We start from the raw sequence: 56462 nt of genomic DNA, 5'->3' as shown, positions 1-56462 counted from the left end.
CATCACGCTCATGCAGATGGATGTGGGTCTCGACACCGGGCCGATGATTTCGGAAATCCGCACGCCCATCACGGCAACGGACACGACCGCGACGCTGCACGACCGCCTGGCGACGCTGGGCGCGCAGCTCGTGGTGGACTGGCTCACCCAGCTCGAACGCACGGGTCAGTTGCCGATCACGCCGCAGCCCGCCGAAGGCGTGACGTACGCGGAAAAGATCGGCAAGCAGGAAGCCGCGCTCGACTTCCGCCGTCCTGCTGCGGCGCTGGCGCGCCAGGTTCGCGCGTTCGATCCGTTCCCGGGCGGCGCGGCCACCCTGGACGGCGCGCTCATCAAGCTGTGGGCCGCCGAAGTCGCGCAGGACGTGAACGTGCCCGCTGACGCCGAGCCGGGCCAGATTCTCGACGTAACGCCCGCCGGTGTGGTGGTGGCATGCGGCGAGGGCGCGCTGCGCGTCACGCAGTTGCAAAAGCCGGGCGGCAAGCGCCTGCCGGCACGCGAGTTCCTTGCCGGTATGCCGCTCGTGGCCGGCCAGCGCTTCGCGCTCAACGATTCCCCCGCGGCCTGAGCGCCGCCGAGGTTCTCACGCAATCCCACGCAGTCTCACGAAGCGGCCGGCAACGCGCGTCATGCGGCGCGCGTTAGAATCGACAAGTTGATCGGGACGTCTGCGGAAGATGGCTCGACTGCGCTTTCCGAGTTGCTTTGTAAGAGAACGTCATGCTTGGCATCACCCATTTCGGCTTCTTTCTCGTCGCCGTCTTCCTTCTGAACGTCACGCCAGGCCCGGATACGGCCTACATCGTCGGCCGCAGCGTCGCGCAAGGGCGCAGCGCCGGGCTCGTGTCGGCGCTGGGGATTTCGGCGGGATGCTGCGTGCACGCGCTCGCCTGCGCGTTCGGGCTGACCGCGCTGCTGGCGGCTTCGGCGACTGCGTTCACCGTCATCAAGCTCGTCGGCGCGTGCTATCTCGTTTATCTCGGCGTGCGGCTGATCTTCGCGAAGCAGACCGAAACGGCGCCCGCCGCCGCGCCGGTCCAGCCGCGCCCGCTGCGCCAGTTGTTCCTCTCGGGCTTCTGGACCAACGTGCTGAACCCCAAGGTCGTGCTGTTTTTCGTCTCGTTCTTTCCGCAGTTCGTGACCGTGACGAGCCCGCACAAGATTCTGGCCTTCCTTGCACTCGGCGCCGTGTTCGTGCTGATGAGCACGGTCTGGAACAGCTTCATCGCATGGATCGCGGGCAGCGTCACGCAGCGCTTCTCGGGCAAGCCGGGCATCAAGAAGTGGCTCGATCGCACCGTCGGTTCGGCGTTTGTCGGCCTGGGCGTCAAACTCGCGACCAGCACGCGCTGAGATTGAATTTTTCCGATCCGCCCATATCTAACAAATCGCTTACAATGCGCTCGCTGCGGCTTAAGTAGTGTTTGCGGCAGCGGGCGATTCGATGACCTGATACTTGGTGGGTGAAGGAGCACAGAACATGTTTAACTGGGTCAAAACCGCGATGTTGATGGCCGCGATTACGGCCCTTTTCATCGCGATTGGGGGCATGGTCGGCGGGCGCAGCGGCATGATGCTGGCGTTCTTGATCGCGCTCGGCATGAACTTCTTTTCGTACTGGTTCTCGGACAAGATGGTTCTGCGCATGTACAACGCGCAGGAAGTAGACGAGACCACCGCGCCGCAGTTCTACCGCATGGTCCGCGAACTGGCCACGCGCGCGAACATTCCGATGCCGCGCGTCTACCTGATCAACGAAGACGCACCTAACGCGTTCGCCACGGGCCGCAATCCCGAGCACGCGGCGGTGGCCGCGACCACGGGCATCCTGCGCGTGCTCTCCGAGCGCGAAATGCGTGGCGTGATGGCGCACGAACTGGCGCACGTGAAACATCGCGACATCCTGATTTCGACGATTTCAGCGACGATGGCGGGCGCGATTTCGGCGATTGCGAACTTCGCGATGTTCTTCGGCGGCCGTGACGAGAACGGCCGCCCCGCGAACCCGATCGCGGGGATCGCGGTCGCGCTGCTCGCGCCGATCGCGGGCGCGCTGATCCAGATGGCGATTTCGCGTGCACGCGAGTTCGAGGCCGATCGCGGCGGCGCGCAGATTTCGGGCGATCCGCAGGCGCTGGCGTCGGCGCTGGACAAGATTCATCGCTACGCGCAGGGCATCCCGTTCCCGGCCGCCGAACAGCATCCGGCCACGGCGCAGATGATGATCATGAATCCGCTCGCTGGCGGCGCGATTGCGAATCTGTTTTCGACGCACCCGGCCACGGAAGAGCGCATCGCGCGTCTGATGGAAATGGCGCGCACGGGACGTTTCGACTAAGGCGACCGCCATAGACCGCGCACGGAAGGACAACCAGAAGGGCAGACCACCGTCTGCCCTTTTTCTTTGAATTCGCCGAAACGGTTTGCTTGAGTTCGGCCCAGCAGCGTTGCGCCCGCGCCACGCTACAATGGCTCGCTTGTGCTCCATTCGCCGCGCCACGGCGCGGCCTGCTTCCGGTTTCTTCATGACATCCAGTTCCTCCCGCCGCCCGTCCGGTCCGGCTCGCGCAAAACGGCCAGGCTCGCGTCCAGGTTCGCGCCCGGCCGCTCAGGCCGCCGCGCAATCGGCCCTGCATCTGGCCCCCGACTCGCTTGCGTTCGCGCTCGACGAGGCGGCTCACGCCGTCGGCGCGGTGCGCGCGGGCGCGGCCCTGCCGGCGGCGCTGTCGAGCGCCTTCGCCGCACTGCCGTTCGACGCCGCGCAGACGGCGCGCGGCGCGGTGCAGGACATCGCCTATCGCACGATGCGCCGCCTTGGCGTCGTGGACTACCTGATCAAGCAGCGCGTGAGCAAGGCGCCCCCGCCGCCCGTGCTGAACCTGCTTGCGTGCGCGCTGGCACTGCTCGTCGATGACGAGGCGCACGCTGCCTACACGCCCTTCACCGTGGTCGATCAGGCGGTGCGCTCGATTGGCGCGCGCCGCGAAACGGCCTTCGCGAAGGGGCTCGTCAACGCCGTGCTGCGCGGCTTCCTGCGCGAGCGCGAGAGCGCGCTGGCCGCCGCCCAGGCCAACGAGGTCGCGCGCTGGAACTATCCGCAATGGTGGATCGACGCGGTCCGCCGCGCGTGGCCGGATCAGTGGCAGGCGATTCTGGAAACGGGCAACACGCACGGGCCGCTCACGCTGCGCGTGAATGCAAGCCGCACTAACGCCGCCGACTACCTCAAGCGCCTCGCCGCCGAGAACATCGCGGCGACGCAGATCGGCGACTACGCCGTGCGCCTGGCCGCGCCGCTGCCGGTCGATCGCATCCCGGGCTTCATGGCGGGCGACGTCTCCGTGCAGGACGCGGGCGCGCAGCTGGCGGCACCGGCGCTCGACGTGCGCGACGGTATGCGTGTGCTCGACGCGTGTGCGGCGCCCGGCGGCAAGAGCGGCCATCTGCTCGAACTCGCCGACATCGATCTGATCGCGCTGGAAAGCGACGCTTTGCGCGCGAAGCGCATCGGCGAGAACCTCGCGCGTCTGGGTTTCGCACAGAGCGATGAAGCGCATGAGGAAGACGACGAAGAAGACAGCGACGACGCAGACACAGAAGCCGCCGAAAGCGATCAACCTCACGGCGAAGCCCGCCGCGCGCGCGTCGTGATCGGCGATGCGGGCGTGCCCGCCGCGTGGTTCGACGGCCAGCTTTTCGACCGCATTCTCGCGGACGTGCCGTGTTCCGCTTCGGGCATCGTGCGCCGTCATCCGGACATTCGCTGGCTGCGCCGCGCGACCGATATCGCCGCGCTCGCGCAGGAGCAGCGCCGCATCGTCGATGCGCTGTGGGGCCTGCTCAAGCCGGGCGGCGAGTTGCTCTACGTGACCTGCTCGATCTTCCCCGAAGAGGGCGAGGATCAGGCGCGCTGGTTTGAAAGCACCCACGCGGATGCGGTACGATTAGATGCTCCGGGGCAACTGCTGCCTGCCGGGCGTGATGCCGAAGCGGGCACGAGCGCCTGCCCCGTTCCCGATCGCACCGCAGATCACGACGGCTTCTTCTACGCGCGCTTTCAGAAACGGTGACCATCAAACGCTTCTTCCCGCTGCGCTTCGCGGCTCTGATCTGGCTCGCGCTGGCTTTCGGCTTTCTGGCCGTCACGCCCGCACGCGCCGATTCGATCTCGGTGCAGCGCGCGTCGCTGCAGGCCGACGGCACCGGCTGGAGCCTCGACGCCCGTTTCGATTTCGAGCTCAACAGCAGCCTGGAAGACGCGGTCAACAAGGGCATTCCGCTTTACTTCACCACCGATTTCGAACTCACGCGCCCGCGCTGGTACTGGTTCGACGAACAGCCCGTGAGCGTCTCGCAAAGCATTCGCCTGTCGTTCCAGCCGCTCACGCGTGAATACCGCGTGTCGAGCGGCGGGCTGCAGCTTGGTTTTTCGACGCTCTCGGACGCGCTCGCCGTCATCAAGCACGTGACCTCGTGGCATGTGATCGAGCGCAATCAGGTGCATACGGGCGAGACGTATAACGCTTCGGTGCGTATGCAGCTCGACGTTGCGCTCATGCCCAAGCCCTTCCAGATCGATGCGGTCAACAACCGCGACTGGAATCTCTCTTCCGACTGGAAGCGCTTTGGATTCACGGTGACCGATCGTGCTAAATAAAGTGCGCCGCGCCACCGGAGGCAGCTTCAGCAGCTTCGTCGTCAGGCTGCTGGTGTCGACCGTCGCGCTGACCGCGACGCTGCTGCTCGTGCTGCTCGCCGCCGCGAGCGCCAACACCGAATTCTTCGACCGCTACTACGGCTGGCTCTACGCGGCCAACATCGGCGTTGCGATCATCTTCCTGTCCGTGGTGACCGCGCTCGTGATCGTGATCGCGGTGCGCTTGCGGCGCGGCAAGTTCGGCACGCGACTGCTCGCCAAGCTGGCGTTTTTCTTCGCGCTGGTGGGCGTCGTGCCGGGCGGCATCATCTACATCGTCTCGTATCAGTTCGTCTCGCGCTCGATCGAGTCATGGTTCGACGTGAACGTGGAAACCGCGCTCACGGCGGGCCTGAACCTCGGGCGCGGCATGCTCGACGCGTCGCTGTCCGATCTGCAAACCAAGGGCCGTCTGATGGCCGAGCAGATCGCGAACGGCGATTCGGCGGGCACGACGCTTACGCTTTTGCGCGCGCGCGACCAGTTCGGCGTGCAGGACGCAACCATCGTCGAGCCGGTGCGCAGCATGTCGGGCGCGGCGCCCGACATGCATGTGGTGGCGCAGGCGTCGAGCAACTTCTCGTCGCTGATGCCGGCCGATCTGCCCTCGGCGCTGATGATCGATCAGGCGCGCGGACGCGGCTACGCGGCGATCGAAGGCGAGGTCGATGGCGATCCGCGCCTGCATGGTCCCAAGGGCGCCTTGAGGCTGCGCGTGGTGACGCGCATCCCCGATGGCAACACCACCGATCTGCAGCCCGCCGAGCGCTTCCTGCAACTGGAGCAGCCCGTGCCCGCCGCGCTCGCACGCAACGCGGACGCCGTGCAGCGCGCCTATCGCGAATACCAGGAAAAGGCGCTGGGCCGCACGGGCCTGCGCAAGATGTACATCGGCACGCTCACGCTCGCGCTGTTCCTCGCGACCTTCGTGGCGATGATGCTCGCGCTCGCATTGGGCAACCAGCTCGCGCGGCCACTGTTCCTGCTCGCGCAGGGCACCAAGGAAGTGACCGAGGGCGATTACACGCCCAAGCGCGAAATCAAGTCGCGCGACGAACTGGGCTTTCTCACGCAGTCCTTCAACGCGATGACGCGCCAGCTTTCGGAAGCGCGCCTCGCGGTCGAGAAGAACCGCGTCGCGCTCGAACATTCGAAGGCGTATCTCGAAAGCATCCTCGCCAATCTCACGGCGGGCGTGTTCGTGTTCGACCGGCAGTTCCGCCTGACCACGGCGAACCCCGGCGCGGAGCGCATCTTCCGCCATCCGTTCGAGTCGCAACTGGGTGTGCCGATCGATCATGTAAGCGCGCTCGGCGACTTCGCGGCGATGGTGCGCAAGGCCTTCGCCGATCAGGAAGCGTCGCGCAGCCATGGCGAAGGCCACGACGTGGATCGCGGCCACTGGCAGCAGCAGTTCTCGGTGCCCGTTGCGGGCGAAACCGATCCGCTCACGCTGCTCGTGCGCGGCGCGCGCCTCGTTTCCGATACCGGCCGCGACGCCGGCGACATGCAGACTTCGGGCTATGTGGTCGTGTTCGACGATATCTCGGACGTGATCTCGGCGCAGCGCTCGGTCGCGTGGGGCGAAGTCGCGCGGCGTCTCGCGCACGAAATCAAGAATCCGCTCACGCCGATCCAGCTCTCCGCCGAGCGTCTGCAGATGAAGCTCACCGATAAACTCGCGCCCGCCGACGCCGAAGTGCTCAAGCGCGGCGCGACCACCATCGTCAATCAGGTCGCGGCGATGAAGCAGATGGTGGACAACTTCCGCGACTACGCGCGCACGCCGCCGGCGGTGCTCGCGAGCCTGCAACTGAACGATCTCGTGAGCGAAGTGCTCACGCTCTACGGCGCCGAGGAGCACAAGAGCACCATCCAGGTCGAGCTTTCGAATCTGCCGGTGATACGCGGCGACGCCACGCAATTGCGCCAGGTGATCCACAACCTGCTGCAAAACGCGCAGGACGCGGTGGCCGACATCGCCACGCCTCGTGTAACGCTGGAGACGCGGGCCGTAGAATACGGCGATCCGGATGCGGACGGGCGCACGCGCGTGGCGGTGCGTCTCACGGTGTCGGACAACGGGCCGGGATTCCCCGCGCGGATTCTCACGCGCGCGTTTGAACCGTATGTGACGACCAAGGCCAAAGGAACAGGACTCGGGCTTGCGATGGTCAAGAAGATCGTCGACGAGCACGGCGCGCGCATCGACATTCGTAATCGCATGAAAGCGGGCGATGTGATAGAAGGCGCGCAGATCTCGATTCTCTTTCTCCAGCTGGCGGATGACACCACCCCGGGCAGCGCCCCGAATGCCGTGACGCACGGCAAATCGGGCGATGGCCGGACGCGCCCGGCAGCGGAGCAAGGAACAAAAGCAATAGTGCAGACAAGGGCAGCGTAAATGGCAACCATCCTGGTGGTAGACGATGAAATGGGCATCCGGGAATTGCTCTCGGAGATCCTCAGCGACGAAGGACACGTCGTGGAGCTTGCGGAGGACGCGCAGCAGGCGCGTGAATTCCGTCAGCGCCAGGTGCCGGACCTGGTGCTGCTCGATATCTGGATGCCGGACACCGACGGCGTCACGCTGCTCAAGGAGTGGGCGGCGCAAGGGCAGCTATCGATGCCGGTCATCATGATGTCGGGGCACGCGACCATCGACACGGCGGTCGAGGCGACCAAGATCGGCGCGCTCAACTTCCTCGAAAAGCCGATCGCGCTGCAAAAGCTGCTCAAGGCGGTCGAGCAGGGTCTCGCGCGCGGCACGGCGGCGCAGACGCCGGCAACGGGCGCGGCTGGCGCCAAGCCCGCTGCGGGCGGCCCCGCCGTGGTGGCCTCGGCGGCCGCGCTGCCGGTGCTGGGCGGCGACTCGCCCGGCGTGAGCGCGGCGCAGACGGCGTCGATCTCGTTCGACATTCCGCTGCGCGACGCCCGCGACGCGTTCGAGCGCGCCTACTTCGAGTACCACCTCGCGCGCGAGAACGGGAGCATGACGCGTGTGGCCGAAAAAACCGGCCTGGAGCGTACGCACCTGTATCGCAAGCTCAAGCAGCTTGGCGTCGATCTCGGCAAGAGCAAGGGCGAGTAACGGGGTTCGGCGAGGTTTGGCGATGGCGCTTTCAGAAACTTTTGAGAAGGGGCTTGCGCGACACGAAAAAGGCCTCTATAATTTCCCTTCTTCGTTGGCCCGGTAGCTCAGTTGGTAGAGCAGCGGATTGAAAATCCGCGTGTCGTTGGTTCGATTCCGACCCAGGCCACCAGAATGCAGAGCCCCAGGAGATCGTTAGATTCCTGGGGCTTTTTCATTGGCGGGCCCCGGGTCGTTGTCTTTGCGGGCCTGCCGGTCGAGGCGATGCAAGGCATCCGGATATCAGCGGTATAAAGTGGCGCCGATATCGGCCAAAGTGCCGCGGCCTATACTGCTTGGGCCGGCCGGCGACAGTCCGGGCCGGTCCGCCCGGCGGGTTTCGAAGGCTTGCGACCGCGCGGAACCTCTCAACTCGGAGTTTCACGGTGACTCGAACAGAAACCAGGAACGGCGCGCTCGTGCTGTTTTCCGGCGGCCAGGACTCGGCGACGTGCCTCGCCTGGGCGCTCGACCGTTACGATACCGTCGAGACGCTCGGCTTCGATTACGGCCAGCGTCATCGCGTCGAACTGGAATGCCGTGACGGCTTTCGCGCCGCCATCGCGCGCGAGTTTCCCGAATGGGCCGAACGCCTCGGCGAAGATCACATGATCGACCTTTCGGTGCTCGGCTCGATCAGCGATACCGCCATGACGCGCGAAATCGAGATCGAAACGGCCGCAAGCGGCCTGCCGAACACCTTCGTGCCGGGCCGCAACCTGATGTTCATGCAGATCGCGGCGGCCATTGCTTACCGGCGCGGCCTGCGGGTGCTCGTGGGCGGCATGTGCGAGACCGACTTCTCGGGCTATCCCGATTGCCGCGACGACACCATGAAGGCGCTGCAGGTCGCGCTCAATCTCGGCATGGACACGCGCTTCCTGCTGGAAACGCCGCTCATGTGGCTCGACAAGGGCGACACGTGGCGACTCGCCGAACAACTGGGCGGCGAGGCGCTGGTCGAACTGGTGCGCGTGGAAACGCATACCTGCTACGTGGGCGAGCGCGCCGAGCTGCACGCTTGGGGCTTCGGCTGCGGCGAATGCCCGGCATGCAAGCTGCGCAAGCGCGGCTACGAAGCGTACCTGGCGGGCGAGCAGGTTACGGAAGCGCCGGTCTGACGGCGCTTGCGCCGCGGCGACGCCGGGGCTGAAGCAGAAAGCGAAGCAAAAACGAAGCGGCGCACGGGCAGCGCCCTTCGTGACGTTACAGCGGCCACGATGGGGTTAAACGCGGGGTGGAAAAACGGCCATCAAGCAAAGCCGCCGCAAACACGACACAATAACGCCCGCAAGAACCGGCTCCCCGCGAGCCTCTCACCCGAGCCACGCGAATCACGTTGAATCACGCGCAGGATCGCGCGTTGAATCACGATCAGGCAGCGCAGATCGCAAACCAGGCAGAAACCAGGCAGCAGCATGACTTACGCGGTAAAGGAAATCTTCTACACGTTGCAGGGCGAAGGCGCGAACGCCGGGCGTCCGGCCGTGTTCTGCCGGTTCGCCGGCTGCAATCTGTGGTCGGGCCGCGAGGAAGACCGCGAGAGCGCGCAGTGCCGCTTCTGCGACACCGATTTCGTCGGCACCGATGGCGAGAACGGCGGTAAATTCCGCACGCCCGAGGAACTGGTCGCGAAGATCGCGTCGCTGTGGCCCGAAGGCGAGGGCAACCGCTTCGTGGTCTGCACGGGCGGCGAGCCGATGCTGCAGATCGACCAGCCTTTCGTCGATGCGCTGCACGCGGCGGGCTTCGAGATCGCCATCGAAACCAACGGCTCGCTGCCGGTGCTGGAAACCATCGACTGGATCTGCGTGAGCCCGAAGGCCGACGCGCCGCTCGTGGTCACCAGGGGCAACGAACTCAAGGTCGTGGTGCCGCAGGACAACCAGCGTTTGGCCGATTACGCGAAGCTCGATTTCGAGTATTTTCTCGTTCAGCCGATGGACGGTCCTTCGCGCGACCTGAACACGAAGCTCGCCATCGACTGGTGCAAGCGCCATCCGCAATGGCGCCTGTCGATGCAGACGCACAAATACCTGAACATTCCCTGATTTTGCCTTTTTCCGTTGAAGCAGCCGTGCTGACGATCACCCGAAAACTCGAATTCGATGCGGGCCACCGCATTCCCGACCACCGCAGCCAGTGCAGGAACCTGCACGGCCATCGCTACGTGCTCGAAATCACGCTGCAAGGCGACACCGTCGAGACGGAAGGCGCGCCCGACCGCGGCATGGTGATGGATTTCGCCGACGTGAAGGCGCTTGCGAACCAGCATCTCGTCGATCTGTGGGATCACGCGTTCCTCGTCTTCGAAGGCGACACGCAGGTGCGCGGTTTCCTCGAAACGCTGCCGGGCCACAAGACCGTCGTGATCGACCGCATCCCGACCGTGGAAAATCTCGCGGCGATCGCCTTCGAGATCCTCGCGAACGTCTACGACGCGCATTACGGCGTGAATCTGCAGTTGTACAAGGTGCGCCTGTACGAAACGCCGAACTGCTGGGCCGAAGTCATCCGCGACTGACGCCGGGGCATTTGCCCTGCAATGCCCTTCTCGAAGCGCCGCGCAAGGCCGGGTTTTCCACCCGGCCTGCGTACTTTTGGCGCGGTATGATCGCTCTCGCCTGGCCGCGCCGTCTCCGGCGCGGCCCACTACAACGACGCATAACGAAAGCGAGACTTGCCGGTGCGTGGCGCTGCCGGGCCGAGCGGCCCGTGCGCGCGCGTTGCGCGGCCTCGCCCGGAGCACGGCGATGAGCACCTTCACCAATCCCCTCAAGGAACGCCTCCCACAGGCCGAGCCGCTATTCGGCCTGTGGCTGTCGATGGGCAGCGAAACGGCCGCCGAGGCGCTGGCGCACGCCGGTTTCGACTGGCTCCTGATCGACATGGAGCACGCGCCCAACGATAGCGGCGACGTCTTCGCGCAACTGCGCGCCATCGCGGCGGCGCATCTGCCGACCGAGCCCGTCGTGCGCGTGCCGGCCAACGAGTCGTGGCTCGTCAAGCGCGTGCTCGATGCGGGCGTGCGCACGGTGATGTTTCCCAACGTGACGTCCGCCGAGGACGCCGCCCGCGTCGTGAGCTACACCCAATATCCCGATGCGAATACGCCGAACGGCCAGCGCGGCGTCGCGGGCGTGGTGCGCGCCGCCGCTTACGGTATGCGGCGCGACTACCTGCAAGGCGCCAATGCGCAGATCGCCTCGATCGTGCAGATCGAATCGGCGGCGGCACTGGCCGAAGTCGAGAAAATCGCCGCCGTGCCGGGCGTCGATTGCCTGTTCGTCGGCCCGGCCGATCTGGCCGCGAGCCTTGGCCATCTGGGCGACGCGAAGCACGCCGATGTGACGGCCGCGATGACGCGCATCGTCGCGGCGGCGCGTGCGGCGGGCGTGGCGGCGGGGATCTTCGCGATGGACGCGGCGCAGGCGAAGCAGTATCGCGAAATGGGCTTTTCCTTCATCGCGCTGGCCGCCGACGTGGTCTGGCTCGTGCGCGCCACGCGTCAGGCGCTGCAGGAGGCACGGGCATGAGGCGTTCGAAAGTGATGCGTGTGTGGATCTTCGCTGCGCTGCTTACCAGCATGAGCGGCATGGCGAGTGCCGCGGGCACGGGCGGCCAGCCATCGGTAAGCGCGGAGTCCGATCCGCAGACGGCCAGCGCTGTCGCCGACTACAACGCGGGCAATCTCACCGTCGCGCGCACGGAGTTCCAGGCGGCGGCCGCGCGCGGCAATCGACTCGCGGAATTCAACTACGCGATGATGCTGCTCAACGGCGAGGGCGGTGCCGCCGACGTGACCGAGGGCCGCAAGTGGCTGCACAAGGCCGCCGACGCCAACATGTCCCACGCGCAATACGTGTACGGCAAGATGTACGACGATGGCGACTTCGTCGATCGTAATCCCGCCGAAGCGCATCAGTGGTTCCTCAAGGCCGCGAAGCAGGGCCATGTGCAGGCCGAGCTTGCGCTCGCCAACCAGTTCCTCGACGGACGCGGCACCGGGCGCGACAACAAGCAGGCGTTCTACTGGTACAAGAAGGCCGCCGAGGGCGGCGACATGACCGCGCAATACGTGACCGGTTCGTTCTACGAGCGCGGCGGCGACGGCGTGCCGAAGAACCTCAACGTCGCGCGCGCCTACTATGCGGCGGCCGCCGCGCAGGGCGATCCGGTCGCGCGCCTCAAATTCCAGCAGCTGAGCGCGCAACTGCAGAAGAACGCACCGGCGCAGCCTCAGTAAATCCGCTGCTCCAAACGAAAACGCGCCGGTCGAAGCCGGCGCGTTTTGCTTTGCGGGTCGCGGAGCAATCAGCTCTGCATGAGCCGCTTCTGCCGCCCGACGCTCATGATCAGGCCGATGGCGATGCCGAGCGTCGTGAGCGCCGTGCCGCCGTAGCTCATGAAGGGCAGCGGCACGCCCACCACGGGCAGAATCCCGCTCACCATGCCGATGTTCACGAACGCGTAGGTGAAGAACGCCATCGTCAGCGACCCGGCCAGTAATCGCCCGAACAGCGTCGCGCCGTTGGCCGCGATATACAGCCCGCGCGCGATCAGACACATGTAGAGCGTGAGCAGCACGATGCCGCCCGCCATGCCGAATTCCTCGGAGAACACCGCGAAGATGAAGTCGGTATGCTTTTCGGGGATGAACTCCAGATGCGACTGCGTGCCCTTGAGCCAGCCCTTGCCGAGCGGGCCGCCCGAGCCGATCGCGATCACGGCCTGAATCGTGTGGAAACCCTTGCCGAGCGGATCGGACGTCGGATCGAGCAGCGTGCAGATACGGTGCTTCTGATAATCGTGCATGAGCGGCCAGTTCACCTGCGGCTGGCAGATCTTGTCCTGGAACGCGGCGATCGACGCCACCGCGATGATGCCCGCGATCAGCACCGGCACGATCAGCTTGAACGACAGGCCCGCGAAATAGATCACGAAGAAGCCCGAGGCGAACACCAGCACGGCGGTGCCCAGGTCAGGCTGCTTGGCGATCAGGCCGACCGGCACGAGCAGGATCACGAAGCCCACGAGGAAGTCGTACCAGCGCATCACGCCTTCGCGGCGCTGGTAGTACCACGCGAGCATGAGCGGCGTGGCGATCTTGAGAATCTCCGACGGCTGGATGACGACGCCCACATTGATCCAGCGCTTCGCGCCCTTGCGCGTGAGCCCGAATAGCGCGACCGCGATCAGTAACGCGATGCCGAAGGAATAGATCGGCACCGCGAAGCGCATCAGCGTATTGGGCGGCACATTGGCGAGCGCCCACATCAGCACGAAGGTGAGCATGATGTTGCGCAACTGGTCCTCGACGCGTCCCGGCACATCCAGACTCGCGCTGTACAGCGTGACGATGCCCACGCACAGCAGCAGGAACACCGTGAGCGCGAGCGGGCGGTCGAAACCGAGGAACATCTTGCGCAGCGCGTCGAGCACGGCGCGCTTGTCGATCTTGTCGAACTGTAGAAGAGGCATGGGAAGTCCTTACTCGTCGATGCCGCCCGTGGCGGGCTTGGGCGGCGGCGCGAGCGTGGCCGCGGCGGGTGCGCTCGCAGGGCGGCGCGGACGATGCGGGCCGAAATGGCGCGGCAAGGATGCGGCAGTGGGGCGCTGCGCGGGGGCGTCGTCGGCCACGCTGGTGTTGCCACCAGTGCCGCCGTTCACGGCATCGGCGGGCGCTGCGTGCGCTTTGCCGGCTTGGGTATCGGCTTTGGCGCCCGAAGCGGCGTTTGCCGCCGATGCCGCTTGCGCCGCGGACGCCGCCGAAGCCGCCTCGGCGGCAGAGGCCGCGCCCGGAATCGGCAGCGGCGTGAAGCCTGCGGCGACCTTGACCGTTTGCGTGGTCGACGCGGCGTTTTCGGGCGCGGCCGCAGGCGCGGAGCCTGGCATGGCCGCCGACGCGCCCTGCGGCGGCTGGCCGATCACGGGCGCCGACGCGTCCTGCGTCGCCGAAGCCGCCGCCGCCACGGCGGCCTGCTCGGCGCCCGGCTTCAGCCGATCGACGAGGTAATAGTCGAGCACGCGGCGCGCGATCGGGCCTGCGGACTGCGCACCCCAGCCGCCGTTTTCGACGATCAGGGCGATGGCGATCTGCGGCTTTTCGGCGGGCGCGAAAGCGATGAACAGCGCGTGGTCGCGCAGATGTTCGGCGACCGCGTGCGCCTGATACTTCGCGCCTTGCAGCGAGTACACCTGCGCCGTACCGGTCTTGCCCGCCGACGTGTAGGCCGCGTTCTGGAAGATCTTGAACGCCGTGCCCGACGGATTCATCGTCACGTTTTCCATGCCGCGCTTCACGACGTCGATATCGGCCTGCTTCACATCGAGCCGGCCGCTCTCGCTCGGCACGGTCAGGTGCTCTTCCTTCGTGATCGGGTTTTCGATTTCCTTCACAAGGTGAGGCTTCATGAGCACGCCGTTATCGGCGAGCGTGGCCGTGGCGTGCGCGAGCTGCAGGATCGTGAACGAGTTGTAGCCCTGGCCGATGCCCAGGCTGATCGTTTCGCCCTCATACCATCTCTGCTGCTCGGGCTTGCGGTAGGCCTTGCGCTTCCAGTCGGTGGAGGGCAGGATGCCGCGCGCCTCGCCCGCGATGTCGATGCCGGTCAACTGGCCGAAGCCGAGCGGCTTCATGAAGTTCGCGATGTTGTCCACGCCCAGATCGTGCGCGAGCATGAAGAAGTAGGTGTCGTTCGACACCATGATCGCGCGGTTCATGTCGACCCAGCCCTGGCCCGAACGCACGTCGTTGTTGAAGCGGTGGCCGCCGAACATGTAGTAGCCGGGGTCCGAAAAGCCCCAGCCCGGCGTGCGCTTGTGCAGCGTGAGCGCGGCGAGCGCCATGAACGGCTTGTAGGTCGAACCCGGCGGATAGGTGCCGTGCAGCGGACGGTTGAGCAGCGGGTGATCGGGCGAGTTGTTGAGCTCGTCCCAGGTCTGCTGGTCGATGCCGTCGACGAAGGAATTCGGATCGAAGCTCGGCGCGGACACAAACGCCAGAATGTCGCCCGTGGACGGCTCGATCGCCACCAGCGCGCCGCGCTTGCCCGCGAACGCCTGCTCCGCCACCTGCTGCAAACCGATGTCGATCGACAGCACGAGGTTGTTGCCCGGTGTCGCCTGGGTGCGCGAGAGCGTGCGCACGGGGCGCCCGCCCGCCGTCACTTCCACTTCCTCGAAGCCCGTCAGGCCGTGCAGTTCGGTTTCGTAGCTCTGCTCGACGCCGATCTTGCCGATGTAGTCGGTGCCGTTGTAGTTGTTGGCGTCCAGACGCGGATCGTAGTGCTCGGTATCGTTGTCGTTCTGGTCGCTGGCGTCGTCGATGCGCTCCTGGTCGCGCTGCGAGATGCGGCCGATATAGCCGATCACGTGCGCGGCCGTGGGGCCGAGCGGATACTGGCGGAACAGACGCGCGCGCACTTCGACGCCGGGGAAGCGGAAGCGCTGCGCCGTGAAGCGCGCGACTTCGTCGTCGCTCAGGCGCGTGCGGATCGGCAGGCTCTCGAAGTTCTTCGAGTCTTCGAGCAGCTTCTTGAAGCGGCGGCGGTCGCGCGCGTCGATCGGGATCACGGTCGAGAGCTGGTCGATCGTGTTGTCGAGCGTGTCGGTAAGCTTCGAGGGCGTGATTTCGAGCGTGTACGCGGAGTAGTTCTTCGCGAGCACGACGCCGTTGCGGTCCGTGATGATGCCGCGGTTCGGCACGATCGGCGCGACGGAAATGCGGTTCTCGTCGGCTTGCAGCGAGTATTTGCTGTGGTTCCAGACCTGCAGGTAGAGGAAGCGGAACGCGATCAGCCCGAAGCAGACGAACACGAACACTCCCGCCGCGGCGACGCGCAGGCGGTACTTCGAGAGCTGCTGCTGGGTGTCCTTGAATTCGGTCATGCGCTCAAACGCCGAGGCCCGCGCCTCGCGCAAGCGCTGCGGCGGGCCGGTAGGGAGAGGGGATCATCGGTTACGACTTTCAACGGTGAGCGGCGCGCGGCCGCTCAGATGGGCCGCGTGTCGTCGGGATCGACGGGGCGGCGCTGCGGCAGCAGCAGCAACAGGCTGGTGAGCGGCCACAGCACGGCTTCGACGAAGCCGCTGATCAGATAGCCCCAACCGGGGAAGGATGCGCCCATCAAGAGGCGGATCACGAAGGGCACGACCTGCGCGCCCACGAGCATCGGCATGACGGCAAACATCTGCACGCCGAGCGACATCCACAGCACGCGGCGGTGAATGGTGATCGCGCCGAACGACAGCAGCGTGTAGGCAAGCGCGTGCTCGCCGAGCAGATTGGCGTTATGCACGTCCATCAGCAGGCCGAGGCAGAACGAAATGCCCATGCCGACCTTGCGCGGCTGGTGGATGTTCCAGAACAGCAGCACGAGCGCGACGAAATCGGGCACGCCCGGCAGCTTGCCCCACGGCAGCAGATTCAGCAGGAACGCCGCCGCGAGACTGAACGCGATGAAGTACGGGTTGACCGGCTGGAGAATGTATTGCGGACGCACCATCAATGGCCCCCTTGCGCGGCCGGCGCTTTGGCGGGGGCGGCTTGCGGCGCGGTCGCGATGGGCTTCGAGGCAGGTTTCGCGGCGACTGGCGCCGGGGCGGCCGCCTTCGACTTGTCGTCGGCCTTTTTGTCCGCGCCCTTCGCGGCCTTTTTCTTCGTGTCCTTGGCTTCGGCGGCGGCGGCCGCTGCGGCAGCCTCGGCGGCTTCGACCGGGTTCGGCGGCACCTGGCGCACGAAATGCAGCACCAGCACCTGACGCGCGCCGCGCACGGCGGCCAGCGGCGCGCAGACCACGCGCGCAAAGGCGGTATCGGCCTGCTTGTCGACGCGCACCACCTTCGCAACCGGCAAGCCTTGCGGATAAACGCCGTCGAGGCCGCTCGTCACGAGTTCGTCGCCAGCCTGCAAATCGGCGCTGATCGGCACGAAGCGCAGATCGAGCAGATCGCCCTTGGGTGTGCCGTAGATCACGCTGCGCAGGCCCGTGCGCACGACTTCGACCGGCACGGCCTGGTCCTTGTCGGTGACGAGCGTCACTTCGGACTGCATCGGAAATACCCGCGTGACCTGGCCGATCACGCCGTCTTCGCTGAGCACGGGGGCGCCGTTCTGCACGCCCTGCTGCGAGCCGCCGCCGATCACGACCTTCTGCGTGAACGGGTCGCGCGTGTCGTACTGGATTTCGGCGGGCGTGGTCGGCGCGCCGATGCGCTGCGAAAGTTGCAGCAGGGCGCGCAGATGGGCGTTTTCGGCGGCGAGCGTGGCCGCCTGGTTGGCCTGCTGCGAAAGCTGGAGATTGCGCGCGTGAAGCTGCGCATTGTCCTGGCGCAGCGACGCGCTGGTGACGGCCAGGTCGGCGGCGCCCATGAAGAGGTCGCGCGGCACGAGGGCCGCGCGCTGCAGCGGATAGAGGCCAGCGCCGAGCACGCCGCGCACGACTTCCAGCGTCTTGAAGCGCGCGTCGGAAATCAGCAGCGCGATCGACAGCACGACAAAGAAGAGCAGCCGTGCGAGTGCCGAGGGGCCTTGCTTGAATAGAGGCGGCGGACTGTATTCCATGGTCTGCGCCGGGGGCGTATGCGGTTCGGTGAAACTAACGGTGAAACGAGAGGCGCATCGGCGGTGCCAGCGGGATATTCCGGAGACACCGCGGGCACACCCCGCTGCGCGCGGCGGCAGGCTTGCCGCCCCGACCTTCGTTGCGCGTCGATAGTAGCGGATTTGCCGGCGACCCGGCCGCGCCGGTTGCAATAGCGGGTCGAACTGCGGCTTGCAACCGCATCGACCGCTCCCGCAGCGGTGCGCTTACTCGTACGAGAAGATGCTGCCCAGCTTGTCCATGCGTTCGAGCGCCATGCCCGAGCCGCGCACGACGCAGGTGAGCGGATCTTCGGCGACCAGCACCGGCAGGCCGGTTTCTTCGGCGAGCAGGCGGTCCAGGTCGCGCAGCAGCGCGCCGCCGCCCGTGAGCATCATGCCGCGTTCGGCGATGTCGGCGCCCAGTTCCGGCGGCGTTTGTTCCAGCGCGATCTTCACCGACGAGACGATCTGGTTCAGCGGATCGGTGAGCGCTTCGAGGATTTCGTTGCTCGAAATCGTGAAGCTGCGCGGAATACCTTCCGACAGGTTGCGACCCTTGACTTCCATTTCCTTGACTTCGGAACCGGGGAAGGCCGAGCCGATTTCCTTCTTGATGGCTTCGGCGGTTTGTTCGCCGATCAACATGCCGTAGTTGCGGCGGATGTAGTTGACGATGGCTTCGTCGAACTTGTCGCCGCCCACGCGCACCGAACCCTTGTACACGATGCCGCCGAGCGAGATCACGCCCACTTCGGTCGTGCCGCCGCCGATGTCGACGACCATCGAGCCCGTGGCTTCCGACACCGGCAGGCCGGCGCCGATTGCAGCGGCCATCGGCTCTTCGATCAGGTAGACCTGCGAGGCGCCCGCGCCGTGCGCGGCTTCCTTGATCGCGCGGCGCTCGACCTGGGTGGAACCGCAGGGCACGCAGATGATGATGCGCGGCGAGGGCGAGAACATGCGCGATTCGTGTGCAGTCTTGATGAACTGCTTGATCATCTGTTCCGTGACGGTGAAGTCGGCGATCACGCCGTCCTTCATCGGGCGGATGGCTTCGATGTTGCCCGGCACCTTGCCAAGCATCTGCTTGGCTTCCTTGCCGACAGCCTGAATCGTTTTCTTGCCGTTCGGGCCGCCTTCCTGGCGGATGGACACGACCGACGGCTCGTCAAGGACGATGCCCTTGCCGCGCATGTAGATCAGCGTGTTGGCGGTACCGAGGTCGATCGCGAGATCGTTGGAGAAGTAGCTACGCAGAAAACCGAACATTCAAAAATCCTGTCTCGCTTGTGGCCGACCTACGAGACGAGCGGGTCACGGGCGGCAGCGGAAAAAATAACAGCCTCAGGACGGGCGGAAAGCGCCGCCGCGAGGAGCCTGAAACTGCGGGAATGGTTACCGGAGGCGGCCCCGCTGCGCGCCAACTGAGCGCAAATTGCTGCGCTCAGGGATGAAAGGCAGACGCAAGGCGGTCCGGGTTTGAGTCGAACGCGTAATGATACCTTATAATTTTGCCTGTTTTGCAGGATCCGGAAGCCAGTTTTTGACCTCGTCGAAGCTTTCTTCAACACTCGGATCCGGCGCGATAAACCGCTGTTACAGCACCGTTTTTTTCGGACTGCTTCAGCTTCAAAATTTTTCCGGTGAACGCATGGCCCTGACCCTGACCGATGTGAAGCGCATCGCGCATCTCGCGCGCCTCGAACTGGCCGATGCCGAGGCCGGCAATACGCTCGATCGCCTGAATAATTTCTTCGGGCTCGTCGAGCAGATGCAGGCCGTGGACACCACGGGCATTGCGCCTCTCGCGCATCCGATCGAACAGATCGAAGACGTCGCGCTGCGACTGCGCGAGGACGCGGTAACCGAAACCGTGGATCGCGACGCCTACCAGCGCCCCGCCCCCGCGGTACAGGACGGACTTTACCTCGTTCCGCGCGTGATTGAATAAAGAGACGCGTATTTAGCGGCATTTTCGAAGAAGTTCGAGTCTCCTGACCTTAACTTCCGAAAACGCCGCCACCCCCGAATTGGCGGGGCGCAGCCCGCGCGTGCGCGAGGCGCTCCCGGGCGGGGCGATCGTTGTGATCGACCCGTTACGATCTTCCAGGACTCACGCAATGCATGACAAAAGTTTGACCGAACTGCGCGCCGCACTGGCCGCGAAGGCGTGCTCCGCAGTCGAACTGGCCCAGCATTTTCTTGGCCGGATTGACGCGCATCAAGATCTGAACGCGTTTGTCGACGTCAATCCCGAATTGACGCTCGCCCAGGCGAAGGCCGCCGACGCGCTGCTGCACACCGGCCACGCCGGGCCGCTCGCCGGCATTCCGCTCGCGCACAAGGACGTGTTCGTCACGCGCGGCTGGCGCTCGACGGCAGGCTCGAAGATGCTTGCAAACTACGTCAGCCCGTTCGACGCCACCGTGGTCGAACGCCTTGAGCGCGCCGGCATGGTGACGCTCGGCAAGACCAACATGGACGAATTCGCGATGGGCTCGTCCAACGAGAACTCGTACTTCGGCGCCGTGAAGAACCCGTGGGACACGAAGGCCGTGCCGGGCGGCTCGTCGGGCGGTTCGGCCGCCGCCGTGGCCGCGCGCCTCGCGCCCGCCGCGACGGGCACCGACACGGGCGGCTCGATCCGTCAGCCCGCGTCGTTCTCGGGCATCACGGGCATCAAGCCCACGTATGGCCGCGTATCGCGCTACGGCATGATCGCGTTCGCCTCGTCGCTCGACCAGGGCGGCCCGATGGCGCAAAGCGCCGCCGACTGCGCGCTGCTGCTCAACGCGATGGCCGGTTTCGACGAACGCGACTCCACCAGCCTGCAACGCGAAAACGAAGACTACACGCGCCACCTCGGCCAGCACTGGACGCCGGACGCGTCCGCCGACAAGCCGCTCGCGGGCCTGCGCATCGGCCTGCCGAAGGAGTACTTCGGCGCGGGCCTCGCCGACGACGTGCGCGCGAGCATCGACGCCGCGCTCAAGACCTATGAGTCGCTGGGCGCCACGCTCGTGGAAGTCACGCTGCCGAAGACCGAACTGTCGATTCCCGTGTACTACGTGATCGCTCCGGCGGAAGCCTCGTCGAACCTCTCGCGTTTCGACGGCGTGCGCTTCGGCCATCGCGCGGCGCAGTACGGCGATCTGCTCGACATGTACAAGAAGTCGCGCGCGGAAGGCTTCGGCCCCGAAGTGAAGCGCCGCATTCTGGTAGGCGCCTACGTGCTGTCGCACGGTTACTACGACGCGTACTACCTGCAGGCGCAGAAGATCCGACGCATCATCGCGCAGGACTTCCAGGAAGCGTTCAAGCAGTGCGACGTCATCATGGGGCCGGTCGCGCCGAGCGTGGCGTGGGACATCGGCGCGAAGGGCGACGATCCTTTGCAGATGTACCTCGCGGACATCTACACGCTGTCGACCAGCCTCGCGGGCCTGCCCGGCATGAGCGTGCCGTGCGGCTTCGGCGCGGGTGCGAACGCGCAACGTCCGGTCGGTCTGCAGATCGTCGGCAACTATTTCAACGAGGCCCGCATGCTGCAGGTCGCCGACGCTTTCCAGCGCGCGACCGACTGGCATCGCAAGGCGCCGGCAGGGGTGTGAACATGGCAACGCAATGGGAAGTCGTTATCGGTCTTGAAACGCACGCGCAATTGTCGACGGTGTCCAAGATCTTCTCGGGCGCATCGACGCAGTTCGGCGCGGCCCCCAACACGCAGGCCTGCCCCGTCGATCTCGCGTTGCCGGGCGTGCTGCCGGTGATGAACCGCGGCGCGGTCGAGCGCGCGATCCAGTTCGGCCTCGCGATCGGCTCGACGATCGCGCCGCGCAGCATCTTCGCGCGCAAGAACTACTTCTACCCGGATCTGCCGAAGGGCTATCAGATCAGCCAGTACGAGATTCCGGTCGTGCAGGGTGGCCAGATCACGATCCAGGTTCCGGCCAACGAAAAGGCCGGCAAAGAAGCGTACGAGAAGACCGTCAATCTCACGCGCGCCCACCTGGAAGAAGATGCGGGCAAGTCGCTGCACGAAGATTTCGCGGGCATGACGGGCATCGACCTGAACCGCGCGGGCACGCCGCTGCTCGAAATCGTTACGGAACCTGAAATGCGCAGCGCGGCGGAAGCCGTGGCCTATGCGAAGTCGCTGCACACGCTGGTCGTGTGGCTCGGCATCTGCGACGGCAACATGCAGGAAGGCTCGTTTCGCTGCGACGCGAACGTGTCGGTGCGCCCGGTCGGCCAGAAGGAATTCGGCACGCGCGCCGAGATCAAGAACCTGAACTCGTTCCGCTTCCTCGAAGAAGCGATCCAGTACGAAGTGCGCCGCCAGATCGAACTGATCGAGGACGGCGGCACGGTGGTGCAGGAAACGCGCCTCTACGATCCGGACAAGCGCGAAACGCGTTCGATGCGCAGCAAGGAAGACGCGCACGATTACCGCTATTTCCCCGATCCCGATCTGATGCCGCTCGTGATCGACGCGGCGTGGGTCGAGCGCGTGAAGGGCGAAATGCCAGAATTGCCCGCGACCATGCAGACGCGTTTCGTCGAGCAGTACGGCGTGACGCCGTACGACGCGAACGTGCTGACGTCGAGCAAGGCGATGGCGTCGTACTTCGAAGCCGTGGTGGCGAAGGCCGGCCCGGCGCAGGCCAAGGCCGCCGCGAACTGGCTGATGGGCGAAGTCTCGTCGCAGCTGAACCGCGAAGGGCTCGATATCGGCGCGTCGCCGGTCTCGGCTGCGCAGTTCGCGCTGCTGCTCGCGCGTATCGCCGACGGCACGATCTCGAACAAGATCGCCAAGGAAATCTTCCAGGCGATGTGGGACGAGAAGGCCGCGGACGAAGCCGCCGTGGACCGCATCATCGACGCCAAGGGTCTCAAGCAGATCTCCGACACCGGCGCGCTCGAAGCGATCATCGACGAGGTGCTCGCCGCGAATGCGAAGTCGGTCGAGGAATTCCGCGCGGGCAAGGAAAAAGCCTTCAACGCGCTGATCGGCCAGGCCATGAAGGCCACCAAGGGCAAGGCGAACCCGCAGCAGGTCAACGAACTGCTGAAAAAGAAGCTGGGCTGATCCCCATGTCAGGCTGTTGAACAGGCCTGGCTGGCGAGGCGGCGTCGTGCGAGGGTGTGCGGCGCCGCCTCGCCGCTTCAGGCGGCCGGATTCACCTCAAGGAGCGCACAAGCGATGGCGAAGTCCCCGAGTCTCGACGATTTCCGCGTACCGTATTTCAGCAACAAGAACGGCGAAAAATTCTCGCCCGAGGCGATCGATCCGGGCGCGAAGCCCTTCTCCACGGGCAGCAAGGACGGCGACCGCGAGCGGCTTGCCGCGATCGGCGACAAGCTCGACGTGCTGCAGGAGCGCCTGCATGCGCAGCGTCATCAGCGCGTGCTGCTGGTGCTGCAGGGCATGGACACGAGCGGCAAGGACGGCACCATTCGCGGCGTGTTTCATGAGGTTGATCCGCTCGGCCTGCGCATCGTGCCGTTTCGTGCACCGACGCCCATCGAAGCCGCGCACGACTTCCTCTGGCGCGTGCACATGCAGGTGCCGGGCGCCGGCGAACTGGCGATCTTCAACCGCAGCCACTACGAAGACGTGCTGGTGCCGCGCGTGATGGAGCAGATCGACGCGGCCGAATGCGAGCGCCGCTACGCGCAGATCCGCGACTTCGAGCGCATGCTCGCGGAAAGCGGCACGACCATCATCAAGTGCTGGCTGCACATCTCGAAGGACGAGCAGCGCCGCCGCATCCAGGCGCGCATCGACGATCCTTCGAAGCACTGGAAATTCGATCTCTCCGATCTCGAAGCGCGCAAGCACTGGGACGCCTATCAGGCCGCGTACCGCGACGCGCTCGCGGCCACGTCCACCGAATACGCGCCCTGGTACGTGATTCCCGCCGATTCGAAGACGCATCGCAACGTGATGGTCGCCGAGCTGCTGCTGCGCTTGATGGACGACCTGAAGCTCGAATTTCCGCCGGCCAGGCCCGAACTCGAAGGCATGAAGATCGAGTGAATGCCGATCCTTCTGCCCGACCATGAACCCCAAAAGGACTGAAAAATGCTGCGTGTGATCACCGCGAATCTCAATGGCATCCGCTCCGCGGCGAAGAAGGGCTTCTTCGAATGGTTCGGCGAACAGAACGCCGACGTGCTCTGCGTGCAGGAAATCAAGTGCTCGCAGGACGACATGACGCCCGAATTCCTCGCACCGCACGATTTCAAGGGCTACTTCCAGCATGCGGTGAAGAAGGGCTACAGCGGCGCGGGCGTCTACGCGCGCCGCGAGCCGGATGAGGTCATCATCGGCTTCGGCAGCGAGGAGTTCGACGCCGAAGGCCGCTACGTGGAACTGCGCTTCGGCGATCTGTCGGTGATCTCGGTGTATGTGCCGTCGGGTTCGAGCGGCGATGAACGCCAGCAGGCCAAGTACCGCTTCATGGACGTGTTCATGCCGCATCTGGCCGAACTCAAGCGCGAGCGCGAAGTGATCGTGTGCGGCGACGTGAACATCGTCCACAAGGAAATCGACATCAAGAACTGGAAGGGCAACCAGAAGAACTCCGGCTGCCTGCCCGAAGAGCGCGCGTGGCTCACGCAGCTATTCGACGAGGTGGGTTATGTCGATGTGTTCCGCACGCTCGACCCGCGCCCCGAGCAGTACACCTGGTGGAGCAACCGCGGTCAGGCGTACGCGAAGAACGTGGGGTGGCGTATCGATTACCAGATCGCCACGCCCGGCGTCGCGGCGACGGCGAAACGCACGGACGTGTTCCGCGACATCAAGTTCAGCGACCACGCGCCGCTGACGGTCGATTACGACTGGAAGGTCAAGAAGCGCTGATCTTTATTGCGAAGGCTGACGCCCTGATTCAGGGCGCCGCCGCCACCTTGCGCCGCTGCACCGCCGCAATGCCCTGATAGTCGGGCAATGTATTGAGCGGCTTGCCGATGGCCTTCGCGTAGAGCGGCATCATGTCGGCGAGCCGCTTGGCGATATCCGCGCGCCGCGCCGGCGTGTACGGATGCACGTAGATGAAGCCCTGATCGCGGTCGGCCCTGGTGGCGGCCGCGAGCTTGTCCCAGAGCGTGAGCGCCGCGCGCGGATCGAAGCCCGCGCGCGCGGCGATGTCGCTGCCGATCACGTCGGCCTCGGTTTCATCGGCGCGGCCATAGTGCATTTCCACCAGACGCGAGCCGATGCCCAGCGGGAACACCCCCAGATCGGCCAGACCGAACAGCTGCGGCACCACGCCCGATTCGATCTGCGCGGCCTGCTGCTCGCCCAGCCGTTCGCGCACATGCTCGCGCACCGCATGTGCGATCTCGTGGCCGAGCAGCATGCCCAGTTCGTTGTCGTTGAGCCTCACGCGGTCGAGCAGGCCGCCGTACACGACGATCTTGCCGCCCGGCAGACAGTACATGCGGATATCGGGCGAGCGGATCACCGCTACTTCCCACTTCCAGTTCTTGACGCGGTCGCTCCATTTGAGCGAATAGGGCGCGAGCCGGTCCACGAACTGATGCACGCGCTGCGCGTGCGGATCGCTATCCGGATAGAGCAGTTTCGAGTGCGCGGCGCCGCGCACGATCTCGTTGTATTCGGCGGCGGCCTGGGCTTCGAGCGTAGGCGAGGGAATCAGATTGCGAAACACGCCGATATCGCCGAAGCGCACCACGCGGCCCGTGTTCGGCGCGCCGTTCTGCACATTGGGCGATGGGTTCGACGTATTCGCTGGATTCGCTGGATTCGCTGGATTCGCTGGATTCGCCGGGTTCGAATTGAGCGTCGCGGCGCTACCCGGTTGGGGCAGGTTCGACCCATTCGCGGAAGCCGCGCCCGCCGTTTCCGGGGCGCTGGTGAGCGCGGGCGTCGAAGCGGAACTGGACGCGGTGGCCGGGGTGGTCGAAGTGGCGGCGGGATTTTCAGCGGCCTGCGCGAACCCCGAAGCCAGCGTCAGCGCAAGCGCGCACAAGGCGGAACGAAGGTCGGTGCGCTCTCGCTGTGGCCCCGCAGCGCGAGCGCTTATCCCTCCCGGACGACGGCGCGTCGAAAGGCAAACACAGGCGGCATGCTGAGGCGGGGTCACTTCCGGATTCTCCACGGGGCGATTCGAATGAGCAGGAGCATACCCGGTAGAGCGAGCAGCGTGCAGGCGACGAAGTAGTCGAACCAGCCGATTTTCGCGACCACATAACCGCTGGCGGCGGACGCCAGCGTGCGCGGCACCGAGGCGAGACTCGTGAAGAGCGCGAACTGCGTGGCCGTGTAGCGCGGGTCGGTGGTGCTCGCAATATAGGCGGTGAACGCGGCGAGCGTGAGACCGGTCGCGAAGGTTTCGAAGCCGTACACGAGCGCGAGCGCCACCGCGCGCGGATCGAGCGCGAACTGCGCGTTCGCGCCGAAGACCGCGGCGATCTGCGAGACGCCGTGGCTCACCGTCACGACAGCGTCGTAGATGAGCGCAAGCGAGGGCGAACCTGGCCCGAGCTGCGCCAGCCACGCGAAACCGAGCGTCGAGACCATCTGCAGCAAGCCGAAAATCCACAGTCCGCGCCCGATGCCGATCTTCACGAGCGCGATGCCGCCCAGAATGCCGCCCGCGAGACTCGCGCCGAACGCGGTCATCTTGGCGATCACGCCGATCTCGGTGCGCGAATAGCCGATATCGAGGAAAAACGACGTCGAAAGCGTCGTCGCCATCGTATCGCCGAGCTTGTACAGAAAGATGAACGCCAGCACGAACAACGCAGCGGCGAGGCCGTCGCGGTTCACGAATTCGGCGAACGGCTGCACGATGGCGGCGCGCAGATTCTTCGGCGGCGCGCCGTGCACTTCCGGCTCGCTGACCACGAGCGACATGACCATGCCGGGAATCATGAACGCCGCCGTGACGACGAACACCGTGCTCCACGGCAGATGATCCGAGAGAATCAGCGCGAGCGAGCCGGGCACCAGCGCCGCGATCTTGTAAGCGTTCACGTGCACCGCGTTGCCCAGACCTTGTTCGGTGTCCTTGAGCAGCTCGCGCCGGTAGGCGTCGACCGAAATATCCTGGCTCGCGCCGAAGAAGGCCACCAGCGCAGTGAGCGCGGCGACGGTCCAGATCGACTCCCTGGGCGAAACGAAGCCGAGCGCGGCGATCGCGCCGGCCACGAGAATCTGCGTGACCAGCATCCAGCCGCGCCGGCGGCCCGGTTTCCAGCCCGGCAGGCGCGGCACGTAACGGTCCATCAGCGGCGCCCAGACGAATTTCCACGTATACGGAAACTGGATCAGCGCGAACAGGCCGATTTCCTTGAGATTGACGCCTTCGGAGCGCAGCCAGGCCTGCACCAGATAAACGAGGGTGAAGAGCGGCAGCCCCGAGGTAAAGCCGAGGAACACGCAGATCAGCATGTGCGTGTTCAGGTACGCGCGCCAGCCGGGGTGTTCTTCGTGTGCGTCGACGTTGTGGGCGTTATGCGTGTCGGGCGCGTCGTGCGCTTCTTGGGCAGGAGCCTCTCGGGGCGCTTCCTGGGGCGAAATAGGCATGTCGTCGGGTAGCGGCGGCGCGGTGTTGCGGTGTGGATGCGGTGGAACGCGCGTCGCCGGTCCCGGCGTCAGCGTTTCTTCACGCGATAGACCGCAAGACTACCACGCCAGTTCACACCCCATCGAACGGTCTGGCCCCCGTGCAGCACGGCGCGGTCGAGAATTTCGATGCCGACTTCGGGCGCGAGCGCCTCGAAATCCTTGACCGTGAGCACACGCACGTTCGGCGTGTTGTGCCATTGGTAAGGCAGCGATTTCGACACCGGCATGCGCCCGCGCAGCACCGACAGCCGGTGCGGCCAGTAGCCGAAATTCGGAAACGAGACGATGCATTCCTTGCCCACGCGCGCCGTTTCGCGCAGGATCGCGGCGGTCTGATGGATCGTCTGCAGCGTCTGCGAAAGGATGGCGAAGTCGAAGCTCGCATCCTCGAACAGGCGCAGACCGTCTTCCAGATTCTGCTGGATCACGTTGATGCCGTTCTTCGTCGAGGCGAGCACGCCCGCGTCGTTGATCTCGATGCCATAGCCCGTGCACTCCAGCTCCTCGCCGAGCAGCGAAAGCAGCGAGCCGTCGCCGCAACCCAGGTCGAGCACGGTCGAGCGAGGCTCGATCCAGCGCGCGATGGTGCGAAAGTCGGGACGGGCGGAAAGACTGTCGAAAGCGCTCTGGTTCATGCGCCCACCTCAGCAGCAATACGTTCGTAATAGGCGCGCACGACGTTGTGATAGCGCGCGTCGTCGAGCAGGAAGGCGTCGTGGCCGTGCGGCGCGTCGATCTCCGCGTAGGTCACCTGGCGCTTGTGGTCGAGCAGCGCCTTCACCAGCTCGCGCGAGCGCGCGGGCGCGAAACGCCAGTCGGTCGCGAAGCTCGCCACCAGGTATTTCGCCTTGGTGTGCGCGAGCGCGCGCGTGAGATCGCCGTCGAAATCCTTGGCGGGATCGAAGTAGTCGAGCGCGCGCGTGATGAGCAGATAGGTGTTGGCGTCGAAGTAATCCGCGAACTTGTCGCCCTGATAGCGCAGATACGACTCCACTTCGAATTCCACGTCGAAGTTGAAGTTGTAGGCGTCTTCGGCGCCCTCGGCGCGGCGCAGCGCGCGGCCGAATTTTTCGGCCATGTCGTCATCGGACAGATAGGTGATGTGGCCGATCATGCGCGCGACGCGCAGGCCGCGCCGGGGCTTCACGTTGTGCGCGTAGTAGTCGCCGCCGTGGAAGTCCGGGTCCGAGAGGATCGAGGAACGCGCCACTTCGTTGAAGGCGATGTTCTGCGCCGACAGCTTGGGCGTGGAGGCGACCACGATGCAATGCGCGAGCCGGTCGGGATAGCGCAGGCTCCACGCGAGCGCCTGCATGCCGCCGAGGCTGCCGCCCATCACCGCCGCGAATTTTTCGATGCCGAAGCGGTCGGCCACGCGCGCCTGGGCGTCCACCCAGTCTTCCACGGTCACGACCGGAAAGCGCGCGCCCCACGGTTTGCCGGTGGCGGGGTCGAGGCTCATCGGTCCGGTCGAGCCGAAGCACGAGCCCAGATTGTTCACGCCGATCACGAAGAAGCGGTTGGTGTCGAGCGGCTTGCCCGGACCGACCATGTTGTCCCACCAGCCGACATCTTTGGGGTTGTCCGCGTAGACGCCCGCGACATGGTGGGACGCGTTGAGCGCGTGACAGACGAGCACCGCGTTGCTGCGCGCGGCATTGAGCGTGCCGTAGGTCTCGACCACGAGGTCGTACCCGGCCAGCGCCGTGCCGTTCTGCAGTTGCAGAGGCTCGTCGAAATGCAGTGTTTGAGGAGCGACGATGCCGATCGATTCCATTCGTTCCGCCTGTGTTTTTCGGGCGGCTAAACGGTGTCGGCGAGCGCGGAGTGCGAGAGGATTGGCGCGGCTGACGACCTCTTTAGCCGCATTTATATCGAACTCCGCCGGGCCTATGCCCCAGGAGTTCACGCGCCCGCAATCGAGTCAGCAAATCGGCGCGTGGGGATTGCAAATGTATTGCAAAAGGAACGCAGAGTATATCGGAAAAAGTGCAAAGGGGCCTGGCGCACGGGTCCAGCGGGGTTACAGCAGGATCACGCGGATCTGCTCCTCGGCGTGTTCGCCCGGCGAGCGCGTGAAGCCGCTTTGCGCGTAGCGGTGCCAGCAGCCGATCACGTAGCGCACGACCAGACTCGCGCGCACGGCCGGGTCGTAAGCGCCCGGCGCGCTCGCGCCGCTTTCGCGGCCTTCCGCGAGTCCCACGCGCAGACACTGGCGCAGCGACGCCTCGATGCGGTCGAGCATTTGATTGACGCGCTCGGCGAGCCGTTCGTGCTCGCCCACCAGCGCTTCGCAGGTCAGTACGCGCGTCATGCCGGCGTTTTTCGCGGAAAACTGGATCAGCATGAGCGCGATCGCGCGCGCCTGCAGCATGCCGCCCGGTTCCTTCGCGACGATCTGGTTGATGAGCGCGAAGAGCGTCTGCTCGATGAAGTCGATGAGGCCTTCGTACATCTGGGCCTTGCTAGCGAAGTGGCGATACAGCGCCGCCTCCGATACGCCGATCCTCGCGGCGAGCGCGGCGGTGGTGATCTTCTCGCCGCGCGGCGTCTCGAGCATCGACGCGAGCGTCTGCAGGATGTGCACGCGGCGCTCGCCCGGCTTCGGGCGGCCGGCGCGGCGCGGCGTGTCTTCTGTTGCTACGGCTGCGTCACGCGTTTCCAACGAATGGCTCGGCTGCATGAATGTCGCCCCTGAGTGCGGCTGGCGGGCCCGTGGGTCATCGGGTCGCCGCGCCGCTTGAGTCTTGCCGTTTATTGTCGCTCGGGACGCCCAGGCGTTCCGGGTGAATTTTTCCTTCGCGTCTTCGCGTCGCTGGCTGTGCCCGTGGTCCGTCGGGCCAGGCGCGCGTGGCTGGATCGGTGAGCGCTCAGGCGCGCGGCCGGCCCCGCAGCGGCGTGTGCTGCAGGCCGCGTTGCAGCGATTTTAACGAACGAATGCGGTGATCGACATAGTGGGGCCGCCCGCCGCGCGCCATGTGCGCGGGCAGATGGCCCGTGATCCAGACCGTGCGGATGCCCAGGCGCCGGTAGCGCTTCAGATGCCCGTGCGTATCCTCGACGAGGATGGCGTCCGCGAGCGGCGCGCGCGCCTCGCGCAGCACGGCGCGCAGCATGCCGTGATCGGGCTTGGCGCGCCAGCGCCCGCGCGTCTGCATGTGCTCGATCGCCACCACGCGCTCGAACAACTGCTCGATGCCCAGTTCCGCGAGCATGGCGCGCGCGTAGGCTTCGGGCGCGTTGGTCAGCACGATCTTGCGGCCGGGCAGCGCCGCGAGCGTGCGCGCGAGGCCCCGCTCGGCGTGGACCATGTTGGGCAGATCGGGGAACGTGTGCACGACCTTGAGGAAGTCGTGCGGATCGATCGGATGATGGCGCGTGAGGCCGAGCAGCGCCGCGCCGTAGCGCCGCGTGTAGCTCGTGCGCAGATGGTTGGCGACGTCGCGGCTCACGCCTAGTGCATCGATGATGTACTGCGTCATGCCCACGTTGATGGCCGGGAAGATCGCGCGCGAGGCGCCATGCAGCGTGTTGTCGAGATCGAAGAGCCAGACGGGCGTGTGCCGGTGGGGCGCGCAGGCGCCGCGCACGCTGCGTGCGGCATGGGGGCGTCGGCGAAGCGCCCGGGCGGGGGGGAGCGTACTGCGGTTGATCGCGCTGCGGTTCATGGTGCTGCGTTCATCGGGCTGCTGCGTTCATGGAGCTGTAGCGAATGAAGGCGCGGGCATGAAGCCGCCCGAACGCGCATGCGCCGCGCAAGAGGCGGCGCACGAGGGTGAGGGTGCCGGTCAGGAACCGGCTTCCGGCGGCAGCGCCGCCGGAGACGCACACATTAGTGCGAGCGGATCATCGTGCCGAACGGCTGTTCGGTCAGGATTTCCAGCAGCACCGAATGCTCGATGCGGCCGTCGATGATGTGCACCGAGCGCACGCCGCTCTTGGCCGCGTCGAGCGCCGACGAGATCTTCGGCAGCATGCCGCCCGAGATCGTGCCGTCTTCGAAGAGCGCGTCGATTTCGCGCGCCGACAGGTCGGTCAGCAGATTGCCCGACTTGTCCATCACGCCAGGGATGTTCGTCATCATCACGAGCTTTTCGGCGTTGAGCACCACCGCGAGTTTGCCCGCCACGAGGTCGGCGTTGATGTTGTACGACAGGCCGTCTTCGCCAAAGCCGATCGGCGAGATCACCGGAATGAACGCGTCGTCCTGGAGCGCCTTCACGACGGCCGGGTTGATCGCCTCGACCTCGCCCACCTGGCCGATGTCGACGTACTGGCCCGGCTTGTCGCGGTCCGGCATCATCAGCTTGCGCGCGTGGATCAGGCCGCCGTCCTTGCCGGTCAGGCCGACCGCGTGGCCGCCGAAGTGGTTGATCAGCGTGACGATGTCCTGCTGCACTTCACCGCCGAGCACCCACTCGACGACTTCCATGGTTTCCTCGTCCGTGACGCGCATGCCCTGGATGAAGGTGCCCTGCTTGCCGATCTTCTTGAGCGCCGTGTCGATCTGCGGGCCGCCGCCGTGCACGATGACCGGGTTGATGCCCACGAGCTTGAGCAGGATCACGTCGCGCGCGAAGCCCTGCTTGAGACGCTCTTCGGTCATGGCGTTGCCGCCGTACTTGATGACGACGGTCTTACCGTGGTACTGGCGGATGTACGGCAGTGCTTCGGCCAGAATTTCGGCTTTCAGGGTAGGCGCGATCTGCGAGAGGTCGATGGGCTCGGACATGGCGGCGGAGGGGACAGGAAAACGGGGCGAAAAACGCCCGAAAAGGCGCGCTAGCAAAAGCGCGGACGAATCTGGCCGAATTGTACAGGACTGGCGCGCTGCAACAGGGTTTTCGCCAGGTTGGACGAATGCCGACGCAATGATGCAACAGAAGTGTGTCTACGGCGTCATTGGGGGACTTCTGTGGCGATTCTTCGGCGATTGTGCGGCAATTTCCGTGAATTTTCCGCGACAGCCGGTCTTGCGGGGGAGTGTCGAGGCGCGTCCCATGCTGTGGCATCATTTCTACATCGCCGACGCTGGTTTCCTGGGAGCGCGCCGCCATGACCGCCTCCGCTTCACCCGCCCATGCCGTCAGACATGCGCGCTGCCCGCGCTGCGGGAGCACGTTCGACTGCGGGCGTAACACCGAGCCGTTCGATTGCTGGTGCAAGGCGCTGCCTGCCGTGCCCGCGAGCCAGCTCGATCCGCGCGGGCGCTGCTTGTGCCCCGAATGCCTCGTCGCCGGCGTTGCCGCTGGCGGGACGCCGAAGGGCAAAGGCGGCGGCGCGGGTCACTGACACGCTCCTGCCGCCTCGCCGGCGTTCAGGCGCGCTTCGATTGATGCGTGGCGGCGAGCTTCGCCAGATCGGCGCCCATGCTGTCGAGCACCGGCTCCCATTGCCTGAAGTGCTGCTGGCGATACAGCGTGGTGTTCGGATACCACGGGCTGTCGCGGCGATCGAGCATCCAGACCCAGTGCGGGTTCACGTCCAGCAGCACCCACGAACGCTGGCCGAGCGCGCCCGCCAGGTGCGCCGCCGACGTGCAGACCGAAATCACGAGATCGAGCGCATCGACGAAAGCGGCGGTGTCGTCGAAGTTCTTCCACTCTCCGGTGTAGTCGATGACCTCGAAGCCTGCTTCGCGCGCGGCCGCGATGTCGGCTTGCGCGCCTGGCTGCAACGAATAGAACGCCACGTTGTCGATGCCGCCGAAATGCCGCGCGTAACGTTCAAGCCCGACGCGCCGGAACGGATTGCGCTTATGCGTGAGGCTGCCCGTCCAGGTCAGTCCGACCTTCAGCCGGGTTTCTGCGGCCAGACGTTCGCGCCAACGGGCGGCCGCGGCGGGTTCGGAGGCCAGATAGCGCGTGGGGCCGGGAATGGTGTCCTCGCGCGTGTCGAAGAGCCAGGGCAGGCTCACGAGCGAGATCTCGTAGTCGAACGGCGGCAGCGCCTCGACCGGGCCGCCCGCTGTGTACAGGTCGAAGTGGCCGTGCAGGCTGCGTGCCAGCAGCGCGCCCATCTGCGGGAAGGCGTTCCACGCGAGCTTGCCGCCCTCGCGGCGCACGCGTTCGGCGAGCATCGGGATATAGCGGCTGAATTGCAGCAGATCGCCCATGCCCTGTTCGCCCCACACCAGCAGTGTCTTGCCCGCGAGCGGCTCGCCGCGCCATGTGGGTTTCGGAAACACGGGGCGGCCCGACGCGAGTTCGCTCGACCCTTGCCAGCGCAGCTCATGATCGGCCCAACCTTCGGCGAAGTTGCCGCGCACGAGCTGGGTCATCGACAGGTTCAGGCGTATCGACGCCTCGTTGGGGGCATACTGGCACGCGGCGCGGGCCGCGCGCTCGGCTTCGTCCCAGTGCTGGTTTTCCTTGCAGGCCATCGAGTAGTTGTTGAGGGCGTGGGCGCTGTGCGGCGCCAGGGCGACGGCGCGCCGGCTGGCTTCGAGGGGGCGCGTGGCGTCGGCTTCGTCGGCCCGCAAGTGCCCGAGATTGACCCACGCGTTGATGTCTTCCGGATTCGCCTCGATGCATTCGCCAAGTAGCGCCGCGACTTCATCGCCATCGGATTTGATTTGCATCAATGCAGTTGCAAGATTGTTGCGCAGATTCGGAAACGTTCGATCGATGGCGAGCGCGCGGCGGTAAGGTACCAGGGATTCGGCGTGACGATTCGCCAACTGCAATGCCAGGCCTGCCGCAAACCATGCGGCGGTGCGTTGCGGTTCAAGCCGGGCGATGGCGGCGCACAGCCGGATGGATTCCTTCGCCAGCTCGGGTTGCTTCGCGCGCGCGGCCGTGAGCATGAGCGCGTCGTCGTCGAGTTCGCGCAGCGCGGTGCGCGTGGCGTCCAGCAGCGTGTCCACCGACGACATATCGCCGCAGGCAACATCGACGAAATCGAGAAAGAGATCGCGCGCCTTCTGCACGGGATCGGGCGTAAAGGAAGTCATCGGCTGCCTGCCTTGTCAGAAAAGGTCGCCCGCTGTGTAGTGGACGTATGTCAGATATTGGAACAGAGCTTTTCGAGACAATGAATAAGACAAGTCCGAACAGGTAAACTGACGCCATGCATCGCATAACTGTCAGCGCCCGCGTCAATCTCAGCCATGTATTCTGGCTGCGCAGCCTCGCCATCATCGGCCAGCTGTGCACGATTGCGTTCGTGCAATTCTTCTTCGGCGTGCAATTGCCGCTGCCCGCCATGCTGTTCGTGATCGCCCTTGAAGTGGCGTTCAACGGCGTCACCTGGCTGCGCGTCACGCAGGACCGTCCCGAATCCGATCTCGAACTGTTCGGTCAACTATGGGTCGATCTCGGCGCGCTTTCCGCGCTGCTGTTCCTCTCGGGCGGTACGACCAATCCGTTCGTTTCGCTCTATCTGCCGTCGCTGGCCATCGCGGCCGCCGTGTTGCCGTGGTATCTCACGGCATGGCTCGCGTGCTTCGCCGTGGTTTGCTACGTGCTGCTCGGCTTCGACAACGTTCCGCTCAATCTCGACAATCCCGCCAATCTGTTCGATTACTACCGCGCGGGCATGTGGGTCAACTTCATGGTGAGCGTGGCGCTGATCGTGTGGTTCGTGGCACGCATGTCGCGGGCGCTGCGCCAGCGCGAATACGCGCTCGCCGACGCACAGCAGCGCCTGTTGCGCGACGAACGTGCGGTGGCGCTCGGCGTGCAGGCGGCCACCGTCGCGCATGAAATCGGCACGCCGCTGTCCAGCATCGCCATGCTCACCGAAGAACTGCGCGACATCGCCCGCAGCGACAAGGGCCTGGAGCCGTATTCCGCCGACCTCGAATTGCTCGACAAGCAGATCACGCTCTGCACCTCGGCGCTTGCGCGATTGCGCAGCCGCGCCTCGTCCACGGGTAGTCGCCAGGCGGTGAGCGAATGGCTTGGGCCGTTTGTCGAACAGTGGCGCCTGCGCCATCCGCACGTGAGTTTCGAACTGCTTGGCGATGCGCCGCAGGACCTGAGCCTCGACGACACCGTGGCGGTCGGCCAGATCCTCACCATCCTGCTCGACAACGCCGCGCGCGCGAGCCGCGACTTTGTGACGCTGCGCGCCACGCCGCTGCCAGGATATATCGATTTCGAAGTTTGCGACGCGGGGCCGGGTATCCCGCCGTCGTTGCGCGCGTCGCTGGGCGCGGCGCCCGTCGACAGCACGCAGGGCGGTCATGGCGTGGGGCTTTATCTGGCGTTTTCGTCGGCGGCACGTCTTGGCGGATCGATCGATCTCACCGACGCTCCCGCGCAAACGGCGAAGGGCGCGACGAGCCTCGAAAGCAGCGCGCCCCGCCCGCGCAAGGCGCGTGGCACGCGCGCGGTATTGCGCGTGCCGGTGACGGCGGGGCCGGCGGCTGAAGTGAGCCCGGCCGCCGGTTCGCGCGGTGGCGCGGCGGCGGCGCTCTAGGACAGGGGATCAGGCATGGCAGGCGCGAACGGCTCGGCCCGGCCTGATCGATACGCAACATCACGCAACATCACGACGCATCACGGAACATCGGTGCAACACGGAGAAAGTGGCATGAGCGATATGAATTTTCTGGTGATCGACGACGACGAAGTCTTCTCCGACATCCTCGCGCGCGGTCTCACGCGGCGCGGCTACGAAGTGCAGCAGGCGCACAACGCCGAGGAAGCGATCCGCTTCGCAAACCAGCAAAAGTTCGGGCAAATCACCGTCGACCTGCATCTGGGCAACGACTCGGGCCTCACGCTGATCGCGCCGCTGCGCGATCTTCAGCCCGATGCGCGTATGCTCGTGCTCACCGGCTATGCGAGCATCGCCACGGCGGTGCAGGCGGTCAAGGACGGCGCGGACAACTACCTCGCCAAGCCCGCCAATGTCGAAATGATCCTCACGTCGCTGCAGGGCGACGCAAGCTCGCTGCAGGCGGAAGCCGCCATCGAACATCCCGCGCCGCTGTCGGTCGCGCGTCTCGAATGGGAGCACATCCAGCGCGTGCTGTCCGAGCACGGCGGCAATATTTCGGCCACGGCGCGCGCGCTCAACATGCACCGGCGCACGCTGCAGCGCAAGCTCGCAAAGCGTCCGGTCAAGCAGTAAGCGCGTTCACATCGGCGCCGCAATGAAAAAAGCCCTGCATTTGCAGGGCTTTTGCTTTAAGGCCTGGGGTGCGCGCTTACAGCACGTAGCGCGACAGATCCTCGTCCTGCGAGACTTCGCCGAGCGCCTTGTCCACGTAAGCGGCATCGACGGTCACGCTCTGGCCCGCGTGATTGCCCGCGGCGAACGACACGTCTTCCAGCAGCTTTTCGATGACCGTGTAGAGACGGCGCGCACCGATGTTCTCGGTTTTCTCGTTGACCGAGTAAGCGATTTCCGCGAGGCGGCGAATCCCGTCTTCGGCGAAATCGAGCTGCACGTCTTCGGTGGCGAGCAGCGCCTGATACTGCTTCACGAGGCTCGCGTCGGTCGAGACCAGAATCGCTTCGAAGTCCTTCACGGACAGCGATTCCAGTTCCACGCGGATCGGGAAGCGGCCCTGCAGTTCGGGAATCAGATCGCTCGGCTTCGACAGATGGAACGCGCCGCTTGCGATGAACAGGATGTGATCGGTCTTGATCATCCCGTACTTCGTGTTGATGGTGGTGCCTTCCACGAGCGGCAGCAGATCGCGCTGCACGCCCTGACGCGACACTTCGCCGCCGCCGCTGCCTTCGTTGTTACGCGAGGCGATCTTGTCGATCTCGTCGAGGAACACGATGCCGTTCTGCTCGACGTTCTGCACGGCCTTCTGCTTGACCTCTTCGTCGTTGAGCATCCTGGCCGCTTCCTCGTCCGTGAGGAGCTTGAGCGCTTCCTTGACCTTCACCTTGCGGCGCGTCTTCTTGCCGCCGCCCAGGTTCGCGAACATCGAACGGATCTGCTCGGTCATGTCTTCCATGCCCGGCGGCCCCATGATGTCCATGCCTGCCTGCGGCATTTCGACGTCGAGCTCGATTTCCTTGTCGTCGAGCTGGCCTTCGCGCAGGCGCTTGCGGAAGGTCTGGCGCGTGACGTTGTCGCCTTCGCCGGCGGTAGCCGCATCCGACGAGCCAAAGCCCACCTGGCGCGCGCTCGGCAGCAGGATGTCGAGGATGCGGTCTTCGGCCTGATCGGTGGCTTTGCTGCGCACCTTGCGCATTTCCGTTTCGCGCGTCTGCTTCACCGAAATTTCGATGAGATCGCGCACGATGCTGTCGACGTCGCGGCCCACGTAGCCCACTTCGGTGAACTTGGTCGCTTCGATCTTGATGAACGGCGCGTCCGCGAGCTTGGCCAGACGGCGCGCGATTTCGGTCTTGCCGACGCCCGTCGGCCCGATCATGAGAATGTTCTTCGGCGTGATTTCCTGGCGCAGCGGCTCGGCCACCTGCTGACGGCGCCAGCGGTTGCGCAGCGCGACAGCCACGGCCTTCTTGGCCTTGCCCTGGCCGATGATGTGCTTGTCGAGTTCCGAGACGATCTCGGCGGGAGTCATGGTGCTCATCGTGATTCCTTGTCGTCCTGGGAGGGTTACTCGATGGTTTCGATCACGCGGTTGTGATTCGTATAGATGCACATGTCGCCCGCGATTTCGAGCGACTTTTCGACGATTTCGCGCGGCGAGAGGTCGGTGTTGTCGACCAGCGCCTTGGCCGCGGCCTGCGCATACGAACCACCCGAGCCGATCGCGCAGATGCCGCCTTCGGGGTCGAGCACGTCGCCGTTGCCGGTGATGACGAGCGTGGTGGTGGCGTCGGCGGCGATCAGCATTGCTTCGAGACGGCGCAGCATGCGGTCGGTGCGCCAGTCCTTGGCGAGTTCGACGGCGGCGCGGGTGAGATTGCCCTGATGTTTTTCGAGCTTGGCTTCGAAGCGGTCGAGCAGCGAGAATGCGTCGGCGGTGCCGCCGGCGAAGCCGACCATCACCTTGCCGCCGTAGATGCGTCGCACCTTCTTCGCTCCGCCCTTCATGACGATGTTGCCGAGGGTGACCTGGCCGTCGCCGCCGAGGGCGACCTTGTCGCCGCGCCGCACGGATACGATCGTCGTGCCGTGAAATTGCTCCATGTGCGTTCCTTTTACCGTTGTTGCCAGGTAGAGACTGGCGCGGCTGTTGCCGCCGTGCCGCGCCGTCGGGATTCGGTACGCGCCGCGCGTGCCGGGCGCCTGCGTGGAAGACGTGCGCGCCAGGGCGCGCGAGCGGGCGTGTCGGTAGGAGTTTAGGGCGGCAGCGGGCAGTTCAAGGGCTCGCGGCGCAGAAAGCGAGATAAAGGCGAGGGGAAAAGGGTATGGGAAAGGCATTGGCGCGCACGAGCGGCGCGCCAATAAAAAAGCGCACGGGACTCCGTGCGCTTCTTCGAGGAAGGCAGTCGATCCGGCACGCACTCACGTATCCAACGTGGCGCGGCCGGTGGCCGGAAGCGGATCAGTCGCCGAACAGCTTCTGGCGCAGTTCGCGGCGCTCCTGCGCTTCGAGCGAGAGCGTGGCGGTCGGGCGCGCGAGCAGACGCGGAATGCCGATCGGCTCACCGGTTTCCTCGCACCAGCCGTAATCGCCCGATTCGATGCGCGCGATCGATTGCTGCACCTTCTTCAGCAGCTTGCGTTCGCGGTCGCGCGTGCGCAATTCGAGCGCATGCTCTTCTTCGATCGTCGCGCGGTCGGCCGGATCGGGAACGATCACGGTTTCGCGCAGATTCTCGGTGGTCTGGCCCGCATTGCGGAGGATTTCCGCCTGCAGCTGTTCGAGCCGGTTCTTGAAGAAGGCGAGCTGATCCTCGTTCATGTAATCCTTGTCGCTCATCTTCAGGATTTCGGCTTCGGTCAAGAGTCGTTTCGTCGTCATCTGGCTTGCTTCTTCAATGAGTGAGGCAAAACTGGCACATCTTGCCTGCACTTTTGTGTTGCCCGCAGTGGCTTTTACCACCCAAAACCGCGTTTTATCGCGCGCTTTGTCGCGCCAAGGTGCGCACTGACGGGCACGGACGGTGAATTGTCGTGACGCCTGAGCGCCGCTGCGGGGCCGAACTCCTCTGGAAACCGTAGTTCAGAAGCTTCTGAGGCATATTTCGTACCGGCTGCGCGCTGCGACGCGACGCGCGGCCGGGGAGGCGATTCTCGCCGAAGCTGCCGGAAATTGCCGTAAACCGGTATGGGGGAGAATGCCGCTCTTCCAGTGGGGCCGTATTGTAACCGAACCGCAAACTCACGCCGCAAGCGGGAAATCCCTGTATTCGCGGCCTGGTCCTGCGCTCGATATCCAGAAAATATAACGCGCTAATCGTGAAAAAGCGATGGTCGGGTACGTTATTTGATGCACAGCGCACGCAAAGCTGTCATTACGCGCCTGCAATGCCGCTAAAAACAGCAACGCCCGGCGCGAGGCCAGGCGTTGAAGTGTCAAAGTCAGCGTCAAAATCGACGCCATTGCTGTCTTAAATGCGGAATCAGCGCATCAGACGAGGCAGGCGTCGAGACCGTCGGTGATGAGATCCTTCGGCAATTCGATGCCGATGAACACCATCTTGCTGTTCTTCTTCTCGATCGGCAGCCACTTGGCGGCGAGGTCGCTGCCCATCATCTGGTGCACGCCCTGGAACACGACCTTGCGATCCACGCCCTTCATGTAGAGCACGCCCTTGTAGCGCAGCAGGTGTTCGCCGTAGATCTGCAGGATGCCGCCGAGGAAGTCCTCCAGGCGGTTCGGGTCGAACGGGCGGTCGCTGCGGTACACGAACGACTTGATCTTGTCGTCGTGGTGCGCGTGGTGATGATGGTGAGCGTGGTCGTGACCTTCGTGCGAGCACTTGCCGTGATCGTGGTCGCAGTCCGCGTGATCGGCGTGATCGTGGCCGTGGTCATGATCGTGTTCATCATGAGCGTGCGCGTGATCGTGATCGTGCTCGTCTTCCGCGAGGAAGTCGGGATCGATTTCGAGCTTGGCGTTCAGGTTGAAGCCGCGCAGATCGAACACTTCCTTGATGTCCGTCTCGCCGAAGTTCACTTCGCGCACCTGCGCCTTCGGATTCATGTGCAGTACGCGGTGACGCAGATCGGCGACTTCCTTCGCATCGACGAGATCGGCCTTCGTGATGAAGATGCGATCGGCGAAACCGACCTGGCGCTGCACCACTTCATGCTCGTTCAGCTGCTTGTTGCCGTGCTTGGCATCGACCAGCGTGATGATCGCGTCGAGCAGGAAGGTGTCGGCGATCTCGTTGTCCATGAAGAAGGTCTGCGCGACCGGGCCCGGATTGGCGAGGCCGGTCGTTTCGATCACGACGCGCTCGAAATCCAGCTTGCCGTCGCGCTTTTGCTGCGCGAGGTCGCCGAGCACGCGCGCGAGGTCGCCGCGGATCGTGCAGCAGATGCAGCCGTTGCTCATCTGGATGATCTGCTCGTTGCTGTCCTGCACGAGAATTTCGTTGTCGATGTTCTCTTCGCCGAACTCGTTCTCGATCACGGCGATCTTCATGCCGTGGTTCTCGTTGAGGATGCGCTTGAGCAGCGTGGTCTTGCCGCTGCCGAGAAAGCCGGTCAGGATCGTGACGGGAATCATGCTGTTTGCCATGCTCTGTGCCTGATGAGTGTCGGGTGAGGACGCGGCGCGGCGCGCGGCCCGCGCGCTCTGTCGCCAGTGTTACAACATAACTATCTATTGAATCATATCTGCGGCGTACTCGCAGGAGCGGCGCGATACGGGGTCGTATCATGCGCGCGCCGCGTGCGCGCCGATCACGCGCAGATAAGGCCGTCTCAGGCGATTTGCAACAGCAGGCCCTTGAGGTATTCGCCTTCCGGGAACGCCGTCAGCAGCGGATGATCGACGCCCGCGCCCAGGCGCTTGAGGATGCGCGCGTCGACCTTCGCATCGGCGGCCGCGCCCGCGACGATCTTCTGGAACAGTTCCGCATCGATCGCGCCCGAGCACGAGTACGTGAACAGCAGGCCGCCCGGACGCAGCAGCTTGAAGCCGGTGAGGTTGATGTCCTTGTAGGCGCGCGCGGCGCGGTCCACATGCTCGCGCGAAGCCGCGAACTTGGGCGGATCGAGCACCACGAGGTCGAATCGCTCGCCTTCTTCGTGCAGACGGCGCAGCGTCTTGAAGGCGTCGGCGTCGAGCCAGGTTGCGCGTTCGGCGTCGAAACCGTTGGCTTCGACGTTCTTTTGCGCCGTGTTCAGCGCCTCGCCCGACGAGTCGATCGACACCACGCGTTTCGCGCCGCCCTTCATCGCCGCAAGCGAGAAGCCGCCCGTGTAGCAGAAGCAGTTGAGCACGTCGCGGCCATCGGCATAGGTCTGCACCAGCGCGCGGTTGTCGCGCTGATCGACGTAGAAGCCGGTCTTGTGGCCATTGCGCACATCGACGTGATAGCGCACGCCGTTCTCGTTGGCGATGATGGTGGCGGGCGGCTCGTCGCCGGCCAGCAGGCCCGTGATCTGTTCCAGCCCTTCCTTCTCGCGGATCGAGACGTCCGAGCGTTCGTAGACGTTCGGGCAGCCCGTCGCCGAGGTCAGTGCGCCCACGATCGCCTCTTTCCACGCCTCTACGCCCGCCGCCATGAACTGGCAGACCAGTTGGCCGCGCGGGTTTTGCGCGTCTTCCGTATACCAGTCGACGATCAGGCCCGGCAGGCCGTCCGCCTCGCCGAAGATCAGGCGCACCGCGCCCGTGCCCTTCACCATCGCCTGGCGGTGGGCGAGCGCGCGCTGCACGCGGCGCTTGAAGAACGCGTGATCGATGGGTTCGTTCTCGTCGAAGCTCCAGACGCGCGCGCGGATCTGCGAATGCGGGCTATAGGCGGCGCGCGCGAGGAAGCGGCCGTCGTGAGCGCGCACGACCACCGTGGCGCCCGGCGCGGGCTTGCCGTCGACGCGGTCGATCGCGTTGGCGTAGACCCACGGATGGCGGCGCAGCAGGGATTTTTCTTTCGACGGCTTGAGTGTGACGATATTCATGATGGATGTGATGCCAATGATGCGGCGGCGTCCGCCGGCTCCGCGTGGAGCGCCGGACGCGCAAAAACGGGTGGATGCGCGGTGAGGCTTCAGCGGCCCCAAGGGCTTGATGGGCCTACTCTTCGCGCTTCTTCGCGCGCGGATGCGCGTTGTCGTACACCTTCGCCAGATGCTGGAAATCGAGCGACGTATACACCTGCGTCGCCGATATGCTGGCGTGGCCGAGCAGTTCCTGGACCGCGCGCAGATCGCCGCTCGATTGCAGCAGATGCGTGGCGAACGAGTGCCGCAATACGTGCGGATGGACGTTCGCCGGAATGCCGGCCACGAGCGCCGCGCGCTTCACGCGCTCGCGCACGACGCCCGGCGCCATGCGGTTGCCGCGCACGGAAAGAAAGAGCGGCGCGTCGTCGTGCTTGACCCACGCGTCGCGCACGGCGAGCCATGCGTCGAGCGCGTCCAGCGCCTTGCGCCCGACGGGCACGATGCGATGGCGGTCGCCCTTGCCGTGCACTTCGACTTCGGCGGCGTCGCGCTTGAACCAGCCCGCCGACTCGTAGCCGTCGCGCCGCACATAGCGCACGTCCAGACCCACGAGTTCCGCGAGGCGCAGTCCCGACGAATAAAACAGCTCCAGCATCGCCTGGTCGCGCAGTGTTTCCAGGTTGCCCGTGGTGGCTTCGCTCGCGGCGGCGGGCGCTTCCATGAGACGCGTGGCGTCGTCGACGGACAGTGCCTTGGGCAGCGTCTTCGCACGCTTGGGCGCGCGCACCGCCGCGACCGGATTGGCGTCCAGTTCGATGCGGCCCGCGAGCCAGCGATAGAACGCGCGCCACGCCGACAGCCGGTGCGCGATCGAACGCGCCGACAGACCGCCTGCGTGCGCGCGCGCCACGGCGCCGCGCACGTCGGTGGGCGTGACCCGTTCGAGGGGCCGGCCGTTGGCGAGCTTCTTCAGTTCGTCCAGCTCGTGCGCATAGCCGCGCAGCGTGTGCGCCGAGAGCCTGCGCACGTGCTCGAGCGTGTCGAGATAATCGGCGATCGGATCGGTCGGGTTCACGGTGACGGCTTCGGTACGGGTCAAGACAGCTTCAAGGTTGGATCAATGCGGCAGCAGGCGTGCCAGCGCCCCACTGGCGAGCGTGCCGATCTGACGCAGGAAATCGGTGCCCATGCCGTCGTGAAAGCGGCGCGGATCGGGCGAACCCATCACGAGCAGGCCGAACGCTTCGCCGCCCGGATCGCGCTCTTCGTCCGAGACGCGCTTGCGCAGCGCGATGATCGCCACCGACTGCGGCTCGCCTTGCGTGCCATCGAGCCACTGCGCGGCCTCGAAGCCCGTGTTCGCGCCGCAATACGGCGTCTCCAGGCTGCTGGCGAAGAGCCGCACTTCCTCGCCCGTGTGTTTCGCGAAGTTCGCCTGCGTGTAGCTTTCGGCGACATCCCATAGACGCAGCGCCGATTGCGGCACGTCGAATTCCTCGCGCAGGCGCTCGGCGATCATGAGCGGCAACGCGTGCGGATCGCGCTCGGCGAGCACGAGCGAGGTCCAGTGGACCATTTTCGCGGCGATGCTGTCGTTCTCGTGGCCGTAGCGCAGCAGCTCGGACAGGCGCAGTTCCAGATGTTTGTTCTTCTCGCGCAGCATTTCCATCTGGCGCTCCTGGAGCGACACGGCGGCCTTGCCGTGCGGATTGCCCAGTTTGAGCGAGACCAGCAGCTCGGCGTGCTCGACGAAGAAGTTGGGGTTGGCAAGCAGATAATCGGCGACTTCGCGATCGGTCATGTTGTTAGCACGTCAATAAGCGCGTTCGGTCAGGAAGCGGCGCGCGGCTGCGCGGCGGATGAGGCGATGTATCGTGATTGCGCCGCGGATACGTTCGCGGCGCGCAGGGTCTTGCGTAGTGCTCGGTCTTGCAAACTGCGTGCTTCAGTGTGCGTGCTTCAGTTCGCTGCCTGAATCGGCGGCTTGTCGATGACAAGTCAGTCCTGGATTTCGATCTCGCCTTCGAAGACGGTCGTGGCCGGGCCCGCCATGGTCAGCGCGGCGCTTTCGTCGTGCGCGCCGTCCCAGGCGATCGTGAGCTGGCCGCCGTGCGTGTGCACCTTCACCGGCGAATCGAGCAGGCCGCGCCGAATCCCCGCCGCCACCGCCGCGCACGCGCCCGTGCCGCACGCGAGCGTCTCGCCCGCGCCGCGCTCGAACACGCGCAGCTTCACCTCGTTGCGCGAGACGATCTGCATGAAGCCTGCGTTGACCTTGTTCGGAAAGCGCGCGTGCGTCTCGATCACGGGACCGTCCTGGAGGACCGCGAACGCCTCGGCGTCGTCGACCACCTGAACGGCGTGCGGATTGCCCATCGACACCGCCGAAATCCAGCGCGTGCGGCCGTTCACTTCGAGCGGCCAGAGCGTGTCGTTGCCCTCGCGGCGGCCTTCCAGGCCGCTCGCGTCGAACGGCACCAGCGCCGGCTCGAACACCGGGCTGCCCATGTCGACCACGACTTCGCCGTTTTCCTGCATGACGAGCGTGATGACGCCTTTCTGGACTTGCACGCGCACGCGGCGCGCATCGGTGAGCTTGTGGTCGCGCACGAATTTGACGAAGCAGCGCGCGCCGTTGCCGCAGTGCTCGACCTCGCCGCCGTCGCAATTGAAGATGCGATAGCGGAAATCGACGCCATCGACGGTCGGCTTCTCGACCAGCAGCAGTTGATCCGCGCCGATGCCGAAATGGCGGTCAGCAAGCGCGCGCACGCGTTCGGGCGTGAGCGAGAGCGACTGGGTGTAGCCGTCGAGCACGACGAAGTCGTTGCCCGCGCCGTGCATCTTGGTGAATTTCAGCTTCACGGTGTACGTCGATTCCTTGCTGCGAGAGGAGGTGTGGCGAGATGTGACGAATAGCGAATGATACACGGTGATAGCGCAGGCTTTACGGTCGCCCAATAGAGGCGTACGGGAAGCTGGGCGTTCGCGGCAGTTGGGAGGTGGACGACGCTGCCGGCTGCAGATGTTGGTGCGCGAGGGGCAGATCGATGCGCCCTGCATCGAATGCGAGTCGGTCAACGTAGCACAAGGTCGGACGCCTGAAGGCGTGCTACTAGACACGCTACAACCGGCGGAGGTGACATGTCGTTACCCGAATGGGGCAACTCGTATAACGCGCTCTACGTGCCGCTCAAGGGCGGTTGGCAGTGCGCGCTAGTGCCCGCTCGCGATATCGAAGACGTAGACCGTGGCTGGCGGCTCTCTTACGAGGAGCGCCAGACAGCGCGCAAGGCGCGCGAAGAACAGATGGAGCAGGACCGGCGGGATTTCGATCAGATCTTCCGGGTGAGCATTCGCCGTGGCGCTTCGCGTATCTGCGGCGATTTCAGCGCTTACGCCAGTTTCATCAGCAAGCACGTCCGTGGGCGGTGGCCCACGCCCATCGATGGCCACGACATAACGCGCATTCTGCGCGAAGCGGTGCGCGATGGCCTGATCGTTCCCGCCATTGATCGTGACTGGCGCGGCAGTGCTGGCGTATCGGAGCGCTACGCGCCGCAAACTTGGGGCGAGACGTATCGAGGCGGTGGAGGTGGAGTGGCCGCCAGTACGCCCCGCGCGAAGACGTTCCACCAGTCGGTGATGGAATCGATGGGCCTCGATGCAGACGGCGCGACGGCCTACATCGAAAAGTACAACGCGATGGTCGAGCGCATCGACGCAATACAGGCCGCGAACGCTGCAAGGCGCGCAGCGGCCGCACTGGCGAGCAACGGCGACGACTTGCTTGGCGAGGTGGAGGCGGCGGCCGGGGCGGTGCTCGGCGATGCTGGCGCGGACGATAGCGGCGCGTCTGACAATGACCTGTTCAGCGCCGACGCAGCCGGCAATTCGACGCCGCTCGGCGATGCACAGCCATTCGAATACACGCCCGATGCTCTGGGCGGGGATGCTGTCGGGCTTGCGGCCAACGATCGCGGGAGCATGTACGCGTGCGACATCATCTCGTCCGAATGCAAAGGCTCTGTGTTGCGCGAATTTCCGGGGCAATATCTGAATTCGACGCTCAACGAAATCCAGGGCGATGCTCAGGACGGAAGCAAAGATGCTCGGAAGGCGCTCAAACTACTTAACGATGGACGCTTCAAGAAATAGGAGCCAAGGCATGAACCACACGCTGTTTACCCTGCTCGACAAGCTCGACGCGGAGAAGATCCACTACACCCTTGCGCGGCACCGGTCGGATAGTGTTCTCGTGGCCGTTACGGTCGTGGGGCAGCGGATAGAGATCGATGTATTCCGGGACGGACACATGGAGGTCTCGCGATTCGTCGGCCATGAGGATATCGAAGGCGGGGCGGAGCTGATTAACTCCATCGTTGAACTCGGGCGTTGAGCGTGCGCGGCACGATTGAGATTGACGAATACCGCTAGAGCCGTGCGCGAAACGGAAAGCTGGGCGTTCGCGGCAGTTGGGAGGTGGAGCGCTCGCCAGTACGCCGCGCGCGAAGACGTTTCACCGGTCGGTGATGGAATCGATGGGCCTTGATGCCGACGGCGCAACGGCCTACATCGAAAAGTACAACGCGATGGTCGAGCGCATCGACGTGATACAGGCCGCGAATGCTGCAAAGCGCGCAGCAGCCGCACTGGCGAGCAACGGCGACGACTTTCCCGGCGTGATTCGATTCGAACGGCAATCTCTGCGCCCAATACCATGCGAGCCACGGCGAGCCGCACGGCCACAATTCCGGTTGGAAGGCGCCATAACTACGTCGTGTTCCTCGACTGTCTCGACGTGCGCACGGCAGAGATCGATGTGGACGCCATGCCGGAGGAAGCCACCATCATGGAGATGACGCTTGCGCGAGTTGAGGGCGGATTGATCCGGCTGGACCTGACGCCGAACGTCGGGCTCGACGTGCGGCTTACGTGCGCGCGAGTCGTGGTCAGTGACATGCGGCCTTATGTCCGGCCTGCGTCGTGAAATCCGCAACGGTGGTGGGTTCGTAATTTTTGGCGTTTCGGCGTAACCACAACCAGAACGCCGCCCAGCAAAAAGCCGCCCGCAGGCGGCTTTCCGTTCGACAAGGCGGACAGCCTCAATACACCCCCGGCTCGCCCTCCGGTCGCGTCTTAAACCGCTTGTGCACCCAGTAATACTGCTCGGGAATGCGCGGAATCTGTTCCTCGAGAAACTCGTTCATGCGGCGCGCGTCCTGCTCGTCGTCGCCGGTCGGATAGTTTTCCCAAGGTTTGAAGACTTTCAGCCGATAACCCTTGTAATTGGGCAGCACCTCGCCGATGAAGGGCACGACCTGCGCATGGCCCACTTTCGCCAGACGACCGACCGCCGTGAGCGTGCAGGCGGGCACGCCGAAGAACGGCACGAAAGTGGAGTTACGCATGCCGTAGTCCATGTCCGCGCCGAGCATCACGGGTTTTTTGTCGCGCAGCCAGCGCAGCACGGCGCGCGCGCTGTCCGCGCGGCTCACCATTTCGGCGCCGAAGCGGCTGCGGCCGGCCTTCGCGGCGGCTTCGAATTCGGGGTTCGAGAACGGCTGGTAAAGCGATCCGCACGGACGGTGCAGCGAGTAGTTAAGGAACATCGATCCGGCTTCGATGCCGACGAAGTGCAGACCCAGAAAGAGCGTGGGCGGCAGATCGAGGTCGGTGAGGTCGATTTCGCTGTCGAGCTGGACGAGTTTTTCGAGTTTCTTCGCCGAGCCGAACCACTGCACGCTGCGCTCCATATAGCTGCGGATCGCCTGGCGAAAGTGCTTGCCCGCGACTTCCTCGCGCTTTTCGTCGCTCCACTCGGGGAAGCACAGGCGCAGGTTGGTGTGGACGACGCGCTTGCGGCGGCTCGGGATCTGGTAGAGCAGCCAGCCCAGCCCGTCTCCCAGACGAGCGACGAAACCATAGGGTAGGATCGCAAAAAGCTTCAGCAGACCAATGGCGAAACGTGAGCCGAGTTTGCCTAGCATACGGCGACTCCCGTGACGTGCCGGAAAGTAGTGGAGAAAACGATTGACAACACGCGGTGTGACTCTGCGACAAATTAGGGAAGTCGCTATAATACGGGCTTCGCCGAGTTAACTGACAACTTGCGGGGCGAAGCCGGTTCGCCATGTATCGCGCCACGGAGCTAAGTGTGCGGTCATGAGCCAACTGGACCAGGTAATCCGCTAAAGCGTCGCCGCTTCAAAGCTCCCGAAGCTGGCTACGTGAAATTCAACCGTTACCAGCTACAAGGAGCCTTACACGTGGCAAACGACTATCTCTTCACCTCCGAATCCGTTTCCGAAGGCCATCCCGACAAAGTCGCGGACCAGATCTCGGACGCGATCCTCGACGCCATCCTGACGCAAGACAAGTACTCGCGCGTTGCAGCGGAAACGCTGTGCAACACGGGTCTCGTCGTGCTCGCGGGTGAAATCACCACGACGGCCAACGTCGACTACATCCAGGTCGCGCGCGACACGATCAAGCGCATCGGCTACGACAACACGGATTACGGCATCGACTACCGCGGTTGCGCGGTGCTCGTCGCTTACGACAAGCAGTCGCCGGACATCGCCCAGGGCGTGGACCGCGCGCACGACAACAACCTCGATCAGGGCGCAGGCGATCAGGGTCTGATGTTCGGCTATGCGTGCGACGAAACGCCCGAACTGATGCCGCTGCCGATCCACCTTTCGCACCGTCTGGTCGAGCGCCAGTCGAACCTGCGCCGCGACGGCCGTTTGCCCTGGCTGCGCCCGGACGCGAAGTCGCAGGTCACCGTGCGTTACGTCGACGGCAAGCCGCACGCGATCGACACGGTCGTGCTCTCGACGCAGCACTCGCCGGACATCGATCTGGCCACGCTGCGCGAAGCCGTCATCGAAGAAGTCATCAAGCCGGTGCTGCCGGCCGACCTCATCAAGGGCGACATCAAGTTCCTCGTCAACCCGACCGGTCGCTTCGTGATCGGCGGCCCGCAAGGCGATTGCGGCCTCACGGGCCGCAAGATCATCGTCGATACGTACGGCGGCGCAGCCCCGCACGGCGGCGGTGCGTTCTCGGGCAAGGATCCGTCGAAGGTCGACCGTTCGGCGGCTTACGCAGGCCGTTACGTGGCGAAGAACATCGTGGCCGCGGGTCTCGCGTCGCGCTGCCTGATCCAGGTCTCGTACGCGATCGGCGTGGCCGAGCCGACCTCGGTGATGGTCAACACGTTCGGCACGGGCAAGGTTTCGGACACCACGATCACGAAGCTCGTGCGCGAGCACTTCGATCTGCGTCCGAAGGGCATCATCCAGATGCTCGACCTGCTGCGCCCGATCTACGAAAAGACCGCTGCTTACGGCCACTTTGGCCGCGAAGAGCCGGAATTCTCGTGGGAAGCGACCGACCGCGCGCTTTCGCTGGCCGAAGCGGCCGGCACGGAGCCGGTTGGCGCGCTCGCTTAAGCTGCTTTTGTCAGTTTTAAGCCACGCGAAGCACACAAAGAAAACCCCGCCAGGGCAGATGCCCTGGCGGGGTTTTTCGTTTCCGGCGCGTGAGGCCGACTGTGACGCCGACGCGCTTAGCGCATCGCGAAGCCGAACCAGCCCTCGCTGCTGCTCGCCGTGATACGGCGCGGACGGCGCGCGTTGCGTGCCGTATGGACGGTCGAGGGTGCCGCGAGCGTGCGCAGTGTTGCGTTCGGTCGATACAGCAGCGTGCGCAGCGAGAAGTGACGCGCGCCCGCGCGCAGGCGCAGCACCGAGAAGAACGTATGAAACCACGAGCGCATGCTGTCCACCGGATGCGCGGCGCGGACCTGTTGGGTCAGCGCGCGCGTGCGCGCGGCATGGTGGCGCAGGGCGCGCACGACATGGCGGCGGGCGGGGCGGGCGGCCTTCAGGGCAGCAGGGGTCATGCGATGGGTGTCGGAAAGGGTATGCATGGTTTGGGCGGTAGCAGGTTCGACACGAAACCCGGTGCGAGGTTCGCAGCGTGGCGCATCGAATCGAGCAGCAAACGTGCCTGTTTTCAGCGTGGGCACGATAGAGGGCAGCGCAGGACAGGCCGGATGGCGTGCACAAGGCTCGGGAGGGCGCGCCGGGATGGACCTCGGAGGGCAGCGGCCTTGCTGGGCAAGGGCTCGCCGGCAGTCCGTCCGCGCGATAGATGTTCTGGGTCAAAAAACAGCATGCGCGCAGACTACACGCGAATCATGACGCCCGAAAGTCGGTTAATACCCGGCCCCGTGCTTTCCTGATGCATCTCGATGCATGCGATCGCGCCCTTTGTCGCCACGCCGGTGCGGGTTTGCTTCATCGACGTGCGTCGATGTGAGCATCGATGCGCGCGCGGGCCGCTTCCAGCCGCGTGCGCGCGCTCTTACAATCGAGCGGACGGCGCGCATCGAATGTCTATGAGCGGCATGAAGCGGCATAAAGCGGCATTCAAGCGCGGCGCCGCTGCCGCGGTCCGGATGACCGCGGCCCCCGCAGGCCTCGAATAACGGAAGTCCCATGTCAGTCCAGTCAAAGAAGGAACAGGTGCAGGCGCTGCGCGAGCGCGGTTTCGTGGTCGTGCCGGGGCTCGTCTCGCCCGAGCGGTGCGACGAGATCCGGCACGCGGCGCAGGCGCAGTTGGAGGCGGCCGCGGCGCCGCTCGAATTCGAAGCCGATCTGCGTTATCCCGGCGCGCCCGATTCGAAGGACGCGCCCGGCGGCCATACGGTGCGGCGTCTGCTCGATGCTTATTCGCGCCATCCGTCGTATCGCGAATGGGCGACCTCGCCCGAGATCGCGGGCTGGATGGAGCTGTATTTCGGCGAGGAGCCGATGCTCTCGCGCGCGCACCACAACTGCATGATGACCAAGCACCCCACATACGGCAGCCTCACGGGCTGGCATCGCGACGTGCGTTACTGGTCGTTCGAGCGCGACGATCTGGTGTCGGTGTGGCTCGCGCTCGGGTCCGAAACGATCGAGAACGGCGGCCTGTGGTTCGTGCCGGGTTCGCATACGGCGCCGTTCACGTCGGGCAGCTTCGACAATGCCAAATTCTTCCGCGCCGATCTGCCCGAAAACCAGGCATGGATCGACCGGGCGACTTCGCCCACCCTGCAAAAGGGCGACGTGGTGTTCTTCCACTGCAACACGCTGCATTCGGCGGGGCAAAACCAGAGCGACGACGTGAAGTTCTCGCTCGTCTACACCTACCACGGCGCGAGCAACGTGCCGCTGCCGGGCACGCGCTCGGCTTCGTTGCCGGAAGTCAAACTCGGCTGATGCGCGGATAAAACCGCGCTGAAAAGGCGTCGGCCTAGCGCCGGCGCCCCGACACCACGAGACCGGTGAGCCCCGCGACGGTCGCGGCGGCGCCGGCCACGATCAGGATCATCGTGCGGTCGGTGGGTGCGCCGGTGACGAGGCGGGAAACGTCGTTCGAGAACGAATGAAACGACTGACCGCCGAAGTAGAGCAGCGCGACGCCGCAGGCAATCAGCGCGAACGAAAGCGCTTTGACCATAAAGACCTCATGCAGAAGACGGACGCCGCAGTGTAGGCGAGCGTGGCGGCAGCGTCCATTGTCCCGTCCCACATGATGGGCATCTGCACGGAACGCGCGGATCGGCTAGCATGGCAAACCGCGCGGCGCGCCACATTGCGCCATTTGACGGTTCTATGGCGTTATTGCTGCGTTTTTTGCGCCATATACGCGGAATATGCGCGGAATATGTGCAAATGGGCGCGCGCCGCCGCCGGACTTTCTGAAACCTGTTTCCCGTTCGAGGATTCAAACGATGGCCTACGAAGCAGCTGCTGAACGCTATTCGGAGATGCAATACCGCCTTTGCGGCAAGTCGGGGCTCAAGCTGCCGGCGCTGTCGCTCGGCCTGTGGCACAACTTCGGCGACACCACGCCGATTTCGACGCAGCGCGAAATCCTGCGCACGGCTTTCGACCTCGGCATCACGCACTTCGATCTCGCGAACAACTACGGCCCGCCGTACGGCAGCGCCGAAACCAACTTCGGCCGCATTTTCAAGGACGATTTCCGGCCGTATCGCGACGAACTGCTGATCTCGTCGAAGGCGGGCTGGGACATGTGGCCGGGCCCGTACGGCCAGGGCGGCGGCTCGCGCAAGTACGTGCTCGCGAGCCTCGACCAGAGCCTGCAGCGCATGGGGCTCGATTACGTCGATATCTTCTACTCGCACCGCTTCGACGCCGAAACGCCGCTGGAAGAAACCGCGGGCGCGCTCGCGAGCGCCGTGCAGCAGGGCAAGGCGCTGTACGTCGGCATCTCGTCGTATTCCGCGCAGAAGACGCGTGAGATGGCGAAGCTGCTGGCCGAATACAAGGTGCCGCTGCTGATCCATCAGCCGTCGTACAACCTGCTCAATCGCTGGGTCGAGCACGAACTGCTCGACACGCTCGAAGACATCGGCACGGGCAGCATTGCGTTCACGCCGCTCGCGCAGGGCCTCCTGACGAACAAGTATCTGAACGGCGTGCCGCAAGACGCGCGCGTGAACCGTCCGGGCGGCGGCTCGCTCAAGAGCGAGCACCTGAGCGCCGAGAACATCGAGCACGTGCGCAAGCTCAACGAACTCGCGCAGCGCCGTGGCCAGAGCCTCGCGCAGATGGCGATCGCATGGACGCTGCGCGGTGGCCGCGTGACCTCGGCGCTGATCGGCGCGAGCCGCGCGGAGCAGGTGCGCGAGAACGTCGGAGCGCTGAAGAACCTCGAATTTTCGGCGGAAGAACTGGCCGAAATCGACCGCTTCGCGACCGAAGGCGGCGTCAATCTGTGGGAAAAGCCGTCGACCGATCAGGCGGTCTGATCCGCTGATCCGAATCACGGCGCATCACCTGAAACCGCCGCGCTTCGTGCGCGGCGGTTTTTTTTCGTCGATGCGATTTGCCCTTTGCAGTGGGCTTCGCAAGCCGTAATGCGCGGCAAGTTCCGCGCCTTCGCGCTGTCACGCGGCGCTGCTATTTTCGCGGCAGTCCTTACCGCGAGATATGCCGATGGAGTCCACGAGCGCCGTTCGTCCCGGGTCCGATGCGGGATCTTTCACCAAAGCCGTCGCGCGCCGCACGCCCGACGTGCGCGCGAACCTCGCGCTCACCGGCGTGGCCGGGCTGGCGCTCGCGTATCAACTCATCGGCTTGCCTTTGCTGCTGCGCGCGACGGACGGCTTGATGGTCGTGCTGCTCGCTTCGCTGTTGCCCGTCGTGCTAACCACGCCGATTCACTGGGGCTTGATTCACGAAGGCATCCACGGCCAGTTGCTGCGCTCGCGGCGTGCCAATGAAACCGTCGCGCGGCTGCTTGCGATCGGTCTGGCGATGCCGTTCGACGCGGTACGTTTCGGACACCTGATGCATCACCGTTTCACGCGCGAGGCGTTCGACCGGCCCGATGTCGACGACGCGAGCGGCCCACGCTGGCTGCGCCGTATCGGCTGGTATGTGCGCTTGATGGGTGGTCTGTATGTGGCGGAACTGCTCGCGCCGCTGCTCGCTTTCATACCGGTGCGTCTTGCGCGCGCCGTGATCGAGCGCGGCGTGCACGCGCATGGCGCCGAAGGCCGGCAGATTCAGCGGCTTTTCTCGAACCATGTGCAGGACCCCGCGAAACGCAGCCGCGCGCGGCGGGACTGGCTCGGTTCGCTCCTGGTTTATGCGGGCGCGTTTGCGCTCTACGGAAAGGCGTGGCCGGTGCTGGTGCTGGCGATGTATCTGCGTGGCTTGTGGCTATCGCTGGCGGATAACCTGCCGCATTACGGCGTCGCGATGGACGAACCCGGACGCGCGCGCGACTTTCGCGTGCCGCGTGGTTTGGGGCTGCTGCTGATGAATCATCATCTGCATCGGCAACATCATCTGCATCCGACGTTGCCTTGGGTGGCGCTGCCTGGTCTCGTCGAGCCGGCGGCCGATGCCACAACGCGCGAGGCCTATTGGCGAGCCGCATTGCGACAGTTTCGGGGATTGCAGCCGGGCATCGGCGTGCGTTGAGCACAGCGGTCCATCCGCGCCGCTAGGGGCGCGCTATGTCACGGTTCGCCATGACGAAGGAAAACGCCGGGGCGTTACATCAAAACCGGCAACGTTTCGACGAGCGCGACGGCCGCGAGCGCCCCAACGATGGCCCCGACGATGCGTAGAGAGTTATGCCTGAATTCGGTCGCGCACGGCACGGCGCCGAGAAAGAGTGCGCCAGCGAGGGCCATCGGGATGATCATGACGAAGTCGCCGATCGTGAAATAACCTGACATGCTCGTCTCCTTGTATTTAGGGGCCGACGAGACTGCTTTGCGCCGCTATCGCGCCACGCGCGGCGCTGCGGCTTCGGCCTTCAATCGAGTATAGGTGAGGCTTTCAAACATGGCGGCGCGGACAGGCGCCGCCATGTTGCCGATGCCTCGTCGCCAGGCCCTGCCAGATCGGGCTTCGGGCCGAAGCATGGAGCGCGCCGTAACGCGCTTGCACCTTAATCTCAAGGTTACGAACACCTTTCGTCAGGCGAGGCGCAATGCGCGCGAGGTCACGCCGCGCCTGCCCGTTCGCGTGAACGCAACATGCGTGCGCCCAGCAGCCCCAGCACGAGCAGCACAGCCACGAGACCGGCCACGCCGCCCCAGCCCCACGCCGCCCAGAAGTGCCCACCGACCGAGCCCATGATGCTCGAACCCAGGTAATAGCTCAGCAAATAGAGTGCCGCGGCCTGGCCCTTCGCCTCGCGCGCGAGACGTCCGACCCAGCCGCTCGCCACCGAATGGCCGGCAAAGAAGCCGATGGTGAGACACGCGATGCCCGCCGCAATCGCGCCGAGCGGCGCGAACATCGTCAGCACGACGCCCACGAGCATCAGCGCGAGGCTGCCGAGCAGCACGCGGCCGCGCCCGAAGGTATCGGCCATGCGCCCGGACCATGGCGAGGCGACCACGCCGGTCAGATACACCAGAAAGATCGCGCCGATGGCCGCCTGGCTCATGCTGTAGGGCGGCGCGATCAGCCGGTAGCCGATGTAGTTGTACAGCGTGACGAAGCTGCCCATCAGCACGAAGCCGAGCGAGAACAGCACGGGCAGACCTGGGCGCGCGAGATGGCGCAGCAGCGCCGCGCGATGGTGCGCGAAACCCAGGCCGCTCTTGGGCACGAAATGGCGCGAAGGTGGCAGGAGCGCGCGGAACGCCAGCATCGACGCCAGCCCGAGCACGCCGATCACCGCAACGGCCACGCGCCAGCCGAACAGGTCGGTGCAGATGCCGGTGATGACACGCCCGGCCATGCCGCCGATGGCGGTGCCGCCCACATACAGGCCCATCGACAGGCCGAGGCCGTCGGGATGCATCTCTTCGGCGAGCCATGCCATCGCGACGGCAGGCACGCCGCCCAGCGCAATGCCTTCGAGCGTGCGCAGCACGAGCAGCGTGTGCCAGTGGGGCACGAACGCGACCGCGAGCGTGAGCAGCGAGGAGGCCGTGAGCGATGCGGTCATCATCGTGCGGCGGCTCCAGCCTTCGGAGACGAAGCCGGCCACGAAGATCGCACAGGCCAGCGCCGCCGTGCTGAAGGACAGCGAAAGACTGCTCTGCGCGGGACTCACACCGAAGGTCTGCGAGAACGCGGGCAGTAGCGGCTGCACGCAATACAGCAGCGAAAACGTGGCGTAGCCCGCGAACAGCAGCGCAAGACTCGCGCGCCAGAAGGGGCGCGTGCCGCGCTCGATATAGGGAATGGCCGAAGGGGCGGCCTTGCTGCCCGCGCCCGGTGATGCACTCACGACAGGTACTCCTTACGGAAATTGCAAAGGCGCAACGATACGCCTGTTGCGCGATCCTTGCCGTCTCGACATGCAATATCGGGGCCTGTTTTTCATGTGTGAGGCACTGCTTTGCGCGGGATTGCATGGTTGTGTGCGCAACGGAACATGCCGATATCGAGGGTGCGTATGTGCTTCGGTTGCGTAGTCGGCGTCCTGCGATGGTCACGGAAATGTCGCCGGAATGGGTTATGGTCTGCGCTCTCGCGGCGGCTCGCGAGCAGGCTGAACTTCAGGACGCCGGTTCACCATCTGGTACAGTCAGCGTTTTGCCAAAGCGCGCCGAACCGGCGCTGCGTGCGGAAATGGCTGCACGCACGCAGGCTTCATGCGAAAGTCGTGGCGGGGATAGGTGGAAAATGCGCGCGCAAAGGCCGTGTCATGCGGGCTGTTGTGCGTGGATCGTCCCCCCTATTTTTTTGCTTTGCGCGCACGGCCAAAAAGGCAACAATGCGTAAACCGGTTTGGCACGCGCGTGCGCTTACGCGGGTGTCGGCAACGCCGAGGAGAAGCCTCGAAGCGGCCGATGCAATGAGTGCGCGAACGCGCCGCCGGGAGCAGGTTGAATGTGCGCGCAACCTCGTGTGCGCGCGGGTTTTTGTCAGCACACTGACCGGTCTTTCCTGCGAGGAAGCCGGCATTGGGAACGGGGAAACATCATGCAAATCGGTTCTATTGTCCGCAC

Annotated in this window: 54 protein-coding genes, 1 tRNA gene and 1 pseudogene (2 of these 56 running past the window's edge); 29 read left to right on the top strand and 27 right to left on the bottom strand. The window is 65.1% G+C overall.

Features of this window, described 5'->3' with window-relative positions; all coding sequences use genetic code 11:
- The 13 genes from fmt to B0G62_RS04285 form a co-directional block, all read left to right on the top strand.
- On the top strand, nucleotides 1-568 hold the 3' portion of the coding sequence (fmt, locus tag B0G62_RS04345; protein ID WP_103702799.1) for a methionyl-tRNA formyltransferase. 431 nt of this gene lie to the left of the window's left edge; 568 of the gene's 999 nt are visible here — the last part of the coding sequence; its start codon lies beyond the left edge, outside the window; the stop codon is at nucleotides 566-568.
- Nucleotides 569-720: 152 nt separating this feature from the next.
- A complete protein-coding gene (locus tag B0G62_RS04340; RefSeq protein ID WP_103702797.1) occupies nucleotides 721-1353 on the top strand; it encodes a LysE family translocator in 633 nt (210 codons plus the stop codon).
- A gap of 127 nt (nucleotides 1354-1480) precedes the next feature.
- On the top strand, nucleotides 1481-2338 hold the full coding sequence (gene htpX, locus B0G62_RS04335; RefSeq protein ID WP_103702795.1) for a zinc metalloprotease HtpX: 858 nt from the start codon (nucleotides 1481-1483) through the stop codon (nucleotides 2336-2338).
- A 187-nt stretch (nucleotides 2339-2525) separates the two neighbouring features.
- On the top strand, nucleotides 2526-4070 hold the full coding sequence (gene rsmB, locus B0G62_RS04330) for a 16S rRNA (cytosine(967)-C(5))-methyltransferase (protein ID WP_103702793.1): 1545 nt from the start codon (nucleotides 2526-2528) through the stop codon (nucleotides 4068-4070).
- A complete protein-coding gene (locus B0G62_RS04325) occupies nucleotides 4067-4657 on the top strand; it encodes a DUF4390 domain-containing protein (protein ID WP_103702791.1) in 591 nt (196 codons plus the stop codon). The genes rsmB and B0G62_RS04325 overlap by 4 nt, the downstream gene beginning before the upstream one ends.
- The gene (locus tag B0G62_RS04320; RefSeq protein ID WP_103702789.1) at nucleotides 4647-7100 is read left to right on the top strand and encodes a sensor histidine kinase; all 2454 of its coding nucleotides are present in this window, start codon (nucleotides 4647-4649) and stop codon (nucleotides 7098-7100) included. The genes B0G62_RS04325 and B0G62_RS04320 overlap by 11 nt, the downstream gene beginning before the upstream one ends.
- Nucleotides 7101-7787 carry a response regulator transcription factor EsaR gene (gene esaR, locus B0G62_RS04315; protein WP_103702787.1) on the top strand — a complete coding sequence of 229 codons (687 nt, stop codon included), beginning with the start codon at nucleotides 7101-7103 and terminating at the stop codon, nucleotides 7785-7787. It abuts the gene before it with no gap.
- A 96-nt stretch (nucleotides 7788-7883) separates the two neighbouring features.
- A tRNA-Phe gene (locus tag B0G62_RS04310) sits at nucleotides 7884-7959 on the top strand.
- Between the two features lie 253 nt (nucleotides 7960-8212).
- A complete protein-coding gene (gene queC / locus B0G62_RS04305) occupies nucleotides 8213-8947 on the top strand; it encodes a 7-cyano-7-deazaguanine synthase QueC (protein WP_103702785.1) in 735 nt (244 codons plus the stop codon).
- A 297-nt stretch (nucleotides 8948-9244) separates the two neighbouring features.
- Complete coding sequence (gene queE, locus B0G62_RS04300; RefSeq protein ID WP_103702783.1) at nucleotides 9245-9877, top strand: 7-carboxy-7-deazaguanine synthase; 633 nt, start codon at nucleotides 9245-9247, stop codon at nucleotides 9875-9877.
- Between the two features lie 29 nt (nucleotides 9878-9906).
- Nucleotides 9907-10350 (top strand): 6-carboxytetrahydropterin synthase QueD, encoded by a 444-nt coding sequence (gene queD, locus B0G62_RS04295; RefSeq protein ID WP_103702975.1) that lies wholly within the window; start codon nucleotides 9907-9909, stop codon nucleotides 10348-10350.
- A 229-nt stretch (nucleotides 10351-10579) separates the two neighbouring features.
- Nucleotides 10580-11362, top strand: coding sequence for an HpcH/HpaI aldolase family protein (locus tag B0G62_RS04290; RefSeq protein ID WP_103702974.1), 783 nt, complete (start codon nucleotides 10580-10582; stop codon nucleotides 11360-11362).
- Complete coding sequence (locus B0G62_RS04285; protein ID WP_103702781.1) at nucleotides 11359-12072, top strand: tetratricopeptide repeat protein; 714 nt, start codon at nucleotides 11359-11361, stop codon at nucleotides 12070-12072. Before B0G62_RS04290 ends, B0G62_RS04285 begins: the two co-directional genes overlap by 4 nt.
- Before the next feature lie 68 nt (nucleotides 12073-12140).
- On the opposite strand, the gene rodA is transcribed toward B0G62_RS04285, so the two are convergent.
- The 5 genes from rodA to B0G62_RS04260 all read right to left on the bottom strand — a co-directional run bounded on the left by rodA (nucleotide 12141) and on the right by B0G62_RS04260 (nucleotide 18681).
- Complete coding sequence (gene rodA / locus B0G62_RS04280) at nucleotides 12141-13307, bottom strand: rod shape-determining protein RodA (protein WP_103702779.1); 1167 nt, start codon at nucleotides 13305-13307, stop codon at nucleotides 12141-12143.
- 9 nt (nucleotides 13308-13316) lie between these two features.
- Nucleotides 13317-15716: a penicillin-binding protein 2 gene (gene mrdA, locus B0G62_RS04275; RefSeq protein WP_103702777.1), complete on the bottom strand. Its 2400-nt coding sequence runs from the start codon at nucleotides 15714-15716 to the stop codon at nucleotides 13317-13319.
- Between the two features lie 104 nt (nucleotides 15717-15820).
- Nucleotides 15821-16333 carry a rod shape-determining protein MreD gene (mreD, locus tag B0G62_RS04270; protein WP_103702775.1) on the bottom strand — a complete coding sequence of 171 codons (513 nt, stop codon included), beginning with the start codon at nucleotides 16331-16333 and terminating at the stop codon, nucleotides 15821-15823.
- Nucleotides 16333-17391, bottom strand: coding sequence for a rod shape-determining protein MreC (mreC, locus tag B0G62_RS04265; RefSeq protein ID WP_103702773.1), 1059 nt, complete (start codon nucleotides 17389-17391; stop codon nucleotides 16333-16335). The genes mreD and mreC overlap by 1 nt, the downstream gene beginning before the upstream one ends.
- A 246-nt stretch (nucleotides 17392-17637) precedes the next feature.
- Entirely contained in the window at nucleotides 17638-18681 is a 1044-nt protein-coding gene (locus tag B0G62_RS04260; RefSeq protein ID WP_004189550.1) for a rod shape-determining protein, read from the bottom strand.
- A gap of 382 nt (nucleotides 18682-19063) precedes the next feature.
- On the opposite strand from B0G62_RS04260, the gene gatC reads away from it, so the two are divergent.
- The 5 genes from gatC (at nucleotide 19064) to B0G62_RS04235 (ending at nucleotide 24280) form a co-directional block, all read left to right on the top strand.
- Nucleotides 19064-19363 carry an Asp-tRNA(Asn)/Glu-tRNA(Gln) amidotransferase subunit GatC gene (gene gatC / locus B0G62_RS04255; RefSeq protein WP_103702771.1) on the top strand — a complete coding sequence of 100 codons (300 nt, stop codon included), beginning with the start codon at nucleotides 19064-19066 and terminating at the stop codon, nucleotides 19361-19363.
- 169 nt (nucleotides 19364-19532) lie between these two features.
- The gene (gene gatA, locus B0G62_RS04250) at nucleotides 19533-21023 is read left to right on the top strand and encodes an Asp-tRNA(Asn)/Glu-tRNA(Gln) amidotransferase subunit GatA (protein WP_103702769.1); all 1491 of its coding nucleotides are present in this window, start codon (nucleotides 19533-19535) and stop codon (nucleotides 21021-21023) included.
- Between the two features lie 2 nt (nucleotides 21024-21025).
- Nucleotides 21026-22501: an Asp-tRNA(Asn)/Glu-tRNA(Gln) amidotransferase subunit GatB gene (gene gatB / locus B0G62_RS04245; RefSeq protein WP_103702767.1), complete on the top strand. Its 1476-nt coding sequence runs from the start codon at nucleotides 21026-21028 to the stop codon at nucleotides 22499-22501.
- 114 nt (nucleotides 22502-22615) lie between these two features.
- The gene (locus tag B0G62_RS04240; RefSeq protein WP_103702765.1) at nucleotides 22616-23452 is read left to right on the top strand and encodes a polyphosphate kinase 2 family protein; all 837 of its coding nucleotides are present in this window, start codon (nucleotides 22616-22618) and stop codon (nucleotides 23450-23452) included.
- Between the two features lie 45 nt (nucleotides 23453-23497).
- A complete protein-coding gene (locus tag B0G62_RS04235) occupies nucleotides 23498-24280 on the top strand; it encodes an exodeoxyribonuclease III (protein WP_103702763.1) in 783 nt (260 codons plus the stop codon).
- A gap of 28 nt (nucleotides 24281-24308) precedes the next feature.
- Here the strand turns inward: B0G62_RS04235 and B0G62_RS04230 are convergent, their stop codons facing one another.
- The 7 genes and pseudogenes from B0G62_RS04230 to argB all read right to left on the bottom strand — a co-directional run bounded on the left by B0G62_RS04230 (nucleotide 24309) and on the right by argB (nucleotide 31745).
- Nucleotides 24309-25412: a M48 family metallopeptidase gene (locus tag B0G62_RS04230; RefSeq protein WP_244193098.1), complete on the bottom strand. Its 1104-nt coding sequence runs from the start codon at nucleotides 25410-25412 to the stop codon at nucleotides 24309-24311.
- Nucleotides 25413-25522: 110 nt separating this feature from the next.
- Nucleotides 25523-26971 (bottom strand): AmpG family muropeptide MFS transporter, encoded by a 1449-nt coding sequence (locus B0G62_RS04225; RefSeq protein ID WP_103702762.1) that lies wholly within the window; start codon nucleotides 26969-26971, stop codon nucleotides 25523-25525.
- A 68-nt stretch (nucleotides 26972-27039) separates the two neighbouring features.
- Entirely contained in the window at nucleotides 27040-27648 is a 609-nt protein-coding gene (gene metW, locus B0G62_RS04220) for a methionine biosynthesis protein MetW (protein WP_103702760.1), read from the bottom strand.
- Complete coding sequence (metX, locus tag B0G62_RS04215) at nucleotides 27645-28790, bottom strand: homoserine O-succinyltransferase MetX (RefSeq protein WP_103702758.1); 1146 nt, start codon at nucleotides 28788-28790, stop codon at nucleotides 27645-27647. Before metX ends, metW begins: the two co-directional genes overlap by 4 nt.
- Before the next feature lie 246 nt (nucleotides 28791-29036).
- Entirely contained in the window at nucleotides 29037-29696 is a 660-nt protein-coding gene (gene slmA / locus B0G62_RS04210; protein WP_103702756.1) for a nucleoid occlusion factor SlmA, read from the bottom strand.
- A 187-nt stretch (nucleotides 29697-29883) separates the two neighbouring features.
- Nucleotides 29884-30592: pseudogene (locus tag B0G62_RS04205) on the bottom strand (pyrimidine 5'-nucleotidase).
- Nucleotides 30593-30845: 253 nt separating this feature from the next.
- Nucleotides 30846-31745: an acetylglutamate kinase gene (argB, locus tag B0G62_RS04200; protein ID WP_103702752.1), complete on the bottom strand. Its 900-nt coding sequence runs from the start codon at nucleotides 31743-31745 to the stop codon at nucleotides 30846-30848.
- 323 nt (nucleotides 31746-32068) lie between these two features.
- Here argB and B0G62_RS04195 point away from each other — a divergent pair, with 323 nt between their 5' ends.
- Nucleotides 32069-32305: a cysteine-rich CWC family protein gene (locus tag B0G62_RS04195; RefSeq protein ID WP_103702750.1), complete on the top strand. Its 237-nt coding sequence runs from the start codon at nucleotides 32069-32071 to the stop codon at nucleotides 32303-32305.
- A 25-nt stretch (nucleotides 32306-32330) separates the two neighbouring features.
- On the opposite strand, the gene B0G62_RS04190 is transcribed toward B0G62_RS04195, so the two are convergent.
- Nucleotides 32331-33965: a hypothetical protein gene (locus tag B0G62_RS04190; protein ID WP_103702748.1), complete on the bottom strand. Its 1635-nt coding sequence runs from the start codon at nucleotides 33963-33965 to the stop codon at nucleotides 32331-32333.
- 116 nt (nucleotides 33966-34081) lie between these two features.
- Between B0G62_RS04190 and B0G62_RS04185 the strand changes: the two genes are divergently transcribed.
- Together B0G62_RS04185 and B0G62_RS04180 are read left to right on the top strand one after the other, a co-directional pair.
- The gene (locus B0G62_RS04185; RefSeq protein WP_103702746.1) at nucleotides 34082-35434 is read left to right on the top strand and encodes an ATP-binding protein; all 1353 of its coding nucleotides are present in this window, start codon (nucleotides 34082-34084) and stop codon (nucleotides 35432-35434) included.
- A gap of 114 nt (nucleotides 35435-35548) precedes the next feature.
- The gene (locus tag B0G62_RS04180) at nucleotides 35549-36091 is read left to right on the top strand and encodes a response regulator transcription factor (RefSeq protein WP_103702744.1); all 543 of its coding nucleotides are present in this window, start codon (nucleotides 35549-35551) and stop codon (nucleotides 36089-36091) included.
- Nucleotides 36092-36167: 76 nt separating this feature from the next.
- Here B0G62_RS04180 and hslU read toward each other — a convergent pair whose 3' ends face one another.
- The 9 genes from hslU to dapF all read right to left on the bottom strand — a co-directional run bounded on the left by hslU (nucleotide 36168) and on the right by dapF (nucleotide 44821).
- Nucleotides 36168-37517, bottom strand: a complete 1350-nt coding sequence (gene hslU / locus B0G62_RS04175) for an ATP-dependent protease ATPase subunit HslU (protein ID WP_103702742.1) — start codon at nucleotides 37515-37517, stop codon at nucleotides 36168-36170.
- Nucleotides 37518-37543: 26 nt separating this feature from the next.
- Entirely contained in the window at nucleotides 37544-38080 is a 537-nt protein-coding gene (hslV, locus tag B0G62_RS04170) for an ATP-dependent protease subunit HslV (RefSeq protein ID WP_103702740.1), read from the bottom strand.
- A gap of 358 nt (nucleotides 38081-38438) precedes the next feature.
- Nucleotides 38439-38858 carry an RNA polymerase-binding protein DksA gene (gene dksA, locus B0G62_RS04165; RefSeq protein WP_027815854.1) on the bottom strand — a complete coding sequence of 140 codons (420 nt, stop codon included), beginning with the start codon at nucleotides 38856-38858 and terminating at the stop codon, nucleotides 38439-38441.
- Nucleotides 38859-39218: 360 nt separating this feature from the next.
- Entirely contained in the window at nucleotides 39219-39440 is a 222-nt protein-coding gene (locus tag B0G62_RS31045) for a hypothetical protein (RefSeq protein ID WP_146055195.1), read from the bottom strand.
- A gap of 27 nt (nucleotides 39441-39467) precedes the next feature.
- Nucleotides 39468-40571, bottom strand: coding sequence for a CobW family GTP-binding protein (locus B0G62_RS04160; protein ID WP_181315538.1), 1104 nt, complete (start codon nucleotides 40569-40571; stop codon nucleotides 39468-39470).
- A 197-nt stretch (nucleotides 40572-40768) separates the two neighbouring features.
- On the bottom strand, nucleotides 40769-41971 hold the full coding sequence (locus tag B0G62_RS04155) for a class I SAM-dependent rRNA methyltransferase (protein WP_103702736.1): 1203 nt from the start codon (nucleotides 41969-41971) through the stop codon (nucleotides 40769-40771).
- 115 nt (nucleotides 41972-42086) lie between these two features.
- Nucleotides 42087-43031: a tyrosine recombinase XerC gene (gene xerC, locus B0G62_RS04150; protein WP_103702972.1), complete on the bottom strand. Its 945-nt coding sequence runs from the start codon at nucleotides 43029-43031 to the stop codon at nucleotides 42087-42089.
- Nucleotides 43032-43073: 42 nt separating this feature from the next.
- Entirely contained in the window at nucleotides 43074-43757 is a 684-nt protein-coding gene (locus B0G62_RS04145) for a DUF484 family protein (protein WP_103702734.1), read from the bottom strand.
- Nucleotides 43758-43954: 197 nt separating this feature from the next.
- Entirely contained in the window at nucleotides 43955-44821 is an 867-nt protein-coding gene (gene dapF, locus B0G62_RS04140) for a diaminopimelate epimerase (RefSeq protein ID WP_103702732.1), read from the bottom strand.
- Between the two features lie 321 nt (nucleotides 44822-45142).
- Here dapF and B0G62_RS04135 point away from each other — a divergent pair, with 321 nt between their 5' ends.
- The 3 genes from B0G62_RS04135 (at nucleotide 45143) to B0G62_RS04125 (ending at nucleotide 46946) form a co-directional block, all read left to right on the top strand.
- Entirely contained in the window at nucleotides 45143-46114 is a 972-nt protein-coding gene (locus B0G62_RS04135) for a hypothetical protein (protein WP_146055194.1), read from the top strand.
- A gap of 10 nt (nucleotides 46115-46124) precedes the next feature.
- A complete protein-coding gene (locus tag B0G62_RS04130) occupies nucleotides 46125-46355 on the top strand; it encodes a hypothetical protein (RefSeq protein ID WP_103702727.1) in 231 nt (76 codons plus the stop codon).
- Nucleotides 46356-46736: 381 nt separating this feature from the next.
- Entirely contained in the window at nucleotides 46737-46946 is a 210-nt protein-coding gene (locus B0G62_RS04125; RefSeq protein ID WP_167401176.1) for a hypothetical protein, read from the top strand.
- 115 nt (nucleotides 46947-47061) lie between these two features.
- Here B0G62_RS04125 and B0G62_RS04120 read toward each other — a convergent pair whose 3' ends face one another.
- The gene (locus tag B0G62_RS04120) at nucleotides 47062-47946 is read right to left on the bottom strand and encodes a lipid A biosynthesis lauroyl acyltransferase (RefSeq protein WP_103702723.1); all 885 of its coding nucleotides are present in this window, start codon (nucleotides 47944-47946) and stop codon (nucleotides 47062-47064) included.
- A 279-nt stretch (nucleotides 47947-48225) separates the two neighbouring features.
- Here B0G62_RS04120 and metK point away from each other — a divergent pair, with 279 nt between their 5' ends.
- On the top strand, nucleotides 48226-49413 hold the full coding sequence (metK, locus tag B0G62_RS04115; protein WP_103702721.1) for a methionine adenosyltransferase: 1188 nt from the start codon (nucleotides 48226-48228) through the stop codon (nucleotides 49411-49413).
- Nucleotides 49414-49529: 116 nt separating this feature from the next.
- Here the strand turns inward: metK and B0G62_RS04110 are convergent, their stop codons facing one another.
- Nucleotides 49530-49865 carry a hypothetical protein gene (locus B0G62_RS04110; protein WP_321200376.1) on the bottom strand — a complete coding sequence of 112 codons (336 nt, stop codon included), beginning with the start codon at nucleotides 49863-49865 and terminating at the stop codon, nucleotides 49530-49532.
- A 598-nt stretch (nucleotides 49866-50463) separates the two neighbouring features.
- Here B0G62_RS04110 and B0G62_RS04105 point away from each other — a divergent pair.
- Entirely contained in the window at nucleotides 50464-51228 is a 765-nt protein-coding gene (locus B0G62_RS04105; RefSeq protein WP_103702717.1) for a phytanoyl-CoA dioxygenase family protein, read from the top strand.
- Between the two features lie 34 nt (nucleotides 51229-51262).
- Here B0G62_RS04105 and B0G62_RS04100 read toward each other — a convergent pair whose 3' ends face one another.
- Nucleotides 51263-51469, bottom strand: a complete 207-nt coding sequence (locus B0G62_RS04100; RefSeq protein ID WP_027815843.1) for a DUF3185 family protein — start codon at nucleotides 51467-51469, stop codon at nucleotides 51263-51265.
- Nucleotides 51470-51743: 274 nt separating this feature from the next.
- Here B0G62_RS04100 and mgrA point away from each other — a divergent pair, with 274 nt between their 5' ends.
- Together mgrA and B0G62_RS04090 are read left to right on the top strand one after the other, a co-directional pair.
- A complete protein-coding gene (gene mgrA, locus B0G62_RS04095) occupies nucleotides 51744-52787 on the top strand; it encodes an L-glyceraldehyde 3-phosphate reductase (protein ID WP_103702715.1) in 1044 nt (347 codons plus the stop codon).
- Nucleotides 52788-52974: 187 nt separating this feature from the next.
- Nucleotides 52975-53967: a fatty acid desaturase family protein gene (locus B0G62_RS04090; protein WP_103702713.1), complete on the top strand. Its 993-nt coding sequence runs from the start codon at nucleotides 52975-52977 to the stop codon at nucleotides 53965-53967.
- Nucleotides 53968-54041: 74 nt separating this feature from the next.
- On the opposite strand, the gene B0G62_RS04085 is transcribed toward B0G62_RS04090, so the two are convergent.
- On the bottom strand, nucleotides 54042-54227 hold the full coding sequence (locus B0G62_RS04085; RefSeq protein ID WP_103702711.1) for a hypothetical protein: 186 nt from the start codon (nucleotides 54225-54227) through the stop codon (nucleotides 54042-54044).
- Between the two features lie 269 nt (nucleotides 54228-54496).
- Nucleotides 54497-55738, bottom strand: coding sequence for an MFS transporter (locus tag B0G62_RS04080; protein ID WP_103702709.1), 1242 nt, complete (start codon nucleotides 55736-55738; stop codon nucleotides 54497-54499).
- Between the two features lie 698 nt (nucleotides 55739-56436).
- Between B0G62_RS04080 and B0G62_RS04075 the strand changes: the two genes are divergently transcribed.
- Nucleotides 56437-56462 carry the beginning of a hypothetical protein gene (locus B0G62_RS04075; protein WP_027815839.1) on the top strand. Its footprint extends 187 nt past the window's final position, so only the first 26 of its 213 coding nucleotides appear in the window; its start codon is at nucleotides 56437-56439; its stop codon lies beyond the right edge, outside the window.

The organism is Paraburkholderia eburnea, assembly GCF_002917095.1.
Lineage (GTDB): Bacteria > Pseudomonadota > Gammaproteobacteria > Burkholderiales > Burkholderiaceae > Paraburkholderia > Paraburkholderia eburnea.
This window is presented reverse-complemented; position numbering and strand designations above follow the sequence as displayed.

Excerpts from the sequence above, each read along its gene's own strand:
- B0G62_RS04340 (WP_103702797.1), top strand. The coding sequence starts at position 721 with ATGCTTGGCATCACCCATTTCGGCTTCTTTCTCGTCGCCGTCTTCCTT.
- htpX (WP_103702795.1), top strand. The coding sequence starts at position 1,481 with ATGTTTAACTGGGTCAAAACCGCGATGTTGATGGCCGCGATTACGGCC.
- rsmB (WP_103702793.1), top strand. The coding sequence starts at position 2,526 with ATGACATCCAGTTCCTCCCGCCGCCCGTCCGGTCCGGCTCGCGCAAAA.
- esaR (WP_103702787.1), top strand. The coding sequence starts at position 7,101 with ATGGCAACCATCCTGGTGGTAGACGATGAAATGGGCATCCGGGAATTG.
- queE (WP_103702783.1), top strand. The coding sequence starts at position 9,245 with ATGACTTACGCGGTAAAGGAAATCTTCTACACGTTGCAGGGCGAAGGC.
- B0G62_RS04290 (WP_103702974.1), top strand. The coding sequence starts at position 10,580 with ATGAGCACCTTCACCAATCCCCTCAAGGAACGCCTCCCACAGGCCGAG.
- B0G62_RS04285 (WP_103702781.1), top strand. The coding sequence starts at position 11,359 with ATGAGGCGTTCGAAAGTGATGCGTGTGTGGATCTTCGCTGCGCTGCTT.
- rodA (WP_103702779.1), bottom strand. The coding sequence starts at position 13,307 with ATGCCTCTTCTACAGTTCGACAAGATCGACAAGCGCGCCGTGCTCGAC.
- mrdA (WP_103702777.1), bottom strand. The coding sequence starts at position 15,716 with ATGACCGAATTCAAGGACACCCAGCAGCAGCTCTCGAAGTACCGCCTG.
- mreD (WP_103702775.1), bottom strand. The coding sequence starts at position 16,333 with ATGGTGCGTCCGCAATACATTCTCCAGCCGGTCAACCCGTACTTCATC.
- mreC (WP_103702773.1), bottom strand. The coding sequence starts at position 17,391 with ATGGAATACAGTCCGCCGCCTCTATTCAAGCAAGGCCCCTCGGCACTC.
- B0G62_RS04260 (WP_004189550.1), bottom strand. The coding sequence starts at position 18,681 with ATGTTCGGTTTTCTGCGTAGCTACTTCTCCAACGATCTCGCGATCGAC.
- gatC (WP_103702771.1), top strand. The coding sequence starts at position 19,064 with ATGGCCCTGACCCTGACCGATGTGAAGCGCATCGCGCATCTCGCGCGC.
- gatA (WP_103702769.1), top strand. The coding sequence starts at position 19,533 with ATGCATGACAAAAGTTTGACCGAACTGCGCGCCGCACTGGCCGCGAAG.
- gatB (WP_103702767.1), top strand. The coding sequence starts at position 21,026 with ATGGCAACGCAATGGGAAGTCGTTATCGGTCTTGAAACGCACGCGCAA.
- B0G62_RS04240 (WP_103702765.1), top strand. The coding sequence starts at position 22,616 with ATGGCGAAGTCCCCGAGTCTCGACGATTTCCGCGTACCGTATTTCAGC.
- B0G62_RS04235 (WP_103702763.1), top strand. The coding sequence starts at position 23,498 with ATGCTGCGTGTGATCACCGCGAATCTCAATGGCATCCGCTCCGCGGCG.
- B0G62_RS04225 (WP_103702762.1), bottom strand. The coding sequence starts at position 26,971 with ATGCCTATTTCGCCCCAGGAAGCGCCCCGAGAGGCTCCTGCCCAAGAA.
- metW (WP_103702760.1), bottom strand. The coding sequence starts at position 27,648 with ATGAACCAGAGCGCTTTCGACAGTCTTTCCGCCCGTCCCGACTTTCGC.
- metX (WP_103702758.1), bottom strand. The coding sequence starts at position 28,790 with ATGGAATCGATCGGCATCGTCGCTCCTCAAACACTGCATTTCGACGAG.
- slmA (WP_103702756.1), bottom strand. The coding sequence starts at position 29,696 with ATGCAGCCGAGCCATTCGTTGGAAACGCGTGACGCAGCCGTAGCAACA.
- argB (WP_103702752.1), bottom strand. The coding sequence starts at position 31,745 with ATGTCCGAGCCCATCGACCTCTCGCAGATCGCGCCTACCCTGAAAGCC.
- B0G62_RS04195 (WP_103702750.1), top strand. The coding sequence starts at position 32,069 with ATGACCGCCTCCGCTTCACCCGCCCATGCCGTCAGACATGCGCGCTGC.
- B0G62_RS04190 (WP_103702748.1), bottom strand. The coding sequence starts at position 33,965 with ATGACTTCCTTTACGCCCGATCCCGTGCAGAAGGCGCGCGATCTCTTT.
- B0G62_RS04185 (WP_103702746.1), top strand. The coding sequence starts at position 34,082 with ATGCATCGCATAACTGTCAGCGCCCGCGTCAATCTCAGCCATGTATTC.
- B0G62_RS04180 (WP_103702744.1), top strand. The coding sequence starts at position 35,549 with ATGAGCGATATGAATTTTCTGGTGATCGACGACGACGAAGTCTTCTCC.
- hslU (WP_103702742.1), bottom strand. The coding sequence starts at position 37,517 with ATGAGCACCATGACTCCCGCCGAGATCGTCTCGGAACTCGACAAGCAC.
- hslV (WP_103702740.1), bottom strand. The coding sequence starts at position 38,080 with ATGGAGCAATTTCACGGCACGACGATCGTATCCGTGCGGCGCGGCGAC.
- dksA (WP_027815854.1), bottom strand. The coding sequence starts at position 38,858 with ATGACGACGAAACGACTCTTGACCGAAGCCGAAATCCTGAAGATGAGC.
- B0G62_RS31045 (WP_146055195.1), bottom strand. The coding sequence starts at position 39,440 with ATGGCGTCGATTTTGACGCTGACTTTGACACTTCAACGCCTGGCCTCG.
- B0G62_RS04160 (WP_181315538.1), bottom strand. The coding sequence starts at position 40,571 with ATGATTCCCGTCACGATCCTGACCGGCTTTCTCGGCAGCGGCAAGACC.
- B0G62_RS04155 (WP_103702736.1), bottom strand. The coding sequence starts at position 41,971 with ATGAATATCGTCACACTCAAGCCGTCGAAAGAAAAATCCCTGCTGCGC.
- B0G62_RS04145 (WP_103702734.1), bottom strand. The coding sequence starts at position 43,757 with ATGACCGATCGCGAAGTCGCCGATTATCTGCTTGCCAACCCCAACTTC.
- B0G62_RS04130 (WP_103702727.1), top strand. The coding sequence starts at position 46,125 with ATGAACCACACGCTGTTTACCCTGCTCGACAAGCTCGACGCGGAGAAG.
- B0G62_RS04120 (WP_103702723.1), bottom strand. The coding sequence starts at position 47,946 with ATGCTAGGCAAACTCGGCTCACGTTTCGCCATTGGTCTGCTGAAGCTT.
- B0G62_RS04110 (WP_321200376.1), bottom strand. The coding sequence starts at position 49,865 with ATGACCCCTGCTGCCCTGAAGGCCGCCCGCCCCGCCCGCCGCCATGTC.
- B0G62_RS04105 (WP_103702717.1), top strand. The coding sequence starts at position 50,464 with ATGTCAGTCCAGTCAAAGAAGGAACAGGTGCAGGCGCTGCGCGAGCGC.
- B0G62_RS04100 (WP_027815843.1), bottom strand. The coding sequence starts at position 51,469 with ATGGTCAAAGCGCTTTCGTTCGCGCTGATTGCCTGCGGCGTCGCGCTG.
- mgrA (WP_103702715.1), top strand. The coding sequence starts at position 51,744 with ATGGCCTACGAAGCAGCTGCTGAACGCTATTCGGAGATGCAATACCGC.
- B0G62_RS04090 (WP_103702713.1), top strand. The coding sequence starts at position 52,975 with ATGGAGTCCACGAGCGCCGTTCGTCCCGGGTCCGATGCGGGATCTTTC.
- B0G62_RS04085 (WP_103702711.1), bottom strand. The coding sequence starts at position 54,227 with ATGTCAGGTTATTTCACGATCGGCGACTTCGTCATGATCATCCCGATG.